The 57,333-nt window shown below is 60.4% G+C and carries 52 protein-coding genes (2 of these 52 running past the window's edge); 26 read left to right on the forward strand and 26 right to left on the reverse strand.

Annotation, left to right across the window (positions count from 1 at the left end; genetic code table 11):
• From PKE98_RS18390 to sdhC, 10 genes are all read right to left on the reverse strand, one after another.
• Positions 1-305 carry the 5' portion of an MAPEG family protein gene (locus PKE98_RS18390; protein ID WP_271196781.1) on the reverse strand. Its footprint begins 88 nt before the window's first position, so the window shows 305 of its 393 coding nt (coding positions 1-305); its start codon is at positions 303-305; the stop codon falls past the left edge of the window.
• A gap of 281 nt (positions 306-586) precedes the next feature.
• Positions 587-1,474, reverse strand: coding sequence for a succinate--CoA ligase subunit alpha (gene sucD / locus PKE98_RS18395; RefSeq protein ID WP_271196782.1), 888 nt, complete (start codon positions 1,472-1,474; stop codon positions 587-589).
• Positions 1,474-2,640 carry an ADP-forming succinate--CoA ligase subunit beta gene (sucC, locus tag PKE98_RS18400; RefSeq protein WP_271196783.1) on the reverse strand — a complete coding sequence of 389 codons (1,167 nt, stop codon included), beginning with the start codon at positions 2,638-2,640 and terminating at the stop codon, positions 1,474-1,476. Before sucC ends, sucD begins: the two co-directional genes overlap by 1 nt.
• A gap of 164 nt (positions 2,641-2,804) precedes the next feature.
• The gene (gene lpdA / locus PKE98_RS18405; protein WP_271196784.1) at positions 2,805-4,241 is read right to left on the reverse strand and encodes a dihydrolipoyl dehydrogenase; all 1,437 of its coding nucleotides are present in this window, start codon (positions 4,239-4,241) and stop codon (positions 2,805-2,807) included.
• Positions 4,242-4,306: 65 nt separating this feature from the next.
• Positions 4,307-5,536, reverse strand: coding sequence for a 2-oxoglutarate dehydrogenase complex dihydrolipoyllysine-residue succinyltransferase (gene odhB / locus PKE98_RS18410; protein WP_271196785.1), 1,230 nt, complete (start codon positions 5,534-5,536; stop codon positions 4,307-4,309).
• A 77-nt stretch (positions 5,537-5,613) separates the two neighbouring features.
• Positions 5,614-8,448, reverse strand: coding sequence for a 2-oxoglutarate dehydrogenase E1 component (locus PKE98_RS18415; protein ID WP_271196786.1), 2,835 nt, complete (start codon positions 8,446-8,448; stop codon positions 5,614-5,616).
• Positions 8,449-8,684: 236 nt separating this feature from the next.
• Complete coding sequence (locus PKE98_RS18420) at positions 8,685-9,389, reverse strand: succinate dehydrogenase iron-sulfur subunit (RefSeq protein ID WP_271196859.1); 705 nt, start codon at positions 9,387-9,389, stop codon at positions 8,685-8,687.
• 26 nt (positions 9,390-9,415) lie between these two features.
• Positions 9,416-11,188 (reverse strand): succinate dehydrogenase flavoprotein subunit, encoded by a 1,773-nt coding sequence (sdhA, locus tag PKE98_RS18425; RefSeq protein ID WP_271196787.1) that lies wholly within the window; start codon positions 11,186-11,188, stop codon positions 9,416-9,418.
• A 3-nt stretch (positions 11,189-11,191) separates the two neighbouring features.
• Complete coding sequence (gene sdhD, locus PKE98_RS18430; RefSeq protein ID WP_108097309.1) at positions 11,192-11,560, reverse strand: succinate dehydrogenase, hydrophobic membrane anchor protein; 369 nt, start codon at positions 11,558-11,560, stop codon at positions 11,192-11,194.
• Positions 11,554-11,940 carry a succinate dehydrogenase, cytochrome b556 subunit gene (gene sdhC / locus PKE98_RS18435; RefSeq protein WP_178086468.1) on the reverse strand — a complete coding sequence of 129 codons (387 nt, stop codon included), beginning with the start codon at positions 11,938-11,940 and terminating at the stop codon, positions 11,554-11,556. Before sdhC ends, sdhD begins: the two co-directional genes overlap by 7 nt.
• Positions 11,941-12,288: 348 nt before the next feature.
• Between sdhC and gltA the strand changes: the two genes are divergently transcribed.
• The gene (gltA, locus tag PKE98_RS18440; RefSeq protein WP_271196788.1) at positions 12,289-13,578 is read left to right on the forward strand and encodes a citrate synthase; all 1,290 of its coding nucleotides are present in this window, start codon (positions 12,289-12,291) and stop codon (positions 13,576-13,578) included.
• A gap of 139 nt (positions 13,579-13,717) precedes the next feature.
• Here gltA and PKE98_RS18445 read toward each other — a convergent pair whose 3' ends face one another.
• From PKE98_RS18445 to PKE98_RS18455, 3 genes are all read right to left on the reverse strand, one after another.
• Entirely contained in the window at positions 13,718-14,326 is a 609-nt protein-coding gene (locus PKE98_RS18445) for an START domain-containing protein (RefSeq protein ID WP_271196789.1), read from the reverse strand.
• Between the two features lie 77 nt (positions 14,327-14,403).
• Positions 14,404-14,679 (reverse strand): YkgJ family cysteine cluster protein, encoded by a 276-nt coding sequence (locus PKE98_RS18450; RefSeq protein WP_271196790.1) that lies wholly within the window; start codon positions 14,677-14,679, stop codon positions 14,404-14,406.
• Between the two features lie 113 nt (positions 14,680-14,792).
• Entirely contained in the window at positions 14,793-15,656 is an 864-nt protein-coding gene (locus tag PKE98_RS18455; protein ID WP_271196791.1) for an NAD(P)-dependent oxidoreductase, read from the reverse strand.
• A gap of 179 nt (positions 15,657-15,835) precedes the next feature.
• Between PKE98_RS18455 and PKE98_RS18460 the strand changes: the two genes are divergently transcribed.
• The 3 genes from PKE98_RS18460 to rhtA all read left to right on the forward strand — a co-directional run bounded on the left by PKE98_RS18460 (position 15,836) and on the right by rhtA (position 17,970).
• Positions 15,836-16,378 (forward strand): 3'-5' exonuclease, encoded by a 543-nt coding sequence (locus PKE98_RS18460; protein WP_271196792.1) that lies wholly within the window; start codon positions 15,836-15,838, stop codon positions 16,376-16,378.
• A gap of 242 nt (positions 16,379-16,620) precedes the next feature.
• Positions 16,621-16,902, forward strand: coding sequence for a pyrimidine/purine nucleoside phosphorylase (ppnP, locus tag PKE98_RS18465; protein ID WP_271196793.1), 282 nt, complete (start codon positions 16,621-16,623; stop codon positions 16,900-16,902).
• Positions 16,903-17,070: 168 nt separating this feature from the next.
• The gene (gene rhtA, locus PKE98_RS18470; RefSeq protein WP_271196794.1) at positions 17,071-17,970 is read left to right on the forward strand and encodes a threonine/homoserine exporter RhtA; all 900 of its coding nucleotides are present in this window, start codon (positions 17,071-17,073) and stop codon (positions 17,968-17,970) included.
• Here the strand turns inward: rhtA and PKE98_RS18475 are convergent.
• Together PKE98_RS18475 and PKE98_RS18480 are read right to left on the reverse strand one after the other, a co-directional pair.
• Entirely contained in the window at positions 17,954-19,747 is a 1,794-nt protein-coding gene (locus PKE98_RS18475; RefSeq protein ID WP_271196795.1) for an ABC transporter transmembrane domain-containing protein, read from the reverse strand. The two genes, rhtA and PKE98_RS18475, sit on opposite strands and share 17 nt — an antisense overlap.
• Before the next feature lie 200 nt (positions 19,748-19,947).
• Positions 19,948-21,066: an ATP-NAD kinase family protein gene (locus tag PKE98_RS18480; RefSeq protein ID WP_271196796.1), complete on the reverse strand. Its 1,119-nt coding sequence runs from the start codon at positions 21,064-21,066 to the stop codon at positions 19,948-19,950.
• A 153-nt stretch (positions 21,067-21,219) separates the two neighbouring features.
• On the opposite strand from PKE98_RS18480, the gene PKE98_RS18485 reads away from it, so the two are divergent.
• A complete protein-coding gene (locus tag PKE98_RS18485; RefSeq protein WP_271196797.1) occupies positions 21,220-21,399 on the forward strand; it encodes a PA1571 family protein in 180 nt (59 codons plus the stop codon).
• Between the two features lie 91 nt (positions 21,400-21,490).
• Here PKE98_RS18485 and pdxB read toward each other — a convergent pair whose 3' ends face one another.
• Positions 21,491-22,621 carry a 4-phosphoerythronate dehydrogenase PdxB gene (gene pdxB, locus PKE98_RS18490; protein WP_271196798.1) on the reverse strand — a complete coding sequence of 377 codons (1,131 nt, stop codon included), beginning with the start codon at positions 22,619-22,621 and terminating at the stop codon, positions 21,491-21,493.
• Between the two features lie 290 nt (positions 22,622-22,911).
• Between pdxB and PKE98_RS18495 the strand changes: the two genes are divergently transcribed.
• Positions 22,912-24,264 (forward strand): MATE family efflux transporter, encoded by a 1,353-nt coding sequence (locus tag PKE98_RS18495; protein ID WP_271196860.1) that lies wholly within the window; start codon positions 22,912-22,914, stop codon positions 24,262-24,264.
• Positions 24,265-24,433: 169 nt separating this feature from the next.
• Here PKE98_RS18495 and tusA read toward each other — a convergent pair whose 3' ends face one another.
• Entirely contained in the window at positions 24,434-24,688 is a 255-nt protein-coding gene (gene tusA, locus PKE98_RS18500) for a sulfurtransferase TusA (protein WP_271196799.1), read from the reverse strand.
• Between the two features lie 24 nt (positions 24,689-24,712).
• A complete protein-coding gene (rlmM, locus tag PKE98_RS18505) occupies positions 24,713-25,768 on the reverse strand; it encodes a 23S rRNA (cytidine(2498)-2'-O)-methyltransferase RlmM (protein WP_271196800.1) in 1,056 nt (351 codons plus the stop codon).
• A 184-nt stretch (positions 25,769-25,952) separates the two neighbouring features.
• Here rlmM and acnA point away from each other — a divergent pair, with 184 nt between their 5' ends.
• Together acnA and aer are read left to right on the forward strand one after the other, a co-directional pair.
• Positions 25,953-28,694, forward strand: coding sequence for an aconitate hydratase AcnA (gene acnA / locus PKE98_RS18510; protein WP_271196801.1), 2,742 nt, complete (start codon positions 25,953-25,955; stop codon positions 28,692-28,694).
• 190 nt (positions 28,695-28,884) lie between these two features.
• Positions 28,885-30,450 (forward strand): methyl-accepting chemotaxis protein, encoded by a 1,566-nt coding sequence (gene aer / locus PKE98_RS18515; protein WP_271196802.1) that lies wholly within the window; start codon positions 28,885-28,887, stop codon positions 30,448-30,450.
• A gap of 93 nt (positions 30,451-30,543) precedes the next feature.
• Here the strand turns inward: aer and PKE98_RS18520 are convergent, their stop codons facing one another.
• Positions 30,544-31,230, reverse strand: a complete 687-nt coding sequence (locus PKE98_RS18520) for an alpha/beta family hydrolase (protein WP_271196803.1) — start codon at positions 31,228-31,230, stop codon at positions 30,544-30,546.
• 48 nt (positions 31,231-31,278) lie between these two features.
• Here PKE98_RS18520 and ccoN (PKE98_RS18525) point away from each other — a divergent pair, with 48 nt between their 5' ends.
• From ccoN (PKE98_RS18525) to PKE98_RS18580, 12 genes are all read left to right on the forward strand, one after another.
• Positions 31,279-32,703, forward strand: a complete 1,425-nt coding sequence (ccoN, locus tag PKE98_RS18525; RefSeq protein ID WP_271196804.1) for a cytochrome-c oxidase, cbb3-type subunit I — start codon at positions 31,279-31,281, stop codon at positions 32,701-32,703.
• 11 nt (positions 32,704-32,714) lie between these two features.
• Positions 32,715-33,326 (forward strand): cytochrome-c oxidase, cbb3-type subunit II, encoded by a 612-nt coding sequence (ccoO, locus tag PKE98_RS18530; RefSeq protein WP_271196805.1) that lies wholly within the window; start codon positions 32,715-32,717, stop codon positions 33,324-33,326.
• 18 nt (positions 33,327-33,344) lie between these two features.
• Entirely contained in the window at positions 33,345-34,262 is a 918-nt protein-coding gene (gene ccoP, locus PKE98_RS18535) for a cytochrome-c oxidase, cbb3-type subunit III (RefSeq protein ID WP_271196806.1), read from the forward strand.
• Positions 34,263-34,689: 427 nt separating this feature from the next.
• Entirely contained in the window at positions 34,690-36,132 is a 1,443-nt protein-coding gene (ccoN, locus tag PKE98_RS18540; RefSeq protein WP_271196807.1) for a cytochrome-c oxidase, cbb3-type subunit I, read from the forward strand.
• Positions 36,132-36,743, forward strand: a complete 612-nt coding sequence (gene ccoO / locus PKE98_RS18545; protein WP_271196808.1) for a cytochrome-c oxidase, cbb3-type subunit II — start codon at positions 36,132-36,134, stop codon at positions 36,741-36,743. The genes ccoN (PKE98_RS18540) and ccoO (PKE98_RS18545) overlap by 1 nt, the downstream gene beginning before the upstream one ends.
• Before the next feature lie 6 nt (positions 36,744-36,749).
• Positions 36,750-36,941 (forward strand): cbb3-type cytochrome oxidase subunit 3, encoded by a 192-nt coding sequence (locus tag PKE98_RS18550; RefSeq protein WP_108097332.1) that lies wholly within the window; start codon positions 36,750-36,752, stop codon positions 36,939-36,941.
• On the forward strand, positions 36,938-37,927 hold the full coding sequence (gene ccoP, locus PKE98_RS18555; protein ID WP_271196809.1) for a cytochrome-c oxidase, cbb3-type subunit III: 990 nt from the start codon (positions 36,938-36,940) through the stop codon (positions 37,925-37,927). The genes PKE98_RS18550 and ccoP (PKE98_RS18555) overlap by 4 nt, the downstream gene beginning before the upstream one ends.
• A 237-nt stretch (positions 37,928-38,164) precedes the next feature.
• Entirely contained in the window at positions 38,165-39,580 is a 1,416-nt protein-coding gene (gene ccoG, locus PKE98_RS18560) for a cytochrome c oxidase accessory protein CcoG (protein ID WP_271196810.1), read from the forward strand.
• Between the two features lie 62 nt (positions 39,581-39,642).
• Complete coding sequence (locus tag PKE98_RS18565; protein WP_271196811.1) at positions 39,643-40,179, forward strand: FixH family protein; 537 nt, start codon at positions 39,643-39,645, stop codon at positions 40,177-40,179.
• Positions 40,180-40,189: 10 nt separating this feature from the next.
• Positions 40,190-42,619, forward strand: coding sequence for a heavy metal translocating P-type ATPase (locus tag PKE98_RS18570; protein ID WP_271196812.1), 2,430 nt, complete (start codon positions 40,190-40,192; stop codon positions 42,617-42,619).
• Between the two features lie 15 nt (positions 42,620-42,634).
• Positions 42,635-42,862 carry a cbb3-type cytochrome oxidase assembly protein CcoS gene (ccoS, locus tag PKE98_RS18575; RefSeq protein WP_271196813.1) on the forward strand — a complete coding sequence of 76 codons (228 nt, stop codon included), beginning with the start codon at positions 42,635-42,637 and terminating at the stop codon, positions 42,860-42,862.
• Positions 42,855-43,550: a sulfite exporter TauE/SafE family protein gene (locus PKE98_RS18580; RefSeq protein WP_271196814.1), complete on the forward strand. Its 696-nt coding sequence runs from the start codon at positions 42,855-42,857 to the stop codon at positions 43,548-43,550. Before ccoS ends, PKE98_RS18580 begins: the two co-directional genes overlap by 8 nt.
• Positions 43,551-43,557: 7 nt before the next feature.
• Here the strand turns inward: PKE98_RS18580 and PKE98_RS18585 are convergent, their stop codons facing one another.
• Positions 43,558-44,013, reverse strand: coding sequence for a hypothetical protein (locus PKE98_RS18585; protein ID WP_271196815.1), 456 nt, complete (start codon positions 44,011-44,013; stop codon positions 43,558-43,560).
• Positions 44,014-44,143: 130 nt separating this feature from the next.
• On the opposite strand from PKE98_RS18585, the gene fnr reads away from it, so the two are divergent.
• From fnr to PKE98_RS18600, 3 genes are all read left to right on the forward strand, one after another.
• Positions 44,144-44,878, forward strand: coding sequence for a fumarate/nitrate reduction transcriptional regulator Fnr (gene fnr, locus PKE98_RS18590; protein WP_271196816.1), 735 nt, complete (start codon positions 44,144-44,146; stop codon positions 44,876-44,878).
• Positions 44,879-44,936: 58 nt separating this feature from the next.
• A complete protein-coding gene (locus PKE98_RS18595) occupies positions 44,937-45,485 on the forward strand; it encodes an adenine phosphoribosyltransferase (RefSeq protein ID WP_271196817.1) in 549 nt (182 codons plus the stop codon).
• A 176-nt stretch (positions 45,486-45,661) separates the two neighbouring features.
• On the forward strand, positions 45,662-46,522 hold the full coding sequence (locus tag PKE98_RS18600; RefSeq protein ID WP_271196818.1) for a metal-dependent hydrolase: 861 nt from the start codon (positions 45,662-45,664) through the stop codon (positions 46,520-46,522).
• 129 nt (positions 46,523-46,651) lie between these two features.
• On the opposite strand, the gene PKE98_RS18605 is transcribed toward PKE98_RS18600, so the two are convergent.
• Positions 46,652-47,347 (reverse strand): TetR family transcriptional regulator, encoded by a 696-nt coding sequence (locus PKE98_RS18605; RefSeq protein ID WP_271196819.1) that lies wholly within the window; start codon positions 47,345-47,347, stop codon positions 46,652-46,654.
• A gap of 122 nt (positions 47,348-47,469) precedes the next feature.
• Between PKE98_RS18605 and PKE98_RS18610 the strand changes: the two genes are divergently transcribed.
• Positions 47,470-49,059, forward strand: coding sequence for a flavin-containing monooxygenase (locus tag PKE98_RS18610; protein ID WP_271196820.1), 1,590 nt, complete (start codon positions 47,470-47,472; stop codon positions 49,057-49,059).
• Positions 49,056-49,943, forward strand: a complete 888-nt coding sequence (locus PKE98_RS18615; RefSeq protein ID WP_271196821.1) for an SDR family NAD(P)-dependent oxidoreductase — start codon at positions 49,056-49,058, stop codon at positions 49,941-49,943. The genes PKE98_RS18610 and PKE98_RS18615 overlap by 4 nt, the downstream gene beginning before the upstream one ends.
• A gap of 129 nt (positions 49,944-50,072) precedes the next feature.
• On the opposite strand, the gene PKE98_RS18620 is transcribed toward PKE98_RS18615, so the two are convergent.
• From PKE98_RS18620 to PKE98_RS18640, 5 genes are all read right to left on the reverse strand, one after another.
• A complete protein-coding gene (locus PKE98_RS18620; RefSeq protein WP_271196822.1) occupies positions 50,073-53,579 on the reverse strand; it encodes a response regulator in 3,507 nt (1,168 codons plus the stop codon).
• Between the two features lie 273 nt (positions 53,580-53,852).
• Entirely contained in the window at positions 53,853-54,590 is a 738-nt protein-coding gene (locus PKE98_RS18625; RefSeq protein ID WP_271196823.1) for an S-methyl-5'-thioinosine phosphorylase, read from the reverse strand.
• A gap of 11 nt (positions 54,591-54,601) precedes the next feature.
• Positions 54,602-55,609, reverse strand: coding sequence for a beta-N-acetylhexosaminidase (nagZ, locus tag PKE98_RS18630; RefSeq protein WP_271196824.1), 1,008 nt, complete (start codon positions 55,607-55,609; stop codon positions 54,602-54,604).
• Positions 55,610-55,618: 9 nt separating this feature from the next.
• The gene (locus PKE98_RS18635; RefSeq protein WP_271196825.1) at positions 55,619-56,143 is read right to left on the reverse strand and encodes a L,D-transpeptidase; all 525 of its coding nucleotides are present in this window, start codon (positions 56,141-56,143) and stop codon (positions 55,619-55,621) included.
• A gap of 55 nt (positions 56,144-56,198) precedes the next feature.
• The gene (locus tag PKE98_RS18640) at positions 56,199-56,915 is read right to left on the reverse strand and encodes a TetR/AcrR family transcriptional regulator (RefSeq protein ID WP_271196826.1); all 717 of its coding nucleotides are present in this window, start codon (positions 56,913-56,915) and stop codon (positions 56,199-56,201) included.
• A 230-nt stretch (positions 56,916-57,145) separates the two neighbouring features.
• On the opposite strand from PKE98_RS18640, the gene lexA reads away from it, so the two are divergent.
• On the forward strand, positions 57,146-57,333 hold the 5' portion of the coding sequence (gene lexA / locus PKE98_RS18645; protein WP_271196827.1) for a transcriptional repressor LexA. The gene runs 424 nt beyond the window's last position; 188 of the gene's 612 nt are visible here — the first part of the coding sequence; the start codon lies at positions 57,146-57,148; its stop codon lies off the right edge, out of view.

A 57,333-nucleotide genomic window follows, 5' to 3' on the forward strand; every position in this document is an offset into this window, starting at 1 on the left:
CAATACAGAAACAGGTAAAGCACGCGGCAGACCACGAAGATCACCGCCAAGGTATCGATAAGCCAGCCCTGGGTCTGCGTGACGGCCGCCATCAACACAGCGGCGGCGAACAGCATGAAGGCCTCGAACGTATTTTGATGCGCGGCATAGGCCCGCGCCCCCAAACCCGTCAACCGCGCCTGCTGCGCACGCGGATGGTGGTTATCGTACCCGCCACTTTCTTTATTCATTTCCCGGGCCACCGGAATCTTCGCCACGAAGATCAGCACGGCGGTAATAAACACACACCAGAACGGCAAGCTCATTGGTTGTTCTCCTTATTGTTGGGCTGCGTTTGGAGTGTAGCGCAGCGGTGGGGTTCATCTTTTCCGAGCATCGAGGCTGTTGATGTTGCGAGCTACGCCGCGCCACAAATCGAGATCGAGCGAGCTAGAGCGAGGCAAGGCGAAAAGGCTTTTTAAAGCGCAGTTGGCTGTAGCCAATGAGCATTTAAAAAGCCTTTTCAACGCAGCATCGCCGACGCGCAGCCGATCGTTCAGGCAAAAAAAAGACCACCCGAAGGTGGCCTTTTTATTGCCTAAAACGCTTACGCGTTTTTGGCGGTCCAGCCGGTCAGCTCGGCCAGTGCCTTGCCAATGTCAGCCAGCGAACGCACGGTTTTAACGCCGGCGTCTTGCAGGGCGGCGAATTTCTCGTCCGCAGTACCTTTACCACCAGAGATGATGGCGCCGGCGTGGCCCATGCGCTTGCCTGGAGGGGCAGTCACACCAGCGATGTAGGACACCACCGGCTTGGTCACGTGGGCTTTGATGTAAGCAGCGGCTTCTTCTTCAGCCGAACCACCGATTTCGCCGATCATTACGATGGCTTCGGTTTTCGGGTCTTCCTGGAACAGCTTCAGGATGTCGATGAAGTTGGAGCCTGGGATCGGGTCACCGCCGATGCCGACGCAGGTGGACTGACCGAAACCGGCGTCAGTGGTCTGCTTCACAGCTTCGTAGGTCAGGGTGCCGGAACGCGAAACGATACCGACTTTGCCTGGCAGGTGAATGTGACCGGGCATGATGCCGATCTTGCATTCGCCCGGAGTGATCACGCCTGGGCAGTTCGGGCCGATCAGGACTACGCCCAATTCGTCGCACTTGACCTTGGCTTCCAGCATATCGATGGTCGCGATGCCTTCGGTGATGCACACGATCAGCTTGATGCCGCCGAAAGCAGCTTCCAGGATCGAGTCTTTGCAGAACGGAGCCGGAACGTAGATCACGCTGGCGGTAGCGCCAGTTTTGGCCACGGCTTCAGCAACGGTGTTGAACACCGGCAGGCCCAGGTGAGTGGTGCCGCCTTTGCCCGGCGTCACGCCGCCAACCATTTGAGTGCCGTAGGCAATGGCTTGTTCGGAGTGGAAAGTACCCTGCGAGCCGGTGAAGCCCTGGCAGATGACTTTGGTGTCTTTATTGATCAGGACGCTCATTACTTGCCCTCCGCAGCTTTGACGACTTGCTGAGCAGCGTCGGTCAGGCTGGTTGCCGCGATGATGTTCAGGCCGCTTTCTGCCAGTACCTTGGCGCCCAGTTCAGCGTTGTTGCCTTCAAGACGAACAACAACCGGGATTTTCACGCCCACTTCTTTCACTGCGCCGATGATGCCTTCGGCAATCATGTCGCAACGAACGATGCCGCCGAAGATGTTCACCAGAACAGCTGCAACGTTGGTATCGGACAGAATGATTTTGAACGCTTCGGTAACGCGCTCTTTGGTTGCGCCGCCGCCTACGTCGAGGAAGTTAGCTGGCTTGCCGCCGTGCAGGTTGACGATGTCCATGGTACCCATGGCCAGGCCGGCACCGTTGACCATGCAGCCAATGTTGCCTTCCAGGGCTACGTAGTTCAGTTCGAACTTGGCAGCGTGGGCTTCACGTGGGTCATCTTGCGACGGATCATGCATGGCGCGCAGTTTTGGCTGGCGGTACATGGCGTTGCTGTCGATGTTGATCTTGGCGTCCAGGCAGTGCAGGTTGCCGTCAGCCTTGATTACCAGCGGGTTCACTTCCAGCAGAGCCAGGTCATAGTCCTGGAACAGCTTGGCCAGGCCAACGAAGATGTGGGTGAACTGCTTGATCTGGTCGCCTTGCAGGCCCAGTTGGAAGGCCAGGTCGCGACCTTGGTACGGCTGAGCGCCAACCAGTGGATCGATAGTGGCTTTGAGGATCTTCTCAGGGGTGTCGTGAGCGATCTTCTCGATGTCCACGCCACCTTCAGTGGAGGCCATGAACACGATGCGACGGCTGGAGCGGTCAACGACTGCGCCCAGATACAGCTCTTTGGCGATATCGGTGCAGGACTCAACCAGAATCTGGTTGACCGGCTGGCCATTGGCGTCGGTCTGGTAGGTCACCAGACGCTTGCCCAGCCACTGAGCGGCGAAGGCCTTGGCCTCTTCCTTGCTCTTGACCAGTTTCACACCACCGGCTTTACCGCGACCACCTGCGTGGACCTGGGCTTTGACAACCCACTCGGTACCACCGATTTTGTCGCAGGCCTCAGCGGCCGCTTCCGGGGTGTTTACTGCAAAGCCTTTGGATACGGGCAGGCCGTACTCAGCAAACAGTTGCTTACCCTGATACTCGTGAAGATTCATGCTTGTCTACCGTCTTCGTTAGGTATTGCGCATTCGACGCTGCGTGATAATTGCCGCGCCACCTGTGACCGTTTTCGAGAAACGATCCGCCTGGGCATTCCGCAGTACGTCTTCCAAAGAAGACGCACGAACGGGCCGCCCGGCGTGGTTCTTGTTGTCGCTTGTTAGCGCTTCTTGCGGTTGGCGATGTGGATGGCGCCGCCATTCACTGCCAAGGCCGCTTCGTGCAGCGCTTCGGACATGGTTGGGTGCGAGAACACCATCATGCCCAGGTCTTCGGCACTGGTGCCGAATTCCATACCGATTGCACCTTGTTGCACCAGCTCGGCAGCAGCCGGGCCGATTACATGAACGCCCAGCACGCGGTCGGTCTTGGCATCGGCGATGACCTTGACGAAACCGGCGGTGTCATTCGCTGCCATGGCACGGCCACTGGCGGCAAACGGGAAGGTGCCGACGTTGACAGCAACGCCTTCAGCCTTGAGCGCCTGCTCGGTTTTACCGACCCATGCGATTTCCGGGTGGGTGTAGATAACCGAAGGGATCAGATCGTAGTTCATTTGCGCTTTGTGGCCGGCGATACGCTCGGCAACCATCACGCCCTCTTCCGAGGCCTTGTGCGCGAGCATGGCGCCACGTACCACGTCACCAATGGCGTAAACGCCCGGAACGCTGGTGGTGCAATGGTCGTCAACGAAGATGAAACCGCGCTCGTCCAGGGTCACGCCGCTGTCGGAAGCCAACAGCTCGGTGGTGACCGGGCGACGGCCTACGGCCACGATCAGCTTGTCGAATACCTGCTTCTGCTCGCCTTCGGCGTCAGTGTAGGTGACGGTGACTTGCTTCTTCTTCACAGCCGAACCGGTTACGCGAGCGCCCAGTTTGATCTTCAGGCCCTGCTTGGTAAGGATCTTCAGAGCTTCTTTAGCGACAGCGTCGTCAGCGGCTGGCAAGAACTTGTCCAGCGCTTCAAGCACGGTCACTTCCGAACCCAGACGCGCCCAAACCGAACCCAGTTCCAGACCGATAACGCCAGCGCCGATCACGCCGAGGGTTTTCGGTACGGCCTGGAAGTCCAGCGCGCCGGTGGAGTCAACAATCACGTCCTGGTCGACTGGAGCCGGTGGAATGTCCACTGGGCGCGAGCCGGAGGCCAAAATCACGTTTTCAGCGTCATAGACAACGGCTTTGCCGTCCAGACCGGTCACTTCAACCTGTTTGTTGGCCAGCAGTTTGCCGTGGCCTTCGAGCAGGGTCACACCGTTGGCCTTGAACAGGGTGGCAACGCCGCCAGTCAGGTTCTTAACGATGCCGTCTTTACGGGCAACCATGGCCTTGACGTCAATGGTGACGTTTGGCGCGGTGATACCGTGGATGGCGAAGCCTTCGTGGGCTTCGTGGTACTTGTAGGAGCTGTCCAGCAGCGCCTTGGATGGAATGCAACCGACGTTCAGGCAGGTACCGCCCAGGGCAGTTTTGCCCTCCTTACCCTGATACTTCTCGACACAGGCAGTTTTCAAACCCAGTTGAGCGGCCTTGATGGCGGCTACGTAGCCCCCTGGGCCAGCACCGATAACTACCACGTCAAATTTTTGCGTCATAACTCATTCCTTATCGGATGAAACCGGCCAGCCCCTTGTGGGGGCCGCCGTGATCAGAGAACGGATTAGATATCCAGCAGCAGACGTGCCGGATCCTCCAGCAGGTTCTTGATCGTTACCAAGAAGCTCACGGCCTCCTTGCCATCGATCAGACGGTGGTCGTAAGACAGCGCCAAGTACATCATCGGACGGATGACAACCTGACCATTGATTGCCATCGGACGCTGAATAATGTTGTGCATGCCAAGGATGGCAGCTTGCGGTGGGTTGACGATCGGGGTCGACATCATCGAACCGAAAGTACCACCGTTAGTGATGGTGAAGGTGCCACCGGTCATTTCATCGATGGACAGCTTGCCCTCTTTGGCTTTCTTGCCGAAGTTGGCGATGCCGCCTTCCACTTCTGCCAGGTTCATCAGCTCGGCGTTACGCAGAACCGGAACCACCAGGCCACGATCGCTGGAAACGGCAACACCGATATCCTGGTAGCCGTGGTAGACGATGTCGGTGCCGTCGATCGACGCGTTCACCGCCGGGAAGCGTTTCAGCGCTTCAACCGAGGCTTTCACGAAGAAGGACATGAAGCCCAGGCGCACGCCGTTGTGGGTCTTCTCGAACAGGTCTTTGTACTTGGTACGCAGGGCCATCACTTCAGTCATGTCGACTTCGTTGAAGGTGGTCAGCATGGCCATGGTCGATTGAGCTTCAACCAGACGCTCGGCAACCTTGGCACGCAGGCGGGTCATCGGAACGCGTTTTTCCACGCGGTCGCCAGCGGCCAATACCGGTGCAGCGGCAGCCGGAGCAGCAGCGGCTTTGGCAGGTGCGGCAGCTGGAGCGTTTTTCTTGGCTTCGATGGCAGCAACAACGTCTTCTTTGGTAACACGACCGCCTTTGCCGCTGGCGGCAATGGTGTTCACGTCGATGCCGTTCTCTTCAGCCAGCTTGCGCGCGGCTGGAGCGAGGATCAGATCTTCTTTGCCGGCAGCAGGTGCGGCAGCCGGGGCGGCAGCAGCGGTGGCAGCAGGTGCAGCGGCAGCCGGAGCAGCAGCGGCGCCAGCATCACCCAGCTTACCCAGCAGTTCGCCGCTGAGTACGGTGTCGCCTTCATTCTTGACGATTTCAGCCAGAACGCCGTCGGCCTCAGCCAGCACTTCCATGACCACTTTGTCGGTTTCGATGTCGACGATCAGGTCGTCGCGCTTGACGGCGTCGCCCGGCTTTTTGTGCCAGGTAGCAACGGTGCCGTCGGCAACCGATTCCGGAAATTGCGGGGCTTTGATATCGATAGCCATTGTGTACGGTTCCTTAAATTCGGGTTCTTCAGCAAGCCGGCCGCAGGATTGCTGCAGCCGGCTCTTGGACGAAGGCGTTAAACAGTAAAGGCGTCCTGCAGCAGTTTTTCCTGCTGTTCGGCGTGCATCGAGGCGTAACCACAGGCCGGAGCAGCAGAGCCTTCACGGCCGGCGTACTCGAGGAACAGGCCTTTCTTGTGCGCGGTGGTAACACGACGCATGTGGTGCTGGCTGCAATACCAGGCGCCCTGGTTCATCGGTTCTTCCTGACACCAGACCACGTGCTCGAGGTTCTTGTACGGAGCAAGCACTTCGGCCAGGTCTTCTTCAGGGAACGGATACAGCTGCTCGATACGCACGATGGCGGTATCTTCGCGGCCTTCGGCGCGGCGTTTTTCCAGCAGGTCGTAGTAGACCTTGCCGCTGCACAGCACCAACCGTTTCACTTTCTTCGGATCGAGGCTGTCGATCTCCGGAAGCACTGTCTGGAACGAGCCTTCGGCCAAATCTTCCAGGGTCGAAATAGCCAATTTGTGGCGCAGCAGCGACTTCGGCGTCAATGCGACCAATGGCTTACGCAGCGGACGAATCACCTGGCGACGCAGCATGTGGTAGACCTGCGCCGGGGTAGTCGGCACGCACACCTGAATGTTGTGCTCAGCGCACAGCTGCAGGTAGCGTTCCAGACGCGCCGAGGAGTGCTCAGGCCCCTGCCCTTCATAGCCGTGCGGCAGCAGCATGGTCAGACCGCACAGACGGCCCCACTTGTGCTCGCCGCTGGTGATGAACTGGTCGATAACCACTTGCGCACCGTTGGCGAAGTCACCGAACTGGGCTTCCCAGATCACCAGCGCATCCGGCTTGGTGGTCGAGTAGCCATATTCGAAGGCCAGTACGGCTTCTTCCGACAGCAACGAGTCGTACAGGTCGAACTTCGGCTGACCTTCGTACAGGTGCTGCAGCGGAATGTAAGTGCCAGCATCCTTCTGGTTGTGCAGCACCGCGTGACGGTGCGAGAAGGTGCCGCGGCCCACGTCCTGACCGGTCAGGCGAATCGGGTGCTTGTCGAACAGCAAGGTGCCGTACGCCATGGTTTCGGCAAAGCCCCAGTTAATCGGCAGGCCGCCAGCGGCCATTTTCTGACGATCTTCGAGGATCTTCGACACCTGACGCTGCACCACGAAACCATCGGGAATTTCCAGCAGCTTGCTGGCCAGTTCCTGCAGGGTTTTCAGCGGCACGCGGGTGTCGTGACGGGCAGTCCAGGTGTGACCCAGGTACGGGCGCCAGTCCACGAACAGCTCTTTGTTCGGTTCTTTAACCAGGCTCTTAACGACGTGCAGGCCGTTGTCCAGCGCGTTGCGGTAGTCGTCGACCTTGTGCTGCACGCTTTCGGCGTCAAGGCTGTTGGACTGGGTCAACACGTCGGCGTACAGCTCGCGGGTGGTGCGCTGCTTGGCGATCTGCTGGTACATCAGCGGCTGGGTGCCGTTCGGCTCGTCGGCCTCGTTGTGGCCGCGACGACGGTAGCAAACCAGGTCGATCACCACGTCACGCTTGAACTGCATGCGGTAGTCAACGGCCAGCTGGGTCACGAACAGCACGGCTTCCGGGTCATCACCGTTAACGTGCAGGATCGGCGCCTGAATCATCTTGGCGACGTCGGTGCAATATTCGGTGGAACGGGAGTCTTCCGGGTTGCTGATGGTGAAGCCAACCTGGTTGTTGATGACGATGTGTACGGTGCCGCCAGTCTTGAAGCCGCGGGTCTGCGACATCTGGAAGGTTTCCATGACCACACCCTGACCGGCGAATGCCGCGTCACCGTGCAGGGAAACCGGCAGTACCTTGTCACCGGTGGTGTCGTTGCGACGGTCCTGACGAGCGCGTACCGAACCCTCGACCACTGGCGAAACGATCTCCAGGTGGGACGGGTTGAACGCCATCGCCAGGTGCACTTCGCCACCTGCGGTCATCACGTTGGAGGAGAAACCCTGGTGGTACTTAACGTCACCGGAGCCCAGCTCGACCAACTTCTTCTTGCCTTCGAACTCGTCGAACAGGTCGCGCGGGTTTTTGCCGAAGGTGTTGACCAGCACGTTGAGACGGCCACGGTGGGCCATGCCGATCACGATTTCTTTGGTGCCGTAGGAGCCGGAACGCTGAATCAGCTCATCGAGCAGCGGAATCAGGCTCTCGCCGCCTTCCAGACCGAAACGCTTGGTGCCCGGGTACTTGGTACCGAGGTATTTTTCCAGGCCTTCAGCGGCAGTGAGACGCTCGAGCAGATGGCTCTGCACCTCAGGGGAAACCGTCGGACGACCGCGCACGCTTTCCAGACGCTGCTGGAACCACTTGCGTTGCTCGGAATCGACGATATGGGTGAACTCGGCGCCAATGGTGCGGCAATATGTCTGCTGCAAGGCCACGTAGATCTCGCGTAAGGTCGCCTCCTCTTTGCCGATGTAAAGCTCACCGGTGCGGAAGGTGGTGTCGAGATCGGCGTCTGTCAGGCCGTAATGATTGATCGCCAGATCAGCTGGTGCCGGGCGCTGCCACAGACCGAGCGGATCGAGTTGAGAGGCCTGATGGCCGCGCATCCGATACGCCTGAATCAGTCGCAAGACTTCGACCTGCTTCTTCTCGTGCTCACTGCTCACGCTGCCGGCAGATACCGGTTGAGCGCGGCGCTGGTTCTTGGCCAGCAGCACGAAATGATCGCGTACCGTCGAGTGGGAAACGTCATTGGTGACGTTGCCATCGGCCGGCAGCTTCTGGAAGTAGGTGCGCCACTCTTCTGGCACAGCGTTGGGATCGTGCAGGTAGAGCTCGTAGAGCTCTTCCACGTAGGCAGCGTTACCACCGGATAGGTGGGCACTGTCCCACATGCGCTGCATCACGCTTTCTTGCATGCTTGGTCACCCTCGGTAAGGGGACACCACCGGCGTGGAAACCGCATGACCTACCCTGCCTAACCTCGACCAGGTAAAGCCACTTCGGATCCCGCAGATAGTCCGGGTACCAGCCCGGATGCCCCTGCTGGTCGTCATTTTTCAAATGAGAGTCGCCGCCTTTTGGGTAACGACTCGTTCTTAAACTGCGGCGCCGAAGAGTCGGCGCCGCAGGTACAGCTTATAAAACAGTTAAATCAGACACCGCTCTGCAACAACATGCTGCGTACGTGGCCGATTGCCTTGGTCGGGTTGAGACCTTTAGGGCAAACGTTCACGCAGTTCATGATCCCGCGGCAGCGGAAGACGCTGAACGGGTCATCGAGTGCAGCCAGACGCTCTTCGGTGTGGGTGTCACGGCTGTCAGCCAGGAAACGATAGGCTTGCAGCAGTGCCGCTGGACCGAGGAACTTGTCCGGGTTCCACCAGAACGAAGGGCAGGACGTCGAGCAGCACGCGCACAGAATGCACTCGTACAGACCGTCGAGCTTTTCGCGCTCTTCTGGAGTCTGCAGACGCTCGATGGCCGGCGCCGGAGTATTGTTCTGCAGGAAAGGTTTCACCTTTTCGTACTGCTTGTAGAAGATGCTCATGTCGACGACCAGGTCACGGATCACCGGCAAACCTGGCAGCGGACGAACGACCAGCTTGTTGCCCTTCACCACCGCCGACAACGGGGTGATGCAGGCCAGGCCGTTCTTGCCGTTGATGTTCATACCGTCGGAGCCACATACGCCCTCGCGGCAGGAACGACGGTAGGAGAAGCCTTCGTCCTGTTCTTTGATCAGTGCCAGAACGTCCAGGATCATGATGTCTTTGCCATCAGTATCGATCTGGAAATCCTGCATGAACGGAGCAGCATCCTGATCCGGGTTGTAACGATAAACGCTTACTTGCAGCAGTTTGGCATTAGACATTGCAGCCACCCTTAGTAAGTACGGATCTTGGGTTCGAACGCCGGAACAGTCTTCGGCGCAAAGTTGACGGCACGCTTGGTAACGCGTTTATCCCCTGGGAAATACAGAGAGTGGCAGAGCCAGTTCTCGTCATCCCGATCTTCGTAGTCTTCACGAGCGTGAGCACCGCGCGATTCTTTACGAACCTCGGCGGCGATTGCCGTTGCTTCAGCCACTTCAAGCAGGTTTTGCAATTCCAGCGCTTCGATACGAGCGGTGTTGAACGCCTGGCTCTTATCGTTGATTTTCACGTTGGCGATGCGAACGCGCAGATCGGCCAGCTGGGCAATACCCTTCTGCATGTATTCGCCGGTACGGAATACACCGAAGTAATTCTGCATGCAGCTTTGCAGCTCTTTACGCAGGGTAGCTACGTCTTCACCGTCGGTGCGCGAGTTCAAGCCGTCCAGACGAGCCATGGCTGCGTCGATGTCGGATTGGCGAGCGCGCGTGTAGTCGACGCCTTCTTTCAGGGTTTGTTCCAGGAACAGACCGGCAGCACGACCGAACACCACCAGGTCGAGCAGCGAGTTGCCGCCCAGACGGTTGGCTCCGTGTACCGATACGCACGCCACTTCACCTACGGCGAACAGGCCTGGAATGATGGCGTCGTTGCCTTCAGCGTCCTGGGTGATTGCCTGGCCATGGATGTTGGTGGCAACGCCGCCCATCATGTAGTGGCAGGTTGGAACAACCGGGATCGGCGCGACAGCCGGGTCAACGTGGGCGAAGGTCTTGGACAGTTCCATGATCCCTGGCAGACGGCTGTGCAGAACTTCTTCACCGAGGTGATCGAGTTTCAGCATTACGTGGTCGCCATCCGGGCCACAGCCGTTACCGGCAATGATCTCTTTAACCATCGAACGGGCAACAACGTCACGACCAGCAAGGTCTTTGGCGTTCGGAGCGTAACGCTCCATGAAACGCTCGCCGTGCTTGTTGATCAGGTAACCGCCTTCACCGCGGCAGCCTTCGGTAACCAGTACACCGGCGCCGGCAATACCAGTCGGGTGGAACTGCCACATTTCGATGTCTTGTACCGGCACGCCAGCACGCAGCGCCATGCCTACACCGTCACCCGTGTTGATCAGAGCATTGGTGGTGGACGAGTAGATACGGCCTGCACCGCCGGTAGCCAGCACGGTAGCGTTGGCGCGGATGTACGAGGTTTCGCCGGTTTCGATGCAGATCGCGATGATGCCGACAAAGGCACCCTCTTCGTTCTTCACCAGATCGACAGCGTAGTATTCGTTGAGGAATACGGTGCCGGCTTTCAGGTTGGCCTGGTACAGGGTGTGCAGCAAGGCGTGACCGGTACGGTCAGCTGCGGCGCAGGTACGAGCAGCCTGGCCACCTTTACCGAAGTCTTTGGACTGGCCACCGAACGGACGCTGATAAATGCGGCCTTGTTCGGTACGGGAGAACGGCAGGCCCATGTGCTCGAGCTCGAACACGGCTTCCGGGCCTACGGAGCACATGTATTCGATAGCGTCCTGGTCACCGATGTAGTCGGAGCCCTTGACGGTGTCGTACATGTGCCAGCGCCAATCGTCGTTCGGGTCAGCCGAAGCGATGGCGCAGGTGATACCGCCCTGTGCCGACACAGTGTGCGAGCGGGTCGGGAACACCTTGGTCACTACTGCAGTCTTGTGGCCGCCTTGGGCCAGCTGCAGTGCGGCGCGCATCCCGGCACCGCCACCACCAATAATGATGGCATCGAAGGAAAGCGTATTAATGTTAGCCATGAATCAGATACCCCAAAGAATCTGCACGCCCCAGACGAAGTAAGCGAACATGGCAATGCCACACGCTGCCTGGAACAGAAAACGCACACTGGTCGCCCACTTGCCCAACGCCATCGGGGTCAGGTAGTCAGTGGAGATCGTCCACATGCCAACCCAGGCGTGAACGCCCAAGGCAACCAGAGCCAATAGGCTGAAGATGCGCATCCAGTTCTGCGAGAACAGACCATGCCAGACGGTGTAGTCCAGGCCTGGGTGAACCACGAGGTATCCAATCAGGAAAAGGAAATAAGCCGCGAGTACAACCGCAGACACGCGCTGGGCCATCCAGTCATATAGCCCGGAGCGCGAGAAGTTCGTGACGTTAGTTACCATATCCATACTCCCGCCAGCACAATCACTACCGCCGAAACGACGAGTACGATTTGCGAGCCCAGCTTGCCGCCTTCCAGCGTCTCACCGACACCCGCGTCCATAATCAAGTGGCGTACACCAGCCACCAAGTGATACAGCAGCGCGGAGAGCAGGCCCCAAATCACAAACTTGGCCAGAGGGCTGGCCAGGCACGCGGCCACCTGCTTGAAGCCATCCTCGGATTCGAGGGACTTGTCGAGTGCGTACAACAGCACCGCCAAACCCACAAAGAGGATGACACCGGAAATCCGGTGCAAGATGGACGTGTAAGCAGTGACTGGGAGTTTGATCGTCCTTAAGTCTAGGTTTACAGGTCTTTGGCTATTCACGGCTTTTTTCACACGGAAGGGCCCCTAACAATCAGGGCAAAGTTGTCGGGAAGTGCACTGGTCAGACCCACTGCCCCGGGAGTGACAACCACCAGAATAAAGGCTTTAAGGCCCCTGGCGGTCGGTGGGGGAGTATAGACAGTTAGGTTACTAATGACAACGAAAAGGCCTACCCCAAACCGCTCATTGCGCTTACCGAATAAAAGGCGTAAATAGCGCGAAATTCAACGGGAAATACCTCTGCAACCCTTCTGGCATATGGGTTCTCGCAAATTGACTTTGGGATTTATCTCTCTATAGTGTGGCGGGCCCTGCGTGGGGGGCAGTCTGGTGATTTCAAGCATAAATAGGAGGCCACACATGGCTGACAAAAAAGCGCAGTTGATCATCGAGGGCGCAGCCCCCGTCGAGCTGCCCGTTTTATCCGGCACCGTTGGTCCCGATGTTGTAGATGTACGGGGCCTTACCGCCACGGGCCATTTCACTTTTGATCCTGGCTTTATGTCGACCGCCTCGTGCGAGTCGAAGATCACCTATATCGATGGTGACAAAGGCATCCTGTTGCACCGCGGCTACCCGATCGAGCAATTGGCCGAAAAGTCCGACTACCTCGAAACCTGTTACCTGCTGCTCAATGGCGAATTGCCTACCGAAGAGCAGAAAGCCAAGTTTGTCGGCACCGTCAAGAACCACACCATGGTTCACGAACAGCTGAAAACCTTCTTCAACGGCTTCCGCCGCGATGCTCACCCGATGGCCGTCATGTGCGGCGTAGTGGGCGCCCTGTCGGCGTTCTACCATGACTCGCTGGACATCAATAACCCGCAGCACCGCGAGATTTCAGCGATTCGCCTGGTCGCAAAAATGCCGACCCTGGCCGCCATGGTTTACAAGTACTCCATGGGTCAGCCGATGATGTATCCGCGCAACGACCTGACCTACGCAGAAAACTTCCTGCACATGATGTTCAACACTCCGTGCGAGATCAAACCGATCAGCCCGGTACTGGCCAAGGCAATGGACCGGATTTTCATCCTCCACGCCGACCACGAACAGAATGCCTCCACCTCCACCGTGCGTCTGGCCGGCTCTTCGGGCGCCAACCCGTTCGCCTGTATCGCTGCTGGTATCGCTGCGCTCTGGGGCCCTGCCCACGGTGGCGCCAACGAAGCCGTGCTGACCATGCTGGACGAGATCGGCAGCGTCGAGAACATCGACAAGTTCATCGCCAAAGCCAAAGATAAGAACGATCCGTTCAAGTTGATGGGCTTCGGTCACCGCGTTTACAAAAACCGTGACCCACGCGCCACCGTGATGAAGCAGACCTGCGACGAAGTGCTGAAAGAACTCGGTATCAAGAACGACCCGCAGCTGCAACTGGCTATGCGCCTTGAAGAGATCGCCCTGACCGATCCGTACTTCAAGGAACGCAACCTGTACCCGAACGTCGACTTCTATTCGGGCATCATCCTCAAGGCCATCGGCATTCCGACCAGCATGTTCACCGTAATCTTCGCCCTGGCGCGGACCGTCGGCTGGATCTCGCACTGGAAAGAAATGCTCTCCAGCCCGTACAAGATTGGCCGTCCGCGCCAGTTGTATACCGGCTACGAGCAGCGTGATATTACGGCCCTGAAAGACCGTAAATAAGCGTTACGCGATGACAAAAAGGCCACCCTAGGGTGGCCTTTTTTATTACGCATTCGCTGGATCAACAGCGAAGCTTTTGCTCTTGATTGAGAGCTTCGCGAGCAAGCTCGCTCCTACAAGAGCGCCCGTGACCGAGGCGTTATTTCTTCTCCGCCTTATCTTTCATACCCTTGAGGGTATTAAACGGCGCATCCACCACAAAGCTGTTCGCCAACCACGACGGCACGCTGCCGCCCGGTTCGGTGGTCACCTGGTACACCACTTCCACGCCATCGGCGCCTTTTGGGGTCAGCTTCCAGAAGCCGTCTACCTTGGCCACGCGCACATAGCCCTTCTCTTCTGGCTGATAGGTAGGCACGCCTTCAAGTTTGCGCAGCACGCTGCCGTCGGCTTCCTCGGTGGTGGTGACGTGAATGATCGAATCCCGTGCGGTTACCGGCCACGGCGGGGTGAATCGGGTATAGGTCCAGCTGTCGGCGCCTTCGGTTTTCAGCAGTTTTTGCTCGCTGCATTCGAAGATCCACTTGCAGGAGCCGCTGACGTCTTCCTGCAGTTTGCGCAGGGTAGCGATATCGGTCTTGATGGTGGTGACACCGCGGTACGCTTTGTATTGCGAGCCCGGAACCTCGCTCAAGTACACCTTGATACCGTCTTCGTCCTTCGCCACTTTCCAGTCTTCGGCTTGCGCCACGGCGGTTGCCAGCAGACTTACCGCGCACACAACGGCCACTTTACTTAGCAAACCCATCACGAACTCCTTACTGATAATGCCCAAGGTGCCCGGTAGGCCCTCGCGCTTTTATTGGATAGCGGCGCCCGCGCCCACTATTGAATAACGGCGCCCGCGCCTGTGGCAGTGGCCTGTTCAAGCCAACCCAACAGGCGAATCGCCTCGTCGCGGCTATCGCCACAGACGTCGGCGTCTGCAGCAAACGCCGAGCACACAGGTGGCCGCTCGGGCGAACCGAACAGCGCACACAAATTATCGACCGACAGATGCAAACAACGTTCGCCGGCTCGCTTGCCATTGGGCAAACCGGGAATCGGTGAACTGATGGAGGGGGCGATGCAACAGGCACCGCATCCTGCGCGGCATTTCATGACGACGTTTACCTCGTGACCTGGACCCGTGCAGCCCAGGGGGCGACGGTAACGGGCGGCGATTCTACCTGTGCCGTTACACGCCGCAAAGCCGCTACCGGCCTGATTCCTGGCTATTTCAGACGGGTAATAAGGCTGGACGTATCCCACCGCCCACCGCCCTGCCCCTGTACGTCGGCGTAGAACTGATCAACCAGTTGCGTCACCGGCAATTGCGCGCCGTTACGCTGCGCTTCTTCAAACACGATGGCGAAATCTTTGCGCATCCAGTCCACGGCGAACCCGAAGTCGAATTTACCTTCCAGCATGGTCTGGTAGCGGTGTTCGAGCTGCCAGGATTGCGCCGCGCCCTGGCTGATGACTTGCATCGCACTTTGTACATCCAGCCCGGCCTTGCGGGCGAAATGCAGGGCCTCGGCCAGGCCTTGAAGCAAGCCGCCGACGGCGATCTGGTTGACCATCTTGGTCAATTGCCCACTGCCCACCGGCCCCATCAGCTTGACCAGTTTGGCGTAGCTCTCGATCACCGGCGCAGCCCGCTCGTACAGTGCTGCATCGCCGCCGACCATCACCGTGAGCATGCCACTTTCAGCGCCAGACTGGCCGCCCGACACCGGCGCATCCAGAAAACCCAGTTCGCGCTCGGCCGCCAAGGTCGCCATTTCCCGGGCGATATCGGCCGAGGCCGTGGTGTGATCCACCAGCACGCTGCCCGCTGCCATCCCGGCAAAAGCACCGCTCTCACCCAGTAGCACCGCGCGCAGATGCTGATCGTTGCCCACGCAGGTCATCACCAGATCCGCGCCCTCGGCCGCCTCGCGCGGGGTTTCGGCGCTTTCGCCGGCGAACTCATCGCACCATAACTCGGCCTTGTCGGCGCTGCGGTTGTACACCGTTACCTGATGCCCCTCGCAGGCCAGGTGGCCCGCCATATGAAAGCCCATGGTGCCGAGCCCGATAAATGCCACAGTCGCCATTGTTCTTCTCCTTCATTGAATTACTGCGAAGTAGGTTTCTACAAGCGTAGAGGGCCCTGGCGATTTGGCCGGGAGAAAATCCCCGCCAACGCAGGTCTACACTCACGCAGGCGCCTGGAATGGGGTTTGCGGGCGGGCAAAAGGCCTTCCATACTCCAGCGCAACGGATGGAGAGAACGATGGGACATTGGTTGGTGATCGACCTGGAGGCCACGACTGAAGAAGGTGGTTGGCCGGTTACAGACATGGAAATCATCGAAATTGGCGCCAGCCTGGTGAACGCCGAAGGTCGCGAAGTCGATCACTTCCAGCGCTTCGTCCGCCCGCTACGGCGCCCGCACCTCACCAGTTTCTGCAAGCAGCTCACCCATATCAGCCAGACCAACGTCGACACGGCCGCGCCACTGTCTGCCGTGTGGCCGCTGTTCGAGCGCTGGCTGGCGGCGCACCAGCCGCGCCTGGTGGGCTGGGCCAGCTGGGGCGATTACGACCGCAAGCAGCTTGAGCAGGATTGGCAGCAGCACCAGCTCGCCAGCCTGCTTGGCCAAGTGCCGCACCTGAACCTCAAACAGCGCTTTGCCAAGGCGCGGCAGCTACAAAAGCCGGTGAGTCTGAGCACGGCGCTGCAGCTGGCCGGGCTGACGTTTCAGGGCCAGCAGCACCGGGCGCTGGAGGATGCGCGCAATACGGCAAGGTTGCTGCCTTTGGTATTACCGCTGTAGCCGCCCCGCGGCGCCGCCCACCTGTAGGAGCCAGCTTGCTGGCGAATCCTGGAAACAACATTCTCGAATGAAGTTTTCAGGGTTCGCGACCAATCGCAATACCGTCCAGTCGCTCCTGCAAAAAATACGAATGGCATGCATGCGGCGAAGGGGGTGTTGATCTTCAACTGCACACGTGACGACGCCCACACCCTTGGGCATACTGGCCGGCCCTTTTTCCGTCCCCTTTTAAGGAAACCCCCATGTTCAAGGTCAACGAGTACTTCGACGGCACCGTCAAATCCATCGCCTTCGGCATGGCAGAAGGCCCGGCCACCATCGGCGTAATGGCCGCCGGCGAATACGAATTCGGCACCAGCCAGCTGGAAGTGATGCACGTAGTGGCCGGCGCTCTGACCGTAAAACTGCCAGGCACCGACACCTGGGAAACCTTCGAAGCCGGCACTAAATTCACCGTGCCAGCCAACAGCAAATTCCAGCTGAAAGTGGCCGTTGATACCGCCTACCTGTGCGAGTACCGCTAAGCTTCAAATCGATAATAGGAGCGGCCAAGCCGCCCATTTGCGTTTGAGCGAAACGTATCGAGGCTCAAGCCTCTCCTGCAAACACTTCTGTCCCTGTAGGAGAGGCTTCAGCCTCGATCAGCTCCCACGCCAGCCTCGCTCACTGCCACGCTCCAACCGGACACTTCCATGCCTGGGTCCAAACCCGCTGTCTCCATTGCCATCCCTATTCTTTTGCTGATCATCGCCATGAGCTCCATTCAGGGCGGTGCCGCCCTGGCCAAAGGGATTTTCCCGGCGGTGGGTGCAGAAGGCGTTTCGGCCCTGCGCCTGAGTCTGGGGGCGGTCATTCTGTGTTTGGTGATGCGCCCCTGGCGTACCCCGCTGAACCGCGCCGGAGTGCTATCGCTGGTGGGCTACGGTGCTTCGCTGGGGCTGATGAACCTGATGTTTTACATGGCGCTCAAGACCATCCCGCTGGGGATCGCGGTGGCATTGGAATTCACCGGTCCACTGGTGTTGGCGATGCTGTCGTCGCGGCGCTTTATCGATTTCGTATGGATTGCCTTGGCGGTGCTGGGCATTGGCTTGCTGCTGCCCATCAACCCCAGCGACACCCAGCTCGACCCCACCGGCATCGCCCTCGCCCTGGGCGCCGGCGTGTGCTGGGCGCTGTATATCCTGTTTGGCCAGCGCGCCGGTGCCGAACATGGCAGCCACACCGTGGCCTTGGGCACGGTGGTAGCGGCCATCATCGTCTTTCCCATCGGCGTGTACTCGGCCGGCAGCGCCATGTTTCATTTCAGCCTGCTGCCCGTGGCGGTTGGCGTGGCGATTCTGTCTACCGCCCTGCCCTACAGCCTGGAGATGTTTGCCCTCACCCGCCTGCCAGCGCGCACATTCAGTACCCTGATGAGCATGGAGCCGGCTATTGCCGCGCTATCTGGCCTGATCTTTCTGCAGGAGCGCCTGAGCCATACCCAGTGGCTGGCCATTGGCGCGATCATTGTCGCCGCCCTCGGCGTGGCGCTGACGGTAAAACCACAGCCTGCCAAGAACGCGCCGCGGGATATCAAGCTGGCTGAGTGACCTGCGCCTCGCCATCGGCATGGTTGAACTGCAGTTCGGCCAAGCGCCGGTATAGCGGATTGCTGGCCACCAACTGGGAATGACTGCCCAGCGCCACCAGCTGGCCCTTGTCGATCACGGCAATGCGATCCGCGCTTTTCACCGTCGCCAGACGGTGTGCAATCACCAGCGTCGTGCGCCCGGCCATCAAGGTTGGCAACGCCTGCTGAATCAGGTGCTCACTTTCGGCATCCAGCGCGCTGGTGGCTTCGTCCAGCAGCAGAATCGGGGCATCCACCAGCAAGGCGCGGGCAATCGCCAGACGCTGCCGCTGGCCGCCGGACAAGCCCAGGCCACCGTCCCCCAGGTGGGTTTTGTAACCATCGGGCATCGCCATGATGAACTCGTGGGCGTGAGCCGCTCGGGCCGCCGCCTCCACTTCCGCTTGACTGGCCGAGGCGCGGCCGTAGCGAATGTTGTCCTCCACGCTGCCGAAGAACAGCGCCGGGTTTTGCGATACCAAGGCAAAGCAGCGGCGCAAATCGGTAGGGTCCAGCTGCGCAATCGGCAAACCTTCCACACGAATCTGCCCTTGCTGCGGATCGAAAAAACGCAGCAGCAAATCGAACAAGGTGGACTTACCCGCGCCGGACGGCCCCACCAACGCCAGGGTTTCCCCCGGTTCCACCTGCAGACTGATGCCGTCCACGGCAAACCGGTCGCGCCGCGTCGGATAAGCGAAGCGCACCTGATCCAGCTCGATACGGCCACTGACTCGCGTAGGCAGCACCCGCAAATCGCTGGTCGGCGCCTTGATTTCACTGCGCGCCTGCAACAGCTCGGCAATCCGCTCGGCGGCCCCGGCAGCACGCTGCAACTCGCCCAGTACCTCGCTCAAAGTACCAAACGCAGTGCCGACGATCAGGCTGTAAAACACAAACGCCGCCAGTTCACCGCCGCTGATGCGCCCGGCAATCACGTCCATGCCGCCCACCCAGAGCATTACCCCGACAGCTCCCAGCACCAGCAGAATCACTACGCTGATCAGCCAGGCGCGTTGGGAAATGCGCTTGCGCGCGGTTTGAAAGGCGTCTTCCACCGTGCCGCCGAAACGGTTTTTGTCCTGCTCCTGGTGGTTGTAGGCCTGCACCGTCTTGATCTGCCCGAGGCTTTCACCCACGTAGCTGCCCACGTCGGCTATCCGGTCCTGACTCAGGCGCGACAGGCTGCGCACCCGCCGGCCAAAAATCAGGATCGGCGCAATCACCAGCGGCAGCGCGGCAATCACGATCAGCGAAAGCTTGGGATTGGTGACAAATAGCAGCACGATGCCGCCGACCAGCATCAGCACGTTGCGCAGAAACAGCGACAAGGACGAGCCGATCACCGATTGCAGCAGCGTGGTATCGGCCGTCAGGCGTGATTGGATCTCGGAGCTGCGGTTGCTCTCGTAAAAACCTGGATGCAGGGTAATCAGGTGGTTGAAGACCTTTTTGCGGATATCGGCAACAAAGCGTTCGCCGATCCACGACACCAGATAAAAGCGCGTAAAGGTGCCAACCGCCAGGGCCACCACTAGCACCATAAAGAGCGCGATGGACTGGTTGAGCATATGCGGCGACTGGGTGGCGAACCCCTTGTCCACCAGCAGCTTCACGCCCTGCCCCATAAAGAGCGTGATACCGGCGGTAAACATCAGCGCAAACAACGCACCGATCACCTGCCACCGATAGGGCGCAACAAACTCGCGCGTCATGCGCAGCGTCTTGCGCTGGCGGGAAGACAGAATGGAGATCATGCGGGGCTCGCAGAGAGAGAGGGGGCTAGCGGTAGATGGGGACGGTGGGGGCGGACCTCAAGCGGCGGATGCATAAATCGAAGGTTTCACGGCGTACCCCCTCTCCCTCGGGGAGAGGGCTGGGGTGAGGGGATTCTCAATTCAATCATCAGCGCCCCGCCCTCACCGCCGGCCCCTCTCCCGCACATGGGAGAAGGGAGCTAAAGCGTCGACAGCGGGTACAACAACTCCTCCTTGTACCCCGCCCACACCCTTGCCACATCGGCAAAGCTGTCATCCAACGCGGCCTCGCCGCTATCGACCAACAGCGGCCGCCCATCAAGCGTGGCGAGTTTGCGCTTGGTCGCCACCACCCGCAGGTTGTCCAACCCGATAGCCCTTACCACCCGCGGACTGACCTGCTGATTACCGCGCCCAAGAATATGGCCCTGCCCGCCGATGGCGGTTACCAGCAGCATCGCCTGCTGGCCTTCCACCAGCTCGAACAATTGCGCTTCGGTCACATCCAGCGCCAGCACCCTGCCGTTTTCAATCACATCGACACCCAGCAAGGTGGTCTGCAAGCCGAGGTTCTGCGCCAACCCATGCAAGGTTGAGCCGGGTCCAAACACGTAGCGAACATCCTGCTGCCAGCTGTCTTCCAGCCACGCGGCGATTTCGCTGAGCACCAGCTCTTCCGACTCCACCCCGCCCTGCTTCACCTGCTGCACAAAGCCGCTCTCCTGCGGCACGCTGAGTTCACCATACCAGCGCGCCGCGATGCGGCCGGCGCGCAGGGCGGTTTCGTCGATGTCGCGCACTTCGGCATTGCCCAGGCGCACCAGGCCGCCTTCCACCAGCCGGCGGGTCAGCTCGCCTGCGGCTCGGGGGCTGACCGCGTATACGCCGGACTGAATCTTTACCCCGGCCGGAATACCCAGCACGGCCTGCCCCTCGCGCGCCACGGCGCATACATCGCGCGCCGTGCCGTCGCCGCCGGCAAACAGCAGCAAGGCTACGCCCTCGGCCTGCAACGCTTGCACGGCATTGCGGGTGTCTTCGGCACGGGTTTGCGCACCCTGCAGCTCGCCCAGCAGACGATGGCTAAAGCCCATTTCTGCCAGCAAGTCGCCGCCCATGGGGCCGGGAAACGTCAAAAACGCCAGGCGGTCGCGCAGCGGCAACAACAGCTCCAGCGCCACTCGTGTACGTTCTGCCGCACGCGGCTCGGCACCGCGCGCCAGGGCCTCTGCCGCCACGCCGTCGCTGCCCTTGAGGCCGGCGGGGCCACCCAGGCCAGCCAGGGGGTTAATGATCAGACCGAGATGAAAAACCGACATACGAGCCTCACAACCGGGGAACTACTTGGCCCCCGGCGATTCACAAAACTATACCCATGTTTGGGATGACTACACGTCTATACGGCGCTGCTGTCACCGAGCTTTCATCTATGCCGGCTACCCTCGGCATCCCACCTGATGAGGAGACGAGCCATGAGCTTGCACACCCAACATACCGCTGAACGCCGTATCGCTCCGTTGCCACCGCAGCACCCTGTGGGCGGCGCCTTGATTGATGCCCAGGGCCGGGAAATCCCGATCACCGAGGGCATGGTTCAACAGGCGTGCGAAAAAATGGAAGAAGCCGCACTCGGCGAGCCTGAGCAGGATTAGTCGACGCCCCCTTACGAGCGGCTCAGCCGCGATGCCCTTGAAGATCAAAAGCATCGCGGCTTAAGCCGCTCCTACAGGATGCAGGTCACGGCTAAACCAATGTCCCGCCCAACGCCCGCACTACTCGCGCCAGCTCCGGCGCGTCGCCGCTCAATTTCACATGCAAGCCATCGATCTCACGCCGCGCCGGGTAATGCTTGCGCAGGGCGTCGAACGCGGCTTTGCGCTCGGCGGCGCGGCCTTCCAGGCTGCGGCGAAAATCGGCGTCATCACGGCGCGGGTCGTAGATCGCCCGGCATAACGCCGCCAGTGCCACCGGTACCGACGCCGTGGCATCCAGGCCGAATTCGGTCAGCCAGTACGGCGGCAGCAGGTCATCAAGCAGAACGCGCGGCTCAAGGTTGAAGTGCTGGCAGAACGCCTGATAAATCTGCGCCGTGCCGCGCAATTTTCCATCCACGCTGTAGCCAGCGATATGCGGGGTGGCGAGCAGGCACAGTTCGGCGAGCTGCGGGTCTACTTGCGGTTCGCCTTCCCATACATCCAGCACGGCTTCCAAGTCGTCACGCGAGTGCAGCAATTCGCGCAAGGCGGCGTTGTCGACCACCGCGCCCCGGCTGGCATTGATCAGCCAGGCACCGGCATTCAGTTTGCCGAGGCGCTCGGCATTGAGCAGATGGCGCGTGCTGGCAACTAGCGGGGTATGCAGGCTGATCACGTCGCAGCGCTGCAAGATCTCGTCCAGGCTTACGTAGTCGCCGCCCTCCGCCGCTTGCCGGGGCGGGTCGCAGGCCAACACCTGCCAACCCAGACCCCGCAGCACATCCACCAATCGCCCACCGACTTGCCCCGCGCCTACAACGCCGTAAACACGCTGGGTAAGATCGGCGCCGCTTACCTCGGCCAGGCTCAGCAAACTGCCGAGCACATAATCCACCACCCCACGGGCATTGCAGCCCGGCGCGCTGGCCCAGCCGATGCCTTGCTCGGCGAAGAAATCGAGGTCCAGGTGGTCGGTGCCGATGGTGCAGGTGCCAACAAAACGCACCTTGCTGCCTTCGAGCAACGCGCGGTTGGCCTGGGTGACCGAGCGCACCAGCAACACATCGGCGCGGGCCACGGCTTCGCGGTCGAACGCGCGCCCAGGCATGCGTTCGATCTCACCGAACTCGGCAAAAAATTCGTCCAGCAGCGGGATATTTTCGTCGGCAAGAATTCGCATCAGCGGCTCCAGAAGTCTGGGCGACATTCTAGGACGTATGCCGGCCCGCGGCGACGAGCGATTGTGACGGCGTTATTTTCCGCGCCTCTTTCCTGACCGCTGCGTCAACGCGTAAACTCGCCACTCCTTTGCAAGCTCTGTCCTGACGCAGCCTGCGTTTTAAGCGCTTTTAACCACAAAAGCAGACTCGGACAGAAGCGAGTGCCCGGCCACCACTGCCGATACAGTGCGCACTTGATAACAAAATGGACTGCCTTGTGATCGCCCGCGAATCCCGCCTTAGTCGTTGCATGCGCGAACTGCGCGCCCTGCTGGTACTTGCCCTGCCCATCATGATTGCCCAGCTGTCGCACTCGGCTATGGGTTTTGTCGACGCCGTCATGGCTGGCCGCGTGGGCCCTCGCGACCTCGCCGCCGTGGCCTTGGGCAATTCGATCTGGGTGCCGGTGTTTCTGTTGATGACGGGCATTCTTCTGGCTACCACACCCAAGGTGGCCCAGCGTTTTGGCGCCGGCCAGGAAACCGAGATCGGCCCCCTGGTGCGCCAGGCCCTGTGGCTGGCGTTGGCCGTCGGCATCGCCGCTGGCGTGGTGCTGTGGAATGCCAAACCGATTCTGGTGGTAATGGGCGTCGACCCCGAGCTGATCGGCCCGAGCATGGTGTACCTCTACGGCATTGGCTGCGGCATTCCCTCGGTGGCGCTGTACTACGTGCTGCGTTGCTTTAGCGACGGCCTGGGCCGCACCCGGCCGAGCATGATGATTGGCCTGTTGGGCCTGCTGCTGAACATCCCGCTGAACTACGTCTTTATCTATGGCCACTTTGGCATGCCGGCCCTCGGCGGCGCCGGTTGCGGCTGGGCCACGGCGGTGGCGATGTGGTGCATGTTCTTCGCCATGCTCGCCTGGGTGCGCTGGGCGCCGGCGTACAAGAACGCCGGGCTGTTCGACCGCTTCGAATGGCCGCGCTGGGAGCCGATTCAACGGCTGTTGAGCATCGGTTTGCCGATTGGTATCGCGGTGTTTGCCGAGTCGAGCATCTTTGCCGTGATCGCGCTGCTGATCGGCAGCCTGGGTGCCGACGTGGTCGCCGGGCACCAGGTGGCGCTGAACTTCAGCTCGCTGACCTTCATGATTCCATACGCTTTAGGCATGGCCGTGACCGTGCGGGTCGGCCACGCCCTCGGGGCCGGCGACCCGCGCCAGGCGCGCTTTGTAGCCGGTGTGGGCATTCTTACGGCATTGGCGTTTGCCGCCTTTTTCTGCACCGTGATGCTCAGCCTGCGCAGCGAAATCGCGGCGATCTATACCCCCGACCCCACAGTGATTCAGGTCGCCTCAGCGCTGATCGTGTTTGCCGCGCTGTACCAGTTCTCCGATGCCGTACAAGTAACCGCGGCTGGCGCTTTACGCGGCTATCAGGACACCCGCGTGACCATGGTCATGACGCTGTTTGCTTACTGGGGCATCGGGCTGCCGGTGGGCTATGCACTGGGGCTGTCGCACTGGTTCGGCGAACCGAGCGGGCCGAAAGGCTTGTGGCAGGGGCTGATCGTGGGGCTGACATGTGCGGCGGTGATGCTGAGTATTCGCTTGGCGCGCAGTGCGAAAAAACGGATTCGCCTTCATAACGTCCGCACGTGATGGCCCGCGCGCGCTTGATCTTGTGGCGTGTGCTCTACGCACCTGGCGATTCCTCGGCGATCGCTACGGTGCGCGGAGCACACCCTAAAAAGGCGGGCGGCGTTTGCTTTTGATCCCGTAGGGTGTGCTCTGCGCACCAGCGATTCATCACCGAGCGAAGCGGCGCGAATCACTCTGTTTTCGTTCGAATCCAATACAGGTACGTGCCCGCCTCTTCCTGCTGCTGCACCAGCTCATGGCCCAGAAAGACGCAGAACTTTGGAATATCGCGGCGGGTGGAAGGGTCGGTGGCGATCACTTTCAGTAAACCGCCGGCCGGCAGGTCGCGCACTTTGTTGTGCAGCATCATCACCGGCTCCGGGCAAAACAGGCCGGTGGCATCCAGGGTGCCGTCCAACGGGGCAGCGGGATCGAATTCAGACATAAACAACTCCGGTAACGGGCGTGGCTATTTGCTCAGCCTACGCAGGTGACAGGTAACTTCTTCACGGTCGTGATACAGCTGCTTGCAGCTGATGCTGGCCTTTACGCCACGGGCCTTGAAGCCTTCTTCGATACGTTCGAGCAACCGCTTCACTTCGGCATAGCGCTGCTTCATCGGCAACTTCAGGTTGACCACCGCTTCACGGCAATGTCCCTCGCCAATCCAGGTTTCCAGCAAGGCGGCATTGCGCGCCGGCTTTTCGACGATGTCGCACACCATCCAGTCCACCGGCTGCTTGGGCGTCCAGGTAAAACCGTCGACCATGAGGTGCTGCACCAGCCCTGTGTCCATCAGGCTTTCGGCCATGGGGCCGTTGTCGATAGCGGTCACCAGCATGCCACGGCGCACCAGCTGGTACGTCCAGCCGCCGGGCGAGGCGCCGAGGTCAACGCCGGTCATATCGCCATTGAGGCGCTCATCCCACTCTTCACGGGGAATAAATTGGTGCCAGGCCTCTTCCAGCTTGAGGGTGGAGCGGCTGGGTGCTTCGCGGGGGAATTTCAGGCGCGGAATACCGCCGGGCCAGAACGCCGAGTTGTTGGTTTCGGCAAGGCCAAGAAACACTTCGCGGCCGCTTTTAAAGGTCAGCAGCAGGCGCGGCTTGCGCTCGTCGTCTACCAGGCGGCCGGCTTTTTTCAGAGCATTGCGCAGCGGCACTTCGAATTTTTTGCAGAAGTTCGACAGTTCCTTGCCATCGTTGGTATCCAGCACCTCCAGCCACAGGCTGCCGCATACCGGCAGATCTTGCAGGTGGCTGAGCAGCACGCTGATGCGGTCGGTTTCCGGCAGGTCGATAAATTGCCCGCGCGCCCACTGACGCGGAAAAATCAGCTGGGCGAAGCGCTGGCCACGCATCAGGCGCTCGGGGCCGTCGGCGTCGGTGCAGATAAATTCGGCGTAGGCGCTATTGGGTTTGGCCTTGGCATACCCCGCCACCTCCAGGCGCGCGGCGTGGTCGCTTATTTCCGAGCACACCTCGCTTTCGAAGCCGGGGCGGCAGTGCAGCAACAAAGTGGTCATCAGGTGTTCTCCTCAGGGCGCGCATGATAGCCGAGTTGGAACCCTGAGCGCTCAAGGGCAGTCAGTTGAAGGGCGCGAGCGAAAGCCGCTGCGCCAGCTAGGCTTGATCTGTCTTAGCACCTTCGACGCAGCCCAACTGCGCACCCCCGGGCCGTAACCGTGTGGCCCCCATAAGGAGATGAGCATGCCGTCCCTGAACAGCCTCAACAGCCGCCAGACCCTGACCGTTGGCGACAAAACCTATGAATACTTCAGCTTGCCGCAGGCCGCGAAAAAACTCGGCAGCCTCGACAAGCTGCCCATGTCGCTCAAAGTGCTGCTGGAAAACCTGCTGCGTTGGGAAGACGACAAGACCGTCACCGGCCACGATATCCAGGCCCTGGTGGACTGGCTGAAAACCCGTAGCTCCGAGCGTGAAATCCAGTACCGCCCGGCCCGCGTGCTGATGCAGGACTTTACCGGCGTACCGGCGGTGGTGGACCTGGCCGCGATGCGCGCCGCCATGGCCAAGGCCGGCGGCGACCCGCAGAAAATCAACCCATTGTCGCCGGTGGATCTGGTGATCGACCACTCGGTAATGGTCGACAAATTCGCCACCACCAGCGCGTTCGAACAGAACGTGGAAATCGAGATGCAGCGCAACGGTGAGCGCTACGCGTTCCTGCGCTGGGGCCAGAACGCGTTCGATAATTTCAGTGTGGTGCCGCCGGGCACCGGCATCTGCCACCAGGTAAACCTGGAATACCTGGGCCGTACCGTGTGGACTAAAGAAGAAGACGGCCACACGTTCGCTTTCCCCGACACGTTGGTCGGCACCGACTCGCACACCACCATGATCAACGGCCTCGGTGTATTGGGCTGGGGCGTCGGCGGCATCGAGGCGGAAGCGGCCATGCTTGGCCAGCCGGTGTCCATGCTGATTCCCGAGGTGATCGGCTTCAAGCTCAGCGGCAAATTGAAGGAAGGCATTACCGCCACCGACCTGGTGCTGACCGTCACCCAGATGCTGCGCAAGAAAGGCGTGGTGGGAAAATTCGTTGAGTTCTATGGCGACGGCCTGGCCACCCTGCCCCTGGCTGACCGCGCCACCATCGCCAATATGGCGCCCGAATATGGCGCCACCTGCGGTTTCTTCCCGGTGGACGACATCACCCTCGACTATCTGCGCCTTTCAGGCCGGCCGGACGCCACGGTTGAGCTGGTCGAGGCCTACAGCAAAGCCCAGGGTTTGTGGCGCGAGCCCGGGCATGAGCCGCTGTTTACCGATGCCCTGGCCCTGGATATGGGCACGGTGGAAGCCAGCCTGGCCGGGCCGAAACGCCCGCAGGACCGCGTCGCCTTGCCCGCCGTCAGCCAGGCCTTCGATGATTTCCTTGGCCTGCAAGTAAAGCCGGCCAGTACCGAAGACGGCCGGTTGCTCAACGAAGGGGGGGGCGGCACGGCCATCCACGATGATTCGTTGGTGGGCGGGGCCAGTTACGAATTCGAAGGCAAGACCCATCGCCTGCAACACGGCGCCGTAGTGATTGCGGCCATTACGTCGTGCACCAACACCTCCAACCCCAGCGTAATGATGGCCGCCGGCTTGCTGGCGAAAAAGGCGGTGGAAAAAGGCTTGCAGCGCAAGCCCTGGGTCAAGAGTTCGCTCGCGCCTGGCTCGAAAGTGGTCACCGATTATTACAATGCAGCTGGCCTTACCCAGTACCTCGATACCCTGGGCTTCGACCTGGTCGGCTACGGCTGCACCACCTGTATCGGCAACTCCGGGCCGCTGCCGGAACCGATTGAAAAAGCCATTCAGCAATCGGACCTGACGGTGGCCTCCGTTCTGTCGGGCAACCGCAACTTCGAAGGCCGCGTACACCCCTTGGTAAAAACCAACTGGCTGGCCTCGCCGCCGCTGGTGGTCGCCTATGCCCTGGCCGGTAGCGTGCGCATGAACCTCAGCGAAGATGCGCTGGGTACCGGCAAAGACGGAAAGCCGGTGTACCTGCGCGATATCTGGCCCAGCCAGGCAGAAATTGCCGAGGCGGTGCAGAAGGTGGATACCAAGATGTTCCACAAAGAGTACGCCGAGGTGTTTGCCGGCGATGAAAAGTGGCAGGCCATTGAGGTGCCGGATGCCGATACCTACGAGTGGCAGGCCGACTCCACCTATATCCAGCACCCGCCATTTTTTGAACGCATCAACGAAGCGCCGCCGAAGATCGGCAATATCGCCGACGCGCGCATCCTCGCCCTGCTCGGCGATTCGGTGACCACCGACCACATTTCCCCGGCCGGTAACATCAAGGCCAGCAGCCCGGCGGGCCGCTACCTGCGCGAACACGGGGTGGAGCCGCAAGACTTCAACTCCTACGGCTCGCGTCGCGGCAACCATGAAGTGATGATGCGCGGCACCTTCGCCAATATCCGTATTCGCAACGAAATGCTCGGCGGCGAAGAAGGCGGCAACACCTTGCACGTGCCCAGCGGCGAGAAGCTGGCGATTTACGATGCCTCCATGCGCTATCAGCAGGAAGGCACGCCATTGGTGGTGGTTGCCGGCAAGGAATACGGCACGGGTTCGTCCCGCGACTGGGCGGCCAAGGGCACCAATCTGCTCGGTGTAAAAGCCGTGCTGGCCGAAAGCTTCGAGCGGATTCACCGCTCCAATCTGGTGGGCATGGGCGTGCTGGCGCTGCAGTTCAAAGACGGTCAAAACCGCAAGAGCCTTGGCCTCACCGGCAGGGAAACCTTGAGCATCGGCGGGCTCGATAATGTGGAGCTCAAACCTTTGATGCACCTACCGCTTACCCTGACCCGCGAGGACGGCAAACAGGAGCAGTTCGAGGTGCTGTGCCGTATCGATACCCTCAACGAGGTGGAGTACTTCCGCGCCGGCGGCATCCTTCATTACGTACTGCGACAATTGATCGCTGGGTAAGCGCGAAAGCCGCTGGCTGGCGCGTTGGGCAAGAGCCCTGACGCGCCAGCAAGTTGAAACCCCAGTCAGGAAACTGTGCGGCAGTTCAAAGTTGGTTACACTGCGTGGGAAATTTGACGTCGGAATTTTCTTCTCAACTTTGCTCTGCAGCGGCCGATCAGAACGGCACGGACATTACGGATAAAGCCCCATGCGCAACAATCAGCCCGTCACTCAACGTGAACGTACCTTTCCTGCTCAGCAACGTCTGATCTCCACCACTGACCTCAAAGGCGAGATCACCTACGTCAACGACGCCTTCGCGGAAATCAGTGGCTACACCCGCGAGCAGTTGGTTGGTTCGCCGCACAACCTGGTTCGTCACCCGGACGTGCCGCCGGCAGTGTTTGCGCATATGTGGACCACGTTGAAGTCGGGTCGACCGTGGATGGGCATCGTCAAGAACCGCTGCGTCAATGGTGACCATTACTGGGTGAATGCCTATGTCACGCCGGTGCTGGAAAACAGCCAGGTCATCGGTTTCGAATCGGTGCGGGTAAAACCTTCGGCCGAACAGATTCGCCGCGCCGAGGCACTGTACCAACGCATCAACAGCGGCAAGTCGGCCATTCCCTCGAGCAACTTCTGGCTACCGATTCTGCAGAACTGGGTGCCGTTTATTCTGATCAGCCAGATCGGCTTTGTGCTGGGCGCCTGGCTCGACTTTCACTGGGGCTTTCTGCTTGCGGCGGTGCTCTCGGTACCGCTGGGGTTGTTGGGGTTGAACTGGCAGCAGCGCGGAATCCGCCGCCTGTTGCGCCTGGCCGAACAGAGCAACTCCGATCCGCTGATCGCCACCATGTACACCGACAGCCGCGGCCCGCAGGCGCGCCTGGAAATGGCCATGCTCAGCCAGGAGTCGCGTCTGAAAACCTGCCTGACTCGTTTGCAGGACAGTGCTGAACACCTGACCGAACAAGCCCGTCAGGCCGATACGCTGGCGCAAAACAGCTCCAAGGGGCTGGAACGTCAGCGCGTGGAAACCGAGCAGGTAGCAACTGCCGTCAACGAAATGGCCGCCACCACCCTGGAAGTGGCCAGCAACGTGGCCCGCACGGCCATCGCCACCCAGGAAGCCAACCGCCTGACCGGCGAGGGTCGCAGCATTGCCGGCGAAACCCGCGAGGCGATTCAGCGCTTGTCGGTATCGGTGGGCGAAACGGGCGAAACCGTTACCCGCCTGGCGCAGGACAGCAACGAAATTGGCGGCGTGGTGGACGTCATCAAAGGCATCGCTGACCAGACCAACCTGCTGGCCCTTAACGCGGCCATCGAAGCGGCACGTGCCGGGGAAATGGGCCGTGGTTTTGCCGTTGTGGCGGATGAAGTTCGCTCGTTGGCACAGCGTACTGCCGAGTCCACCGGGCAGATCCACCAGTTGATTGCCAAGCTGCAGCGCACCGCCGAAGAGGCGGTACTGACCATGGAAATCGGCCGTAAACAGGCCGATGAAGGGGTTGAGCGCGTGCTCAAAGCTGACCAGGCACTGGCCGGCATCAGCGATGCAGTGGCCAATATTGCCGACATGGCTGACCAGATTGCCGCCGCAGCGGAAGAGCAGAGTGCGGTGGCGGACGAAATCAATCAGAACATCACCACCATCGCTCAGCTTGCCGATCAAACCTCCGGCGAGGCGCAGAACACGGCGCAGCTGAGTAAGGAACTGACGATTACGGCACAACGTCAATCGGCACTGGTGGAGCGCTTTAACCGCTGATACGCCGCCTGCTGCAACCATCAAAAACTCGAGGCTGAAACCTCTCCTACAGCTATAGCGCTGTGTGTAGGAGAGGCTTCAGCCTCGATGCTTTCAGGCCCTGGTCAAAAATGCGGTGACGGCCTCCGCCGCCTGTTGCAGGTGTTGCTCATGGGTGAAACCTGAAGCCTTCAACGGCTTTAAGTCATGGTCTGCCGCTGCCAGCCACAGTACTTCAATCTGCGCGGACAGCGCGTACTGCTTCACCGCTTCTCGATTGCCCAGGGCATCGCGCTCGCCCTGCACGATAAGGGTTGGCGTGCGCAGCTCTGCAAGATGGGCAACTCGCGGCTTCTCCGGCTTGCCAGCCGCATAAAACGGATAGCCCAGACAGACCAGCGCATCGGCCCCTAACTCATCCGCCAACAAACTGGCCATTCGTCCGCCCATGGACTTGCCGCCAATGGCCAATGCCCCTGCGACTTGTTGGCGCACAGCGGCGTACACCGCGCGCCACTCGTCGAGCAACCGAGCCTGCGGATTCGGTGGCCGCCGACCGCCGTCGATGCGTCGCTGCGCCATATAAGGAAACTCGAAACGGGCTACAGCCACGCCCTGCGCGGCTAGGCGCTGAGCCATGGTTTCCATGAACGGGCTGTCCATCGGTGCGCCAGCACCGTGCGCAAGAATGAACGTCGCCCGCGCCTCCCCGAGAGGCCTGTTCCACAAGCACTTCCCGCCCGGTGCAGCGCCAGATACCGGTTGATACAGATCAATATCGCCGCTGGTCGGTTTCGCCATGCTTCGCCTCGCCTTCAACAACTAGAGAAATCCGCGGATGGGCCTGACATGAGCACAACAACCACGACTGCCTACGACTACAAGGTGGTTCGCCAGTTCGCCATTATGACGGTGGTATGGGGCATCGTCGGTATGGGCTTGGGGGTGTTTATCGCCTCCCAACTGGTCTGGCCACAACTGAACTTCGACCTTCCCTGGATCAGCTTCGGGCGCCTGCGCCCGCTGCACACCAACGCGGTGATCTTCGCCTTCGGCGGCTGCGCGTTGTTCGCCACGTCCTACTACACCGTCCAACGCACCTGCCAGACCGCGCTCTTTGCGCCGCGTCTTGCTGCCGCCACGTTCTGGGGCTGGCAACTGGTGATTGTACTGGCCGCCGTCAGTTTGCCACTGGGTTACACCAGTTCCAAAGAATACGCAGAACTGGAATGGCCCATCGACCTGCTGATTACCGCGGTGTGGGTGGGCTACGCGGTGGTGTTCTTCGGTACGTTGATGAAGCGCAAGACCAAGCACATTTATGTGGGTAACTGGTTCTACGGCGCGTTTATCCTCACCGTGGCCGTTCTCCATATCGTCAATAACCTCGAAGTGCCGGTGAGCCTGACCAAGTCCTACTCCCTGTACTCCGGCGCCACTGACGCCATGATCCAGTGGTGGTACGGGCACAACGCCGTGGGCTTTTTCCTCACTGCCGGCTTTCTGGGGATGATGTATTACTTCGTACCCAAGCAAGCCAACCGCCCCGTGTACTCGTATCGTTTGTCGATTGTGCACTTCTGGGCGCTGATCACCCTGTATATCTGGGCCGGCCCCCACCACTTGCACTACACCGCACTGCCGGACTGGGCGCAGTCACTGGGCATGGTGATGTCGCTGGTGCTGCTGGCACCCAGCTGGGGCGGCATGATCAACGGCATGATGACCCTCTCGGGCGCCTGGCATAAGTTGCGTGACGACCCGATCCTGCGCTTTCTGGTTGTCTCGCTGGCGTTCTACGGCATGTCGACCTTCGAGGGTCCGATGATGGCCATCAAGACCGTCAACGCCCTTTCCCACTACACCGACTGGACTATCGGCCACGTGCATGCCGGCGCCCTCGGTTGGGTGGCAATGATCAGCTTCGGTGCGCTGTACCACATGATCCCGAAACTCTGGGGTCGCCCGCAGATGTACAGCATGGGCCTGGTCAACGCGCACTTCTGGCTGGCCACTATCGGCACCGTGCTCTACATCGCCTCAATGTGGGTCAGCGGTATTACTCAGGGCCTGATGTGGCGTGCCATCAATAGCGACGGCACCCTCACCTACTCCTTCGTTGAAGCGCTGCAAGCCAGTCACCCTGGGTTCATCGTACGCATGGTAGGGGGTGCGATCTTCCTCATCGGCGTGCTGCTGATGGCCTACAACACCTGGCGCACCGTGCGCAGCGCGCAGCCGGCAGAAATTGCCGCCGCCGCGCAGATGGCTTGAGGAGAGCGGCCATGAGCAAACATGAAGTACTCGAAAAGAACGTGTTCCTGTTGGTGCTGTGCATGGTGCTGGCGGTCAGCATCGGCGGCCTGACGCAAATCGTGCCGCTGTTCTTCCAGGATGTGACCAACAAACCAGTGGACGGCATGAAGCCCTACACCGCGCTGCAACTGGAAGGCCGCGACATCTACATCCGCGAAGGTTGCGTCGGCTGCCACTCGCAGATGATCCGCCCCTTCCGCGCCGAAACCGAACGCTACGGCCACTACTCGGTAGCCGGTGAAAGTGTGTGGGATCACCCTTTCCTATGGGGTTCCAAACGCACCGGCCCGGACCTCGCCCGCGTTGGTGCGCGCTACTCCGATGACTGGCATCGCGCGCACTTGTACAACCCGCGCAACGTGGTGCCGGAATCGAAAATGCCGGGGTATCCATGGCTGGTTCAGCATCAACTCGATGGCAAAGACACCGCCAAGAAACTGGAAGTGATGCGCTTGATGGGCGTGCCGTACACCGACGCCGACATCGAGGGCGCTAGCGCCGCCGTACAGGGCAAAACCGAGATGGACGCGCTGGTCGCGTATCTGCAAGTGCTCGGCACCGCCATCAAGAACAAGCGCTAAGCAGGGGGAATTGTAAAAATGACTGTTTTCTGGAGTTGGTACGTCTGCTTCCTGGCCTTGGGCAGCCTGCTCGCGTTGCTCTGGCTGGTGTTTTCCACCCGCAGCGGTGAAACCCCCAACGGCGGCGACAAAACCATGGGCCATGCCTTTGATGGCATTGAGGAATATGACAACCCCTTGCCACGCTGGTGGTTCCTGCTATTCGTCGGCACCATCTTCTTTGCCTTTATATACCTGCTGCTCTATCCGGGCCTGGGTAATTGGAAGGGGATTCTGCCGGGCTACAGCGATGGCTGGACGCAAGTCAACCAATGGCAACGCGAAGTGGACAAAGCCGACGCACAATACGGCCCCCTCTTCGCCCGCCTGGCCGCCATGCCGCTGGAAGAACTGAGCAAGGATCCCCAAGCGCTGAAAATTGGTGGCCGCCTGTTTGCCACCAACTGCTCGGTGTGCCACGGCTCTGACGCTAAAGGGGCTGTCGGCTTTCCCAACCTCACCGATAGCAACTGGCGCTGGGGCGGCGATGCCGAGACCATCAAGGCCAGTATCCTTCATGGTCGCATGGCTGCCATGCCAGCCTGGGGTCCGGTAATTGGCGACGCAGGGGTGAAAAACGTTGCGGCCTATGTGCGCACCCGACTGGCGGGCCTGCCGCTGCCAGATGAAAGTGATGCCGATCTTGATGCCGGTGGCACCACTTACGCCACTACCTGCGCCGCCTGCCACGGGCCGGAAGGCACCGGCACAGCCGTAATGGGCGCTCCAGACCTCACTCACCCAGGCGGCTGGATCTACGGCAGCAGCCTGACCCAACTGCAACAAACCATCCGTCACGGCCGCAACGGCCAGATGCCGGCGCAAGAGCAATTCCTGGGTAACGACAAGGTGCATGTACTGGCCGCTTATGTACTGAGCCTGTCGCGCCAGCAGTGACAGGTTGGTGATCGGTGAGCATGGCGCGACGGACTGCGGGTCATGCTCAATTGACACCTCAAACACCATGATCAACCGCGTCAATCGCTCCATCGAGCAAGCTGACCGAACGGCCAACCTCGCCCTTGGTCGCGATGCGACCCAGTGTCGCACCCTGACGACGGGTAACCTTCAGGGTGCGTTTTCATCTACTAAGCTGGCGCATTAGCCGTCAGTGTTTGCTATGAGGCACATGACCCATTCGTTGACGGTTAGGGATAAGGGCGGACACCTGAGAACCATCCTCATTTAGAGGCCGAAATAACTTGTTTCAGGTGTCTGAAAGCCTTATCGCTGCGGCCTGTGGCGTTGCAATGACTACGTCGTTTCCTCATACTTGCCGCCGATTTTTACCCCTAAAAAACACCCTAAACCGTGGAACCTTAGAATGAGCACAGCAATCAGTCCGACTGCTTATAACTATAAGGTGGTCCGCCAGTTCGCCATCATGACGGTGGTCTGGGGGATCCTTGGCATGGGCATGGGCGTCTTCATCGCCTCGCAATTGGTATGGCCGGAATTGAACTTCGGTTTGCCATGGACGAGCTTTGGTCGCCTGCGCCCCCTGCATACCAACTTGGTGATTTTCGCCTTCGGTGGCTGTGCTCTGTTCGCTACGTCGTACTACGTAGTTCAACGTACCTGCCAGACTCGTCTGATTTCAGACAGCATGGCGGCCTTCCACTTCTGGGGCTGGCAAGCCGTGATCATCGGCGCGGGTATCACCCTGCCGCTGGGCTACACCACCTCGAAGGAATACGCTGAACTGGAATGGCCGTTGGCCATCCTGCTGGCTGTGGTCTGGGTGACCTACGCCGCCGTGTTCTTCGGCACCATCATCAAGCGTAAAACCAAGCACATCTATGTCGGCAACTGGTTCTACGGTGCCTTCATTCTGGTAACGGCGATGCTGCATATCGTCAACCACATGTCGCTGCCGGTTTCGCTGTTCAAGTCGTACTCGCTGTATTCCGGTGCGACCGACGCGATGATCCAGTGGTGGTACGGCCACAACGCTGTAGGCTTCTTCCTGACAACCGGCTTCCTGGGGATGATGTACTACTTCGTTCCGAAGCAGGCCGAGCGTCCGATCTACTCCTATCGCCTCTCCATCGTGCACTTCTGGGCACTGATCACCCTGTACATCTGGGCCGGTCCGCACCACCTGCACTACACCGCTCTGCCGGACTGGGCTCAGTCCCTGGGCATGGCCATGTCCATCATCCTGCTGGCACCAAGTTGGGGCGGCATGATCAACGGCATGATGACCCTGTCTGGCGCCTGGCATAAGCTGCGCACCGACCCAATCCTGCGCTTCCTGGTTGTGTCCCTGGCGTTTTACGGCATGTCGACCTTCGAAGGTCCGATGATGGCCATCAAAACCGTCAACTCGCTGTCGCACTACACCGACTGGACCATCGGCCACGTACACGCCGGTGCACTCGGTTGGGTTGCCATGATCTCCATTGGCGCCCTGTACCACATGATCCCGAAACTCTGGGGCCGCCCACAAATGCACAGCGTTGGCCTGATTAACGCGCACTTCTGGCTCGCCACCATCGGTACCGTGCTGTACATCGCTTCCATGTGGGTCAACGGTATTACCCAAGGCCTGATGTGGCGTGCAATCAACGAAGACGGCACCCTCACCTACTCCTTCGTTGAAGCGCTGCAAGCCAGCCACCCGGGCTTCGTCGTGCGGGCAATCGGTGGTGCGTTCTTCGCCTCCGGCATGCTGCTGATGGCCTACAACACCTTCCGTACCGTGCGCGCCTCCCAGCCAGCTGAAGCAGAAGCCGCCGCTCAGATCGCTGTAGTTGGAGCTCACTGATGAGAAATCATGACGTAGTCGAGAAGAATATCGGCCTGTTGGCCTTCTTCATGGTTATCGCCGTAAGCATCGGGGGTCTGACTCAGATCGTTCCGCTGTTCTTCCAGGACGTTACCAACAAGCCGGTTGAGAACATGAAACCGCGCTCGGCACTGGAACTGGAAGGTCGCGACGTCTATATCGCCAACGGTTGTGTCGGCTGCCACTCGCAGATGATCCGTCCGTTCCGCGCTGAAACCGAACGCTATGGCCATTACTCGGTAGCCGGTGAAAGCGTTTGGGACCACCCGTTCCTGTGGGGTTCCAAGCGTACCGGTCCGGACCTGGCCCGCGTTGGTGGCCGCTACTCCGATGACTGGCACCGTGCGCACTTGTACAACCCGCGCAACGTAGTGCCTGAGTCGATCATGCCGGCTTACCCGTTCCTGGTAGAAAACAAGCTCGACGGCAAAGACACCGCCAAGAAAATGGAAGTTCTGCGTTCCATGGGCGTGCCTTACACCGACGAAGACATTGCCGGCGCCCAAGCTGCGGTCAAAGGCAAAACTCAAATGGATGCTGTGGTTGCCTACCTGCAAGGTCTGGGCACCATCATCAAAAGCAAACGGTGACATGAGATGGATATTGGGATGATTCGCGGTCTTGGCACCGTAGTGGTGATGGTTGCTTTCGTTGGCCTGGCCCTCTGGGTGTTCAGTGGCCGACGCCAGAAAGACTTTGATGAAGCCACCCTGCTGCCGTTCGCGGATGATCCCGAAGCCATCAAGCACGTCGAGCAAGAGCAAGCTTCTAGGAGTAACAAAGAATGACCCTCTTCTGGAGTCTGTACGTCACTGTACTCACCCTGGGCACCATCGCCACGCTGACTTGGATTCTTCTGTCCACGCGCAAAGGCCAACGTGCTGAAACCACCGACGAAACCGTCGGCCACTCCTTCGACGGCATCGAGGAGTACGACAACCCGCTACCCAAGTGGTGGTTCATGTTGTTCGTCGCCACCATCATCTTCGCCCTCGGCTACTTGGTGCTCTACCCGGGCCTGGGCAACTGGAAAGGCGTACTGCCGGGCTACTCCTACCTGAACAACGAGACCAAGCAGGAATTCTCGAATGGTCAGCCAGGCTGGACCGGTGTGCACGAGTGGGAAAAGGACATGGCCAAGGCTGATGCCAAGTTCGGTCCGATCTTCGCCAAGTTCGCCGCCATGCCGATTGAAGAAGTTGCCAAAGACCCGCAAGCCCTGAAGATGGGTGGCCGCCTGTTCGCCTCCAACTGCTCGGTCTGCCACGGCTCCGATGCCAAGGGCAACTACGGTTTCCCTAACCTGACCGACGCCGATTGGCGCTGGGGCGGTGAAGCATCCACCATCGAAACCACCATTCTCGGCGGTCGCCATGCGGTGATGCCGGCGTGGGGCACCGTAATCGGTGACCAAGGCGTTCGTGACGTAGCTGCTTTCGTTCTGACCCAACTGGACGGCCGCAAGCTGCCCGAAGACGCCAAGGCAGATCCTGCCAACGGCCAGAAAATCTTCGCGGCCAACTGCGTGGCTTGCCACGGCCCTGAAGGCAAAGGCACCCCGGCAATGGGTGCGCCTAACCTGACTCACCCGGCGGCGTTCATCTACGGTTCTAGCTTCGCTCAGCTGCAACAGACCATCCGCTACGGCCGTCAGGGCGTTATGCCTGCTCAGGAACAACTGCAAGGCAAGGACAAGGTTCACCTGTTGGCGGCCTACGTCTACAGCCTGTCCCACGGCAATGCCTCGGATGCTGAGAAAGAAAAAGCCGAGTAATCGCCTCGTAAGAAATTGCTTAGGAGTCTGCCCACAGGGCAGATTCCTGATGCAACCCCCGCCTCACTCCTGCTCCTCGCCCCTTTTCGCCCTCCCCCGCACTAAAACAAGCCTTACGCGACCTCACGTCGCAGCAATAACCCTGCAATCAGCGCGTATAATTCAGAGCGCACTAGTCGCTTTGACCTCCGTCGGCAAGCATCGACGAGGCTTTCTCCACTGCCGTGGTACGTATCGATGAGTAAGCAGATTCCCGTTCAAGACATCACGCCGTCTACCAAACCGGCGGATAAGTCCGTTGACCTCTACGCGTCTAGGGAAAAGATCTACACCCGCGCCTTTACCGGATTTTTTCGCAACCTGCGCATGCTCGGTGGCGCCGGTTTGTTTCTGTTGTACTTCGGTACTGTGTGGCTCAACTGGGCGGGCCACCAGGCGGTGTGGTGGAACCTGCCGGAGCGCAAGTTCTACATTTTCGGCGCCACCTTCTGGCCGCAAGACTTCATCCTGCTCTCCGGCATCCTGATCGTCAGCGCCTTCGGCCTGTTTTTTATCACCGTATTTGCCGGTCGCGTTTGGTGCGGCTACACCTGCCCGCAAAGCGTGTGGACGTGGATTTTCATGTGGTGCGAAAAGGTTACCGAAGGGGACCGAAACCAACGCATGAAGCTCGACAAAGCGCCGATGAGCGCCAATAAACTCCTGCGAAAATTCAGCAAGCACAGCCTATGGCTGCTGATCGGCCTGGTCACCGGCCTGACATTCGTCGGCTACTTCTCCCCCATTCGCGACCTGACCATCGACTTCTTCACCGGCGAAGCGGACGGCTGGGCGTACTTCTGGGTTGGCTTCTTCACCCTCGCCACCTACGGCAACGCCGGGTGGCTGCGCGAGCAGGTGTGCATCTACATGTGCCCCTACGCGCGCTTCCAGAGCGTGATGTTCGACAAAGACACCCTGATCGTTTCCTACGACCCACGCCGTGGCGAACGCCGGGGTCCGCGCAAGAAAAATACCGACTACAAAGCCGAAGGTCTGGGTGACTGCATCGACTGCACCATGTGCGTTCAGGTTTGCCCCACCGGTATCGACATCCGCGATGGCCTGCAGATCGAATGCATTGGCTGCGCCGCCTGTATCGACGCCTGCGACACCATCATGGACAAGATGGAATACCCGCGCGGCCTGATCAGCTACACCACCGAGCACAACCTGTCCGGACAGAAAACCCATCTGGTCCGTCCGCGCCTGATCGGCTACGCCGTTGTCCTGCTGGTGATGATGGGCTTTCTGGCAACTGCCTTTGTGCTGCGCCCACTGGTGGGCTTCGATGTCAGCAAAGACCGCGTGCTGTTCCGCGAAAACGCTGAAGGGCGCATCGAAAACGTCTACAACCTGAAGATCATGAACAAGGACCAGCAGTCGCACACCTACGTGCTCAGCGCCAAAGGCCTGGACGACCTGAAATTGACGGGCAAACGTGAGTTCCAGGTCGATGCCGGCGAAATCATTACCCAGCCGATCGAGCTGTCGGTGTCTCCGGAAAAACTGCCATCGAGCACCAACGAAGTGATCTTCGTACTGGAAAGCGCTGACAACCCGGATACCCACGTCGAAACCAAGAGCCGCTTTATTGGCCCGAGTATCCGCTGAGGCGATTGCCCCCTACACTAGCGCCCTGCAAAAACCAGGTAACCGATTCAGAGAGACAACCAATGCCCGCAACAGCAAGCAGTCCCTGGTACAAACACATCTGGCCGTGGATCATCATTGGCATGCTGGCCACCTCGGTGGCCCTGACCATGCATATGGTATTTATCGCCGCCGATGGCCAGGACACGCTGGTCACCGACAACTACTACGAAGCTGGCAAAGGCATCAGCCGGTCGTTGGATCGCGAACGCCTGGCCAAAGACCTGCATTTGGAGGCTCGCGCCCAACTGGATGAAGTCACCGGGGAAGTCAGCCTGGTACTCAGCGGCGGCAGCCGTCCCGACACACTGGAAATGAACCTGATCTCCCCGACCCAGGCCGAGAAAGACCGCAACCTGATCCTCAAGCGCAGCAGCACCGAGCCAGACCGTTACATCGGCCAACTACCCGAAGCCGTTGAAGGCCGCCGCTTCGTTGAATTGCTCGGCCAGCAAGGCGAGCAAACTTGGCGTCTGTTCGAGGAAGAAAAAGTCGGCCCAGGCGTGGAACTCAAACTGGGCGACGAACCTATCCCCGGCGCCGAAGAAGAGCAGCGTTAATCCTGCTGATATGAGCGCGCCCCTGCCCTGCTACCACTGCAGCCTGCCGGTTCCCGCCGGCAGTCGTTTTTGTGCGACCGTGCTCGGCGCGGGCCGCGAATTCTGCTGCCCTGGCTGTCAGGCGGTCGCCGAAGCCATCGTGGCCGGCGGGTTGGAAAGCTATTACAGCCACCGCAGCGAAAGCTCGGTCAACCCGCAAGCCCTGCCCCAACAATTGCAGGACGAGCTGGAACTGTACGATCGCGCTGACGTACAGCAGGCCTTCGTCCACCACGACGCTGATTTGGCGGAAACCACCCTGTTGCTTGAAGGCATCAGCTGCGCCGCCTGCGGCTGGCTGATCGAGCACCGTTTGCGGCAATTGCCGGCAGTAGCCGAGGCTCGCCTCAATCTGTCCAACCACCGCTTGCAAGTGCGCTGGGCCGATAGCCAACTGCCCCTAAGCGCGCTGCTCAACGAATTGCGCCTTATCGGCTATGCAGCCCACCCCTACCAGGCCGACCGCGCTGCCGAGCAACTGGCCGCGGAAAACCGCCTCACCCTGCGCCAGCTCGGCGTCGCCGGCCTGCTGTGGTTCCAGGCGATGATGGCGACCATGGCCACCTGGCCCGAATTCAATATCGACCTGAGCCCCGAGCTGCACCAGATCATGCGCTGGGTGGCGATGTTTCTGACCACGCCCATCGTGTTCTACAGCTGCGCGCCGTTCTTCAAAGGCGCCATGCGCGACCTGCGCACTCGCCATCTGACCATGGATGTGTCGGTGTCACTGGCTATCGGCAGCGCCTATGTCGCGGGCATCTGGACTGCCATTACCGGCAACGGCGAGTTGTATTTCGATGCCGTCGGCATGTTCGCTCTGTTCTTGCTCACCGGCCGTTATCTGGAACGCCGAGCCCGCCAACGCACCGCCGCGGCCACCGCCCAGTTGGTCAATCTGTTGCCGGCATCCTGCCTGCGCCTGGACGCCGACGGCCAGGGCGAGCGCATTCTGCTGCGCGAGCTGCAACTGGGTGAGCAGGTGCTCATCCACCCCGGCGCCGTGGTGCCGGCGGATGGGCGAATCGTGCAGGGTCAATCCAGCGTCGACGAATCGCTGCTGACCGGCGAATACCTGCCGCTGCCCCGAGGTGTCGGAGATCTGGTCACCGCCGGCACGCTTAACGTGGAAGGCCCGCTGCACGTTAAAGTGGAGGCGCTTGGCCCCGATACCCGCCTGTCTGCCATCGTCCGGCTGCTTGACCGCGCCCAAGCCGACAAGCCGCGTCTGGCGGAGCTGGCCGACAAAGCCGCGCAATGGTTCTTGCTGATCACCCTGGCATTGGTGGTAGTAATTGGCGCCGTCTGGTGGCACCTGGATTCGGACCGCGCCTTCTGGGTGGTGCTGGCCATGCTGGTTGCCACCTGTCCTTGCGCCTTGTCGCTGGCCACGCCCACCGCCCTCACCGCCGCCACCGGCACCTTGCACAAGCTCGGTCTGCTACTTACCCGCGGCCATGTGCTGGAAGGCCTCAACCAGATCGACACGGTAATTTTCGATAAAACCGGCACCCTTACCGAAGGCCGCCTGACCCTGCGCGCCATTCACCCCTTGGGCAGCGACAGCGACGACACCTGCCTGGCCTTGGCTGCGGCGCTGGAAAATCACTCCGAGCACCCGATTGCCCGCGCCTTTGGCCAGGCACCAGCAGCCGCCGAATCGGTCAGCAGCGTGCCGGGGCTGGGTCTGGAAGGTGTAATCGAGGGCCGTCGTTTGCGCATTGGCCAGGCCGACTTCGTCGCACAGCTAAGCGGCAAGCCCGCGCCGGTGATGCCCGCCGAAGCGGGCCAATGGCTGCTGCTGGGCGACGCGCAAGGCCCGCTGGCCTGGTTTGTTCTCGACGACCGGCTGCGCGGCGACGCGCCAACCCTGCTCGCTGCCTGCAAAGCGCGCGGCTGGAAAACCTTGTTGCTGTCCGGCGATACCTCGCCAATGGTCACCAGCGTCGCCCGCGACCTGGGCATCGACGAGGCCCATGGCGGCCTGCGCCCGGACGATAAGCTGGCCATGCTGCATACCCTGCACAGCCAGGGCCGCAAAGTGCTGATGCTGGGTGACGGCGTCAACGACGTGCCGGTGCTGGCCGCCGCCGATATCAGCGTGGCCATGGGCTCGGCTACCGATCTGGCGAAAACCAGTGCCGACGCGGTGTTGCTGTCCAATCGCCTCGACGCCCTGGTGCAGGCCTTCGCCCTGGCGCGCCGCACCCGCCATGTGATCATCGAGAATCTGTTGTGGGCCGGCCTGTACAATGGCCTGATGCTGCCGTTCGCCGCCCTTGGCTGGATCACCCCGGTATGGGCTGCGGTCGGCATGTCGGTCAGCTCCTTGACCGTGGTACTCAATGCCTTGCGCCTCACGCGCCATCGCGCGCTGACGCCAAGCGCTGGCAGCGTCTGACTGCCCGGAGCCTGTATGCCCGCTTTATATTTGCTGATCCCGATAGCCCTGCTGATCGTTGCGGTGTGCATCTTTATCTTCTTCTGGGCCGTGAACAGCGGCCAATACGACGACCTCGACGGCCCGGCCCACAGCATTCTGTTCGACGATCAGGACCCCAACCACTTGGCCGGCGTCGACCAGGCCAGCGGTCACGACGAAAACGAGAACACCCGCGACAAGCAGGAGCCGCCCCGTGCTTGAACTGGCGCCACTGCTGGTGTCGGCCGTTATTCTCGGTCTGCTCGGCGGCGGCCATTGCCTGGGCATGTGCGGCGGGCTGATGGGCGCGCTGACCCTGGCCATTCCCCCTGAGCAACGCAGTCGCCGCTTTCGCTTGCTGCTCGCCTACAACCTGGGGCGAATTCTCAGCTATGCCTGCGCCGGCCTGTTGATTGGTATGGCCGGCTGGGCCGTGGCCAATAGCCCGGCAGTGATGGTATTAAGGGTGATTGCCGCGCTGCTGCTGATCGCCATGGGTCTGTACCTGGCTGGCTGGTGGAGCGGGCTAACCCGTATCGAAGCGCTGGGCCGTGGCCTGTGGCGCTATATCCAGCCATTTGCAAGCCGCCTGATGCCAGTGTCGAGCCTGCCCCGCGCGCTGCTGTTGGGCGCGCTGTGGGGCTGGTTGCCGTGCGGGTTGGTGTACAGCACGCTTCTGTGGGCGGCGAGCCAGGGCAATGCGCTGGACAGCGGGCTGCTGATGCTGGCGTTCGGCCTCGGAACCTGGCCGGTATTGCTGGCCACCGGCATGGCCGCCGAGCGCCTCACCGCCGTGCTGCGCAAGCGCAACGTTCGCGTGGCGGGCGGGCTGCTGGTGATTGTGTTTGGCTTGTGGACGCTGCCTGGCCCCCATCAGCAATGGCTGATGGGACACGCGATGCACAACTAGAGCGGCATCACGCCATCAGGCCGGTCATTTCCGACATCTGGTCCGGGCTCAAACCCGCTTCCTTGATTGCCTTGATCAGGTTGCCGTTTACGGTGGCAATGGCGCCGTTCAAGGTGGCGATTTCGCTTTGGATGCCCTGTGCTTTCTGCATGCGCTCTTCGTCGGACAGGCTTTGATCTGCCATTACAGACTGCAATTGAGCCTGCTTCTCAGCCAATTGCGCTTTGAGCTCACGAAGCATTTTCAGCGCTTGCTTGATACTGTCCGGCAGGCTGCTTTTGTCGATGTCATCGTTGTTCGCGGCGGCGCTGATTTTCTGCGCCTGCTCCGACAACGTGACCTTGATGCCTTGCAGCGCGGTGAGCTTGTCCACCGGTGGATCTTCCGGATCCCGGTTGGCTTTGACAGACACCTGCTGGGCCAGATGGCCAGTGACGTTGCTGGTGTTGTTGATCGACAACATGTCCCTTCTCCCTAGGTAACGACACAAAGGTATCGGCGGTCGACCGCAGAACTTAAGCGCATGGTCAGGTCGTGTCCTAAGCTGATACCCTTACGGTCTGTGTGTGCTTGGCTACAAAGGATGCCTTGCGATGAATGAAATGATCAAAGCCCGTGGCCTGCCGGCCGTGCATTGCAAAGATTGCAGCCTCAGCGGCCTGTGCCTGCCGTTGTCGATGGATCTTGACGATATGGACGCGCTGGACGACATCGTCAAACGCGGGCGCCCGCTGAAAAAAGGCGAGTTCCTGTTCCGCCAGGGCGATCCCTTTACCTCCGTGTTTGCCGTACGCTCGGGCGCGCTGCGCAGCTTCAGCGTGTCGGACGCCGGCGATGAGCAGATCACCGGTTTCCACCTGCCAAGCGAGCTGATGGGCATGTCGGGCATGGACGAGGAGTCCTACCCCACCTCCGCCCAAGCGCTGGAAACCACCACCGTCTGCGAAATTCCTTTTGAAAAACTCGACGAGCTTTCGCTGCAATTGCCGCAATTGCGTCGCCAGCTGATGCGCATCATGAGCCGCGAAATTCGCGACGATCAGCAAATGATGCTGCTGCTGTCGAAGAAAACTGCCGACGAGCGTATCGCCTCGTTCCTGGTCAACCTCTCCGCACGCTTCCGCGCCCGCGGCTACTCGGCCAACCAGTTCCGCCTGGCCATGTCGCGCAATGAAATCGGCAATTACCTGGGCCTGGCGGTGGAAACCGTGTCCCGCGTGTTCACCCGCTTTCAGCAGAGCAACCTGATCGCGGCCGACGGCAAGGAAATTCAGATTCTCGACGCTGCGCAGCTGTGCGCCCTGGCCGGCGGCAATCTGGAGCAGTAAACACTCACCCACGGGGCCTGCTAGAATCGCGCTTTTGCCCCACTAGCAGGCCCTCGCGATGATCTTCGACGACTTCAGCATCAAATCCCTGATTCGCCCCGTGCCGGACTTCCCCAAACCCGGCGTCATCTTTCGCGACATCACACCTCTCTTCCAATCGCCCCGCGCCCTGCGCATGGTGGCCGACAGTTTTGTACAGCGTTATGTCGAAGCCGAGTTCACCCATATCGGCGCTATGGATGCCCGTGGCTTTCTGATTGGCTCGATCATCGCCTACGCCCTGAACAAACCTTTGGTGCTGTTTCGCAAGCAAGGCAAGCTGCCCGCCGACGTTTTGGCCGAGGGCTATCAGACCGAATACGGCGAAGCCTTTCTGGAAGTACACGCCGACAGCCTGTGCGAAGGCGACTCGGTGCTGATTTTCGATGACCTGATCGCCACCGGCGGCACCCTGCTGGCCGCGTCTGCCCTGGTGCGCCGCATGCGCGCCAGCGTTTTCGAGGCGGCGGCCATCATCGACCTGCCGGAGTTGGGCGGCTCGCAGAAGCTGCAAGACGCCGGTATCCCGACCTTCTGCCTCACCAGTTTCGCCCTGTCCGACCGCTAAATCCGCGGTGTCCCACCTGTTACCCCGCGCACCCCGGCCAGAATCTCTGGTCGGGGCGCTGCACTTAGGTTGGGTGTTCCTGTTGCCAGCTTGGGCCAATCATTGAATGCAATCGGTGATTAAACCTGAGCCGTACAACAAGAAAGATCGCGAGTAGCGATCGTCAGGAGCCTCCCATGACCGCCATTCCAACTCAATCCATTCCAACTCCATCCAAACTGACCAAGCCCAACGCTAGCTTTCCCGTGCGCCGCATGGACTTCACCTTTGCCGAAACGGAAAAGTACTGGTGGAGCGGCGACCCCTTCATGACTCACTTCATGAACAATCTGTCGTCGCTGTTTCCCTACGGCGAAATGTTCTTCGTCGATAGCGTGCGCGCCGTACGCGACACCATCACCGAGCCACAGCTGAAAAAGGACATCAGCGCCTTTATCGGCCAGGAAGCCATGCACTCCAAAGAACATGCGACCTACAACGAGTACGCCGCCCAGCACAATATCGACCTGGAAAAGCTCGAACTGCGTATCAAGGTGCTGCTGGAATGGGTGACCAAGATCACCACCAAGAAACAACGCCTGGCCGCCACCTGCGCCCTGGAGCACTTCACCGCCACCATGGCCCAGCAACTGCTGTTGCGCGAAGACCTGACCACCCAGATTGACGACCCGAAGATGTACCAACTGTGGATGTGGCATGCCATTGAAGAGAACGAGCACAAGGCCGTGTGTTACGACGCCTACCAGGCGGTGGGCGGTGGTTACTTCACCCGCGTGGCGATGATGGCGATCTCGACGGTGATCTTCTTCGGCGTGATCGGCTGGTTTCAGGTACACCTGCTGCGCAAAGACCGCCAGTTGTTCAACCTGCGCAGCTGGGGCCGTGGCCTGCGCACCCTGTTCAGTCTGCGCGATGGCTTCCTGACCAAGTTGGTGCTGCCGTATCTGGATTACTACCGCCCGGGCTTTCACCCGTTTGACCACGACACCAAGGTGCTGGAACAGCGGTGGAAGGATCGACTCGGTTTTAGCGGTTAACGCTGATGGGCCCCCTCTCCCGCATGCGGGAGAGGGTTGGGCTGAGGGGCCTTCAAATCGCCGACAGCAAAACCCTCACCCTAGCCCTCTCCCGGTCGCGGGCAGAGGGGACTGTTTCACGTCAGGGCCTCAATCTGCGCCCAGCTTCAACTCCCCCACCGCCTGCAGCACCGTCGCCCCGGCAAACATCATCAAAATCTGCGCCTGCGCCTGGGCGCAGATCGCCGGGCGGCGGTCCACTTGCTCGATGTAATCCAGCGATTGCTGAAACAACTGCCGGCTGATCATCGACGACACCTGGCGCACCGCCGCCGGCTCCAGACTGGGTAGCAGCTGCAATTTGCCGAGGTCCTCGGCCATGTCGCTGGCGAAGGCCTCCATCATCTGTTCTAGCGCCTCACGCAGCACCTTCGAGCTGCCGTGCAGCTCGCGCACACCGACAATAAAGGCGTGGGGGTTTTGCGCCGCGTAGGCGAAAAACAGTTCCACCGTTTCGCTGCATACCCGTTGGCCGCGCGCCAGATCGACGCCAAAGGTGAGCTTGGCTGGCGTGTCCCGCTCGGCGCGCTCAGCCGCCTCGAAGCGCAAAGCGCGCAGCGGCTGGCGAATACGCGCGGCCATCTCGGCAATCATCGCCAGGCCCAGATCGTCCACGGTTTTGAAGTGACGGTAGAAGGTATTTGGGTTCAAACCCGCTTCGCGCGCCAGTTCCCGCAACCCCAGGCCACTCAAGCTGCGGCTGATGGCTGCCAGGCGCAAAGCGGCGTCCATCAGCAGCCGTTTGCCCTGGGCGGTAACGGTTTTGGGCAGGTCGGTATCGGGCATGGATGTCATCAGAAGGTGCCGCCGTACGGAAGATTGGTTTGAGCATTCGGTATACGGGTGTATACATACTCCTCAAGTAGACAAGTGTATACAGCGAAAACAATCATAACAGGAGCTTGTTCATGGGCGCACAACCTGCCGTCTCACCTGCAGATGCCACCCCCACCGACGCCACGCCCGGCGCCGTTCGGCACACCAAGATCGCCATCATCGGTACCGGCTTTTCGGGCCTGGGCATGGCCATTCGCCTGAAACAGCAAGGTGACAACGATTTTCTCCTGTTCGAAAAGGAAGCCGGCGTTGGCGGCACCTGGCGCGTCAACAACTACCCCGGTTGTGGCTGCGACGTGCAATCGCACCTGTATTCCTTTTCCTTCGAACCGAACGCCGAGTGGACACGCATGTTTGCCCGCCAGCCGGAAATCAAAAGCTACCTTGAAGGCTGCTGGGAGAAATACCGCCTGCAGCACAACACCCTGCTGCAAACCGAAGTGGCCGGCATGCGCTGGGACGACCAGGCCGAGCTCTGGCGCATCCACGACCGCGCCGGCAATCAGTACACCGCGCAGTTTGTCGTGTCAGGCATGGGCGCCCTCTCCACACCGTCCATCCCGCACCTCAATGGCCTGGGTACCTTCACCGGCAAGGTCTTTCACTCTCAGCAGTGGGACCACGACTACGACCTCACCGGTAAACGCATCGCCGTGGTCGGTACCGGTGCCTCGGCCATTCAGTTCGTACCGCGCATTCAGAAACAGGTCGCCCAACTCGATCTTTACCAACGCACCGCGCCGTGGATCATGCCCAAGCCAGACCGCGCCATCAGCGACAAAGAACGCGCGCGCTTCAAGCGTTTCCCGCTGGCGCAGAAAGTCTGGCGAGGCCTGATCTACGGCATGCTGGAAAGCCGCGTGATCGGTTTTGCCCTGGTGCCGCGCATCATGAAATTGGCCCAATGGGTCGGCAAAGCCTTTATCCACAAACAGATCAAGGACCCGGTGTTGCGCGCCAAGGTCACGCCCAACTACACCATGGGCTGTAAACGCGTGCTGATTTCCAACGACTACTTCCCGGCCCTGACCCAACCCAACGTTGATGTAATCACCGACGGCATCGAAGAAATTCGCGCCAACAGCATCGTCACTGCTGACGGCAAAGAGCGTCCCATTGATGCCATCATTTTCGGCACCGGCTTCACCCCCAGCGACCCCATGCCCCGCGGTGTGATTTTCGGCCGCGAAGGCGTCGACCTGCTCGATACCTGGCCCGAAGGTCCGCAAGCCTACAAAGGCACCCTGACCGCCGGCTTCCCCAACCTGTTTTTCCTGATGGGCCCGAACACTGGCCTGGGCCATAACTCGATGGTCTATATGATCGAATCGCAGATTCAATACGTGCTCGGCGCCTTGAATGTGTTGCAGCAAGGCAACCTGCAAAGCCTGGAAGTGAAGCGCGACGTGCAAGACCGCTTCAACGCCAAAATCCAGGGCCAATTGGGTAAAACCGTGTGGAATGCCGGTGGTTGCATGAGTTGGTACCTGCACCCGGTGAGCGGGCGCAATTGCACCGTGTGGCCAGGTTTTACCTGGCGCTTCCGCCTGCTGACGCGCAACTTCGACCCGGCGGCTTATCACTTCAACCGCGCTCAGCCCGCGCACCCGGCCCAGGGCTACCTTCCCTCCGTGGCTCAACGCAGCGAGGTGGCAGCATGAAGTCCTTCGAAAACAAAGTCGCCGCCATCACCGGCGCCGGTTCCGGCATCGGTCGCGCCCTGGCTTACGCCCTCGCCCGCCAGGGCTGTCACCTGGCCCTGGCCGATGTCAACAGCGAGGCCCTGGCCGAAACCGCCGCCACCGCGCGCAAGCTCGGGATTACGGTGACCGAAAACCAGGTGAACGTGGCTGAACGCGAAGCCGTGCACGCCTGGGCCAATCAGGTGGTGCTCGACCATGGCCGGGTCAATCTGCTGTTTAACAACGCCGGCGTTGCCCAGGGCGGCACCGTGGAAGGCAATGACTACGCCGACTACGAATGGATCATGAACATCAACTTCTGGGGCGTGGTGTACGGCAGCAAAGCGTTTCTGCCGCACCTCAAGGCCTCGGGCGATGGCCATATCGTCAACGTCTCGAGCGTGTTTGGGTTGTTCGCGCAGCCAGGCATGAGTGCTTACAACGCCACCAAATTCGCCGTGCGCGGGTTTACCGAATCGTTGCGCCAGGAGCTCGATATGGCCGGCGGCGCGGTGTCGGCCAGCTGCGTGCACCCGGGTGGCATCAAGACCAATATCGCCAAGACTGCGCGGATGAACGACAGCCTGAGCAAAGTGACCGGCCAGGCGGCCGAACAGGCGCGGCAACAGTTCAACGACCAGTTGCTGCGCACCACGCCGGACAAGGCGGCACAGGTGATTTTGCGCGGGGTGCTGCGCAACAACCGGCGCATTCTGATTGGTGCCGATGCATGGGCGCTGGATGGCATGCAGCGGTTGCTGCCGTCGCTGTATCAGCGGTTGGTGGTGGGCTCGATGAAGTTGGCGGCCAGGTTTGCGCCCAAGCCTAAGCGCGGGGTGAGTGAGGGGAAGGTGACCGAGTAAAGGCCCCGCCCTCACCCCAACCCTCTCCCGCACGCGGGAGAGGGGGCTTAACCGAGTAGGACCAATAGCGTTCGGTCTGATTCCCCTCTCCCGCTTGCGGGAGAGGGGCTAGGGGTGAGGGGTTAGCCATTACGCCATATCCGACCTCGGCAACCACACCCGAATCAGCGAAAACAACCGCTCCAGATCCAATGGCTTGGCCAGGTAATCACTGGCCCCGGCCTTGAGGCATTGCTCCTGATCGTCCTTCATGGCCTTGGCCGTTACCGCGATGATCGGCAGCTTGGCAAAGCGCGCATCCTGGCGGATCCGCCGCGTGGCTTCGTAGCCATCCATCACCGGCATCATCACGTCCATCAACACCAGATCGATATCCGGATTTTCCTCCAGCTTGTCCAGCGCCTCCTGGCCATTGCCGGCGCTGATCACTTTCACGCCCTTCTCGTCCAATGCACTTATCAGTGCATACACGTTGCGCATGTCGTCATCCACCACCAGGAGCTGACGGTTCACAAACACTTCGTCGCGGCTACGTGCCGCCTTGATCTGGGCCTTGCGGGCGTTGCCGGCGGGGGTCTCGACCTTGTGCAGAAACAGCGTCACCTCGTCCAGCAGCCGCTCCGGCGAGCGTGCGCCCTTGATGATGATGGAGCGCGAATGCTTGCGCAGGCTCTCTTCTTCGCCACGGGTCAGCGGCCGCGATACATACACGATTACCGGCGGGTAATTATCGATATGCTCGCTGGCCATTTTCGTCAGCAGCTCATTGCCGTGCATATCCGGCAGTTCCAGGTCGATCACCATGCAGTCAAACGGCAGTTGTCGCAGCAATTTCAACGCCTGCTCGCCATGGGAGACAGCAGTGACTTCGATCTCCAGATCATCGACCAATTGCGCGATGCTATCGCGTTGGCGGGCGTCACCTTCGACGATCAACAGGCGCTGCACCTTCTGCGTCAGCCGCGCCTCCAGCCGCGAAAACACTTCCACGAGCGACTCGCGGGTGGCCGGCTTCTGCGCGTAGCCAATGGCACCCAGGTGCAGGGCCAGCTCGGTGCGGTCGTCCGTGGAAATCACATGCACGGGAATATGCCGGGTGCGGGCGTCTTCCTTCAGACGCTGCAAAATCGACAGGCCGGGTTCATCGGGTAAGCGCATATCCAGCAGAATCGCGTCCGGCTGGTTGGTGCTCAGCAACAGGTTGGCCTCGGTGGAGCTATGGGCCACCAGGCAGCGGTACTTCAGTTCATGGGCCAAGTCGAAAAGAACCTGCGCAAACTTCACTTCGTCCTCGATGACCAGCACACAGCGGCCCGGCATATCGCGTCTGTCGCGGTCATCGGGAAAGCTCGGTTGCAGGCGCGCAAGGGCTTCGTTGCGCGGCGTCTCGCTCTGCCTGCCGTCAGCGGTGGCGCGGCTGCTCGGCTCGGCGGCCATAAACAGGCGCTCGGGATTGAACGCAGGCGCAGGCAGCGGATCGCTGTAGCTCAACGGCAACCACAGCGTGAAGCGACTGCCCTTGCCGGCCTCGCTCTGCACCTGCACATGCCCGCCCAGCACCTCGGCCAGGCTGCGCGAAATAGACAACCCCAGTCCGGTACCGCCAAATTGCCGGTTGATGCTGCCATCGGCCTGGCGGAAGGCTTCGAAAATTACCGCCTGCTGCTGCGGGCTGATGCCGATGCCGGTGTCGCTGACCACAAAGGCCACGCCGCCATCGGCCGGTTCGATACTCAGGCCGACAGTGCCTTGACTGGTGAACTTGAACGCGTTGGACAGCAGGTTTTTCAGCACCTGCTCCACCCGCTGCGCGTCACTGACAAAGTGCACCGGCGCGTCGCTGGCCACACGCACTTCGAAGGCCAGTTTCTTTTCCTGTGCCTGCGGCTGAAACAGGGTTTCCAGGCTGTGGGCCAAGCGCTTGAGCGAGGTTTCTTCAGGGCGAATCTCCAGGCGCCCGGCCTCGACCTTCGACAGGTCGAGAATGTCATTGATCAACGCCAGCAAGTCCTTGCCGGAGGAGTAGATAAGCTCGGCGTGTTTGGTCTGTTGCTCGTCGAGATTGCCTTTGACGTTGTCTGCCAACAAGCGCGAGAGAATCAGCGAACTGTTCAGCGGCGTGCGCAGTTCGTGAGACATATTGGCGAGAAATTCTGATTTATACGTACTCGCCCGTTGCAGCTCAGTGGCGCGTTGCTCCAGCTCGGAACGGGCTTGGGCCAGGGCATGATTGCGTTCGTCCAGCTCGTCGCGCTGACGAGTCAGGAATTGGGTTTGCTGATTGAGCTGATCGTTGGTCTGTTCCAGCTCTGCCTGCTGTTGTTCCAGGTTGACCTGGGCTTCCTGAATCAACTTCGATTGGTCCTCCAGCTCTTCATTGGCGCTGCGCAGCTCTTCTTGCTGCACCTGCAGTTCTTCGTTCAATTGCTGGGTTTCGTGCAGTGATTCCTGCAGGCGTTGACGATAACGCGCAACCTCGATGGACGTGCCCAGGCCATCGGTAATCGAGCGAACGAAGGTTTGCTCGCGCTCGGTCAGCTCGCGCATAAAGCCCAGTTCAATCACACCGTTGACGTCGCCATTGTTCTGAATGGGCGCCAACATCACCGACGCTGGCGCATCGCTGCCAAGGCCCGAGTTGACCGTCAGATAACTGCCTGTAAGGCCATTGACCACCCGCGCGCGGCGTTCCACGGCCACCTGGCCGACCAGCCCGACGCCTTCATTGAACGACTGTGTATTGGCTTGCTGCTCGGCGTCAAAGCCATAGTCGGCCACCCGCTCCAGCTCGCCGTGGTCCTGACGCACATAAAACGCGCCCACCACCATATCCAGGTAGTGGCCGAGGAAGGCCAGGGCCGTCATGCCGATGGAGGCGGTATTGGGTTGGCCGATGATGCGTTCGGCCAATTGAGATTGGCCTTCGCGCTGCCACGCCTGCTGCTGCAATTGCTCGGTCACTTTTTCCTGTTGCTTGAGCAGGCTGGCGTAGAAACGCGACAGACCCAGCAATTCGCGGCGGCCGAAAAACGCCAGGATGCCGCTGAACGACAAGTTGAAAATGGCATAGAGGCTGATGGTGACAATGGCGGTAAAGCTGGCGCGGTCGTTGCGCTCATGGCGCAGCTGTTGCTCGGAGGCAATGAAGTCGTTGAAGTGCTTGCGGATGGTGTCCATCAGCGAGCCGCCAGCGACTTTGACTGTGGCCGGCGGCGCATTGGTTGTCTGGCGTTGCTCTATCAGTTTGGTGGCGGCAATGGCCCAACGCTTTTGCAAATCCTCGATATCGCGCAGACGTTCTAGCTGACTGGGGTTGTCCTTGACCAGCTCGCGCAGCCCCTGCATCTGGCTGCCGATACGGATCCTCGCTTCCTCGTACGGCGCGAGCACTTCCGCTTCGCCAGCAATCAGATAACCGCGTAGGCCGGCTTGCTGGTCGATGGTCAGGCGATAGCCTTCATTGGCCTGGGCAATCACCTGATCGGTGTGTTCCACCCAACTGAGTACATAGAGCAGATACGCGATCAGAGCGATAAACAAGCCCGTACCAACGACACCCGAACCAATTGGCAACGCCAGATTGCGGGTCAGCATACGGCGAAAGGCGTGCTCATCGACAGTGGCGGCACTGTTCATCTCGAGTCCTCCGATAGAACAAGTCTTGAAGCTAGGACATGGATGCCGGTTCCCTGACATCCGTTCAAACAACCTGAGGAGAATTCTTCAGTTGCTTGAAATGTAGCTGTATTGGCGGGGGCTTGCGTTGTAATCGGTGTGACGCGGGGTTAACAAGATCGAAACAAAAAACACCGTCGTTCCAGCGCAGGCTGAAACCCAGACTATTTCGCCGAGCACCTTTACCTGCGGCATTCTGGATCCCGGCTTTCGCCGGGATGACGGTGATTACGACTAACCGGCGAGCACCCGCGCCAACGTGGCGCGCACTTTATCCATGCCGTTATCCAGCGCGCGCTCGATTTCGGCCATGGTAATGATGGCGTGGGTCTTGCCCGCTGCCGGGTTTACCACCAGCGCCAGGCAGGCATAGGGCAACTCCAGCTCCCGGGCCAGCGCCGCTTCCGGCATGCCGGTCATACCGATGATATCGGCGCCATCGCGTTCCAGCCGCGCCACTTCCGCCACCGTTTCCAGACGCGGACCCTGGGTGCAGGCGTAAACGCCGTGGCTGCTGTAAGCCACGCCCTCGGCGGCCAGCGCCTCGACCAACTCGTCACGCAGAATGTCGTTGTAGGGGTAGCTGAAGTCGATATGGGTAACGTGTTCCAGCTCCCCGGCAAAGAAGGTGTGCTCGCGGCCGTGGGTGTAATCGATGATCTGGTGCGGTACGCAGAAATGCCCGGTGCCCATGGCGGCATGAATGCCACCCACCGCGTTGACGGCGATGATCACGTCGGCGCCGGCATGCTTCAACGCCCAGATATTGGCCCGGTAGTTCACCTGATGCGGCGGAATGCGATGCGGGTGACCGTGGCGGGCGAGAAACAGCACTTCACGGTCGGCATAGTTGCCGCGCAGGATCGGCGCCGAAGGCGCACCATACGGGGTTTCGATATTCAGCACTGCGCTGATGGTCAGGCCTTCGAGCTTCGTCAGGCCAGTGCCACCAATAATTGCGTAAACGGTCATGCGGGAAATCCTTAGATAAGTTGCGCAGCTTGTAGATCGCCCACGGCTTGCAGCCACCGCGGGCTTTGCTTGTAGTCAGTACGGGCAAAACCCTGGCCGCGCATACGTGCCAGACCCTGCGGAGGTGCGACCTGCAGGCGCTGCAAAGCGCTCAGTGCCAGCTCGGCAGCGGCGCGGTCGTTGCACACCAGGCCCATATCGCAACCGGCACTTAGCGCTGCCTCGATACGGTTGGCGGCGTCGCCCACCACATGGGCGCCGGCCATCGACAGGTCGTCGCTGAAAATCACCCCATCAAATTGCAGCTCACCACGCAGAACGTCCTGCAACCAACGGCGCGAGAAGCCGGCTGGCTGGTCGTCTACCTGCGGGTAGATCACGTGCGCCGGCATCACCGCCGCGAGCTGTTTGCTCAGGCGAGCGAAGGGTTGCAGGTCGTTGGCGCGGATCTCGTCAAGGCTGCGCTCATCCACCGGAATGGCGACATGGGAGTCGGCTTCAGCCCAACCATGGCCAGGAAAGTGCTTGCCGGTTGCAGCCATACCGGCGGCGTTCATGCCACGGATAAAGGCGCCGGCGAGCAAGGCGGCGCGCGCCGGGTCGCCATCGAAAGAACGGCTGCCGACCACCGCGCTGCGCTGGTAATCCAGGTCCAGTACCGGGGCAAAACTGAGGTCCAGGCCAACCGCCAGCACCTCGGTCGCCATCAGCCAACCGCACTGTTCAGCCAGCCATTGGGCATTGGCGTTATCGGCCACGGCGCGCATCGCTGGCAGGCGCACAAAGCCCTGGCGCAGGCGCTGAACGCGGCCACCTTCCTGGTCCACGGCCAACAGCAAATCCGGGCGCACGGCGCGGATGGCTTGCGACAATTCGCGTACCTGGCGCGGGTCTTCGATATTGCGCGCAAACAGAATCAAGCCGCCCACCTCGGGCTGGCGCAGAATCTGGCGGTCTTCGGCGGTCAGCCAGGTGCCGCTGATATCCAGCATCAATGAGCCTTGGAGGCCAACAGTCATAACAAATCCTTAGCAGAGGTCTGCCGTGGCCCACTGCGGGCACGCGGCTTCGTCGATTTTTACCGGGCAATGAAAGGGCACGCGGTCGAAGAGTTCCAGCACGTCGGCGTTGCGCAGGCGGATGCAGCCATGGGACAGCGGGGCACCCATAGGCTCGCTGTCTGGCGTGCCGTGCAGGTAGATGTAGCGGCGAAAGGTGTCGACCGCACCGAGGCGGTTGATCCCTGGCTCGCAACCGCTGAGCCAGAGAATACGGCTGAGAATCCAGTCACGGCCCGGGAACTGCGCGTGAAGGTCGGCATTCCAGGTTTCGCCGGTCCAGCGCCGGCCGCGCAATACCGCACCCAGCGGCAAGCCGGCACCAATCTTGGCGCGAACCTGATGCAAACCTCGCGGTGTGCGGTTGGAACCATTCTGCTCCCCTGCCCCGTTCAAGGCAGTGGAAACCGGCAGGCGCAGCACCAACTGCCCGGCGGTAAAACCGTAGAGCTGTTGGTCGGCAATAGAGATGTGCAGGGAATCGAGGATGCTCATGGGCGGCAAGCTTAGCCCATCAAGCCTGCCGCTTGCAGCAGGCGTTTTGCCGGTTTTACACCTTGCTGGGTGTAGGCGCCGGAGCCGAACTTTTGCTGCGCGGGCGTAATTGCGCAGTGGCAAGTGCTTCGTCTGTCACACCGGTTTCCGAACGCATGCCGGCGGCCAGGAACGGCACCATCAGACGCATCACTTGTTCAATCGAGGTGTTTACCCCGAAGTCGGTTTCGGCAATGGCCCGCAAGGCCTTGATACCCGACATGCTGAACGCCGCAGCGCCGAGCATAAAGTGCACGCGCCAGAAGAGCTCAATCGGCGGAATACGCGGCGCGGCTTCGTGGACCAGGCCCATGTAACGGCGGAACACTTTGCCGTACATGTCTTCGAGGTAACGGCGCAAATGGCCCTGGCTCTGGCTGAAGGCCAAACCCAGCAGACGCATAAAGATGGAAAGGTCATTGCCACTGCGTGGCTTGACCGCCAGCGCTTGCTCCACCAGCATCTCCAGCAACTCTTCGAGGCTGGCCTTGTTCTCGGGCTTGGCTTGACGTCGATCCAGCTCACGTTCGAGGCTGGCGCAGAAGGGGCCGAGAAACCGGGAAAACACCGCTTGAATCAAGGCTTTCTTGGAACCGAAATGGTAGTTCACAGCAGCCAGGTTGACCCCAGCCTTGCTGGTGATCAAACGAAGGGACGTCTCGGCAAAGCCTTTCTCCGCGAACAATTGTTCTGCGGCATCTAGAATGCGTTCGACTGTTTCTGACTGAGCCATGAGAATCACCTGACAAACACTTGTTTGAAACATACGTTTCAGCTGTAGAGGTTGTCAAGCCGCATAAACCGTAATTTGGCTGGTCAGTCACGAACTGCGGTAACTACCGCTGCCCCTTACAGTTCCTGCTTATTTATAGAGAAAGATGGCCCTTCCATAAAAAGGAGGATTGCCAAGCGGCGATCACTGTATATAATCCCAGTCACTGTATAAAAAGACAGAGACCGGACATGCTAAAACTGACGCCACGCCAAGCCGAGATTCTCGCCTTCATCAAGCAATGCCTTGAAGACAACGGTTACCCGCCCACCCGCGCCGAAATCGCGCAGCAGTTGGGTTTCAAATCGCCCAACGCTGCCGAAGAACACCTGAAGGCCCTGGCCCGTAAAGGCGCCATCGAGATGACCCCTGGCGCCTC

Origin of the sequence: Pseudomonas turukhanskensis (assembly GCF_027922365.1) — a bacterium.
Taxonomy (GTDB): Bacteria; Pseudomonadota; Gammaproteobacteria; order Pseudomonadales; family Pseudomonadaceae; genus Aquipseudomonas; species Aquipseudomonas turukhanskensis.

Coding starts and splice junctions, on each gene's coding strand:
- ccoN (WP_271196804.1), top strand. CDS start 31,279: ATGAGCACAACAACCACGACTGCCTACGACTACAAGGTGGTTCGCCAG.
- PKE98_RS18520 (WP_271196803.1), bottom strand. CDS start 31,230: ATGGCGAAACCGACCAGCGGCGATATTGATCTGTATCAACCGGTATCT.
- acnA (WP_271196801.1), top strand. CDS start 25,953: ATGCCGTCCCTGAACAGCCTCAACAGCCGCCAGACCCTGACCGTTGGC.
- gltA (WP_271196788.1), top strand. CDS start 12,289: ATGGCTGACAAAAAAGCGCAGTTGATCATCGAGGGCGCAGCCCCCGTC.
- PKE98_RS18450 (WP_271196790.1), bottom strand. CDS start 14,679: ATGAAATGCCGCGCAGGATGCGGTGCCTGTTGCATCGCCCCCTCCATC.
- PKE98_RS18415 (WP_271196786.1), bottom strand. CDS start 8,448: ATGCAAGAAAGCGTGATGCAGCGCATGTGGGACAGTGCCCACCTATCC.
- aer (WP_271196802.1), top strand. CDS start 28,885: ATGCGCAACAATCAGCCCGTCACTCAACGTGAACGTACCTTTCCTGCT.
- PKE98_RS18635 (WP_271196825.1), bottom strand. CDS start 56,143: ATGAGCATCCTCGATTCCCTGCACATCTCTATTGCCGACCAACAGCTC.
- PKE98_RS18595 (WP_271196817.1), top strand. CDS start 44,937: ATGATCTTCGACGACTTCAGCATCAAATCCCTGATTCGCCCCGTGCCG.
- PKE98_RS18485 (WP_271196797.1), top strand. CDS start 21,220: ATGAGCTTGCACACCCAACATACCGCTGAACGCCGTATCGCTCCGTTG.
- ccoP (WP_271196809.1), top strand. CDS start 36,938: ATGACCCTCTTCTGGAGTCTGTACGTCACTGTACTCACCCTGGGCACC.
- sdhA (WP_271196787.1), bottom strand. CDS start 11,188: ATGGCTAACATTAATACGCTTTCCTTCGATGCCATCATTATTGGTGGT.
- PKE98_RS18610 (WP_271196820.1), top strand. CDS start 47,470: ATGGGCGCACAACCTGCCGTCTCACCTGCAGATGCCACCCCCACCGAC.
- fnr (WP_271196816.1), top strand. CDS start 44,144: ATGAATGAAATGATCAAAGCCCGTGGCCTGCCGGCCGTGCATTGCAAA.
- PKE98_RS18625 (WP_271196823.1), bottom strand. CDS start 54,590: ATGACCGTTTACGCAATTATTGGTGGCACTGGCCTGACGAAGCTCGAA.
- rhtA (WP_271196794.1), top strand. CDS start 17,071: ATGCCTGGGTCCAAACCCGCTGTCTCCATTGCCATCCCTATTCTTTTG.
- sdhD (WP_108097309.1), bottom strand. CDS start 11,560: ATGGTAACTAACGTCACGAACTTCTCGCGCTCCGGGCTATATGACTGG.
- PKE98_RS18600 (WP_271196818.1), top strand. CDS start 45,662: ATGACCGCCATTCCAACTCAATCCATTCCAACTCCATCCAAACTGACC.
- PKE98_RS18475 (WP_271196795.1), bottom strand. CDS start 19,747: ATGATCTCCATTCTGTCTTCCCGCCAGCGCAAGACGCTGCGCATGACG.
- PKE98_RS18640 (WP_271196826.1), bottom strand. CDS start 56,915: ATGGCTCAGTCAGAAACAGTCGAACGCATTCTAGATGCCGCAGAACAA.
- PKE98_RS18455 (WP_271196791.1), bottom strand. CDS start 15,656: ATGGCGACTGTGGCATTTATCGGGCTCGGCACCATGGGCTTTCATATG.
- PKE98_RS18480 (WP_271196796.1), bottom strand. CDS start 21,066: ATGTCGGTTTTTCATCTCGGTCTGATCATTAACCCCCTGGCTGGCCTG.
- ccoS (WP_271196813.1), top strand. CDS start 42,635: ATGCCCGCTTTATATTTGCTGATCCCGATAGCCCTGCTGATCGTTGCG.
- rlmM (WP_271196800.1), bottom strand. CDS start 25,768: ATGACCACTTTGTTGCTGCACTGCCGCCCCGGCTTCGAAAGCGAGGTG.
- pdxB (WP_271196798.1), bottom strand. CDS start 22,621: ATGCGAATTCTTGCCGACGAAAATATCCCGCTGCTGGACGAATTTTTT.
- PKE98_RS18460 (WP_271196792.1), top strand. CDS start 15,836: ATGGGACATTGGTTGGTGATCGACCTGGAGGCCACGACTGAAGAAGGT.
- PKE98_RS18570 (WP_271196812.1), top strand. CDS start 40,190: ATGAGCGCGCCCCTGCCCTGCTACCACTGCAGCCTGCCGGTTCCCGCC.
- lpdA (WP_271196784.1), bottom strand. CDS start 4,241: ATGACGCAAAAATTTGACGTGGTAGTTATCGGTGCTGGCCCAGGGGGC.
- tusA (WP_271196799.1), bottom strand. CDS start 24,688: ATGTCTGAATTCGATCCCGCTGCCCCGTTGGACGGCACCCTGGATGCC.
- ccoP (WP_271196806.1), top strand. CDS start 33,345: ATGACTGTTTTCTGGAGTTGGTACGTCTGCTTCCTGGCCTTGGGCAGC.
- ppnP (WP_271196793.1), top strand. CDS start 16,621: ATGTTCAAGGTCAACGAGTACTTCGACGGCACCGTCAAATCCATCGCC.
- PKE98_RS18615 (WP_271196821.1), top strand. CDS start 49,056: ATGAAGTCCTTCGAAAACAAAGTCGCCGCCATCACCGGCGCCGGTTCC.
- PKE98_RS18605 (WP_271196819.1), bottom strand. CDS start 47,347: ATGCCCGATACCGACCTGCCCAAAACCGTTACCGCCCAGGGCAAACGG.
- PKE98_RS18550 (WP_108097332.1), top strand. CDS start 36,750: ATGGATATTGGGATGATTCGCGGTCTTGGCACCGTAGTGGTGATGGTT.
- ccoG (WP_271196810.1), top strand. CDS start 38,165: ATGAGTAAGCAGATTCCCGTTCAAGACATCACGCCGTCTACCAAACCG.
- sucC (WP_271196783.1), bottom strand. CDS start 2,640: ATGAATCTTCACGAGTATCAGGGTAAGCAACTGTTTGCTGAGTACGGC.
- ccoO (WP_271196805.1), top strand. CDS start 32,715: ATGAGCAAACATGAAGTACTCGAAAAGAACGTGTTCCTGTTGGTGCTG.
- nagZ (WP_271196824.1), bottom strand. CDS start 55,609: ATGACTGTTGGCCTCCAAGGCTCATTGATGCTGGATATCAGCGGCACC.
- PKE98_RS18565 (WP_271196811.1), top strand. CDS start 39,643: ATGCCCGCAACAGCAAGCAGTCCCTGGTACAAACACATCTGGCCGTGG.
- PKE98_RS18445 (WP_271196789.1), bottom strand. CDS start 14,326: ATGGGTTTGCTAAGTAAAGTGGCCGTTGTGTGCGCGGTAAGTCTGCTG.
- ccoO (WP_271196808.1), top strand. CDS start 36,132: ATGAGAAATCATGACGTAGTCGAGAAGAATATCGGCCTGTTGGCCTTC.
- PKE98_RS18585 (WP_271196815.1), bottom strand. CDS start 44,013: ATGTTGTCGATCAACAACACCAGCAACGTCACTGGCCATCTGGCCCAG.
- odhB (WP_271196785.1), bottom strand. CDS start 5,536: ATGGCTATCGATATCAAAGCCCCGCAATTTCCGGAATCGGTTGCCGAC.
- ccoN (WP_271196807.1), top strand. CDS start 34,690: ATGAGCACAGCAATCAGTCCGACTGCTTATAACTATAAGGTGGTCCGC.
- PKE98_RS18620 (WP_271196822.1), bottom strand. CDS start 53,579: ATGAACAGTGCCGCCACTGTCGATGAGCACGCCTTTCGCCGTATGCTG.
- sucD (WP_271196782.1), bottom strand. CDS start 1,474: ATGAGCGTCCTGATCAATAAAGACACCAAAGTCATCTGCCAGGGCTTC.
- PKE98_RS18495 (WP_271196860.1), top strand. CDS start 22,912: ATGCGCGAACTGCGCGCCCTGCTGGTACTTGCCCTGCCCATCATGATT.